Here is a 56,290-nt window from a genome sequence, read left to right on the forward strand (position 1 = left end):
GGCCAGCAGCCATGCGACGGTATACATCAGCGGAGAATCCGGCAGCGGCAAGGAGTTGGTCGCACGCCTGATCCACGATCAAAGCCCCCGCGCCAATCAGCCATTCATTGCGATCAACTGCGCGGCGATTCCTTCGGAACTGTTGGAGAGTGAGTTTTTCGGCCATCGCAAAGGTAGTTTCAGCGGCGCCATCGAAGACAAACCCGGCCTGTTCCAGACAGCTCACGGCGGCACGCTGCTCCTCGACGAAGTGGCTGACCTGCCGCTGACAATGCAAGTCAAACTGCTGCGCGCGATTCAGGAGAAAGCCGTACGCAGCGTCGGCGGGCAGCAGGAAGTGGCGGTGGATGTGCGCATTCTCTGCGCCACGCACAAGGACCTTGGCGCCGAAGTTGCCGCCGGACGATTTCGTCATGATCTTTACTACCGCTTGAACGTGATCGAACTCCCGGTGCCGCCCTTGCGCGAGCGTCGCGATGACATCGAAATGCTGGCCAGCCACATACTCAAGCGCCTGGCCGCCGATACCGGTCAACCTGCTGCGAGACTCCACCCCCAGGCCCTCGATGCGCTGAAAAGCTATCGCTTCCCGGGCAATGTGCGGGAACTGGAAAACATGCTCGAACGGGCGCACACCTTGTGTGAGAACAAACAGATCGAAGCCGGCGACCTGCGCCTGGCTGAAGGCAACTGTGGGGCTGAAGGTGGCGTGCCGGACCTGACCCGGATCGACAATCTGGAAACCTACCTCGAAAACGTCGAACGCCAATTGCTGCTCCAGGCCCTGGAGGAAACCCGCTGGAACCGCACGGCGGCGGCTCAGCGGTTGAACCTGTCATTCAGGTCGATGCGTTACAGGCTCAAGAAGTTGGGATTGGATTGATGCTTTAAAAAGATCGCAGCCTGCGGCAGCTCCTACCTGGGAGCGTACATTCTGCAGGAGCTGCCGCAGGCTGCGATCTTTTGTGCTTGCTTCAAAGTCTTCCGGCAGGCGCATAAGGCGCCGGATCGATAATCGGCGCCCGGCCCAGCATCACATCGGCAAACAGCTGGCATGACGCCGGAGCCAACACCAGCCCGTTACGGTAATGCCCGCAGTTGAGCCAGAGCCCGTCAAACCCCGGCACCGGGCCGATATAAGGAATGCCCTCGGGTGATCCCGGGCGCAATCCGGCCCAATGCCCCACCACTTCAGCATCGACCAGCGCCGGGATCAATTCCACCGCGGACGCCTTCAGGCTTTCCAGTGCCGACCCGGTCGGCGTCTTGTCAAAGCCTTCATGCTCCAGCGTGCTGCCGATCAGTATGTGCCCGTCGCGCCGGGGAATCGCATAACGGCCCTTGGCCAGGACCATGCTCGGCAGGAAATCCGCCGCACACTTGTAGAGAATCATCTGCCCTTTCACCGGCTCGACCGGCAGCGTCAGATCAAGAAGCTTGAGCAAATCACCGCTCCAGGCCCCCGCCGTCAGGACGACTTGATCGCCCAGGACAGTACCAGTGGAGGTCTGTACGCCGACCACTTTATTGCCGTCACGAACAAACCCGCTGACTTCGCACTGCTCATGAATCGTCACGTTCGGCAGCGCCAGCAACGCGGCCTTGAGTGACTTCACCAGACGCGGATTACGCACGTTGGCGACGTTGGCCATGTAGATCGCCCGGGAAAAACCGCTGCCCAGCACCGGCACGGCGTCATGGGCCGCCAAAATATCCACCGCACTCAACGGACGATTTTCCCGGGCGGCCCATGCCAGCGCTTCAGCCTCGTCATCCAGATCCAGCCAGTACAGACCAGTGGTGTGCACTTCAGGATCAACACCGGTGGCGGCAAACAAGCGCTCGCCCAGTTGCGGGTAGAAGTCCTGGGACCAGTGAGCCAACGCGGTGACCGCTGGGCTGTAGCGCCACGGGTAAAGCGGCGAAACGATGCCGCCACCCGCCCAGGACGATTCCTGGCCGACGCTCGAGCGATCCAGCAGCACAACGCTTTGCACTTCGGAGGCGAGATTGAAGGCCGTCAGCAAACCAATCACCCCACCGCCGACAATCACCACTTGCTGTTGCCTGGTCATGTTCTGATCCAATCGTTAAATAGACAGAGAGTGCAAAGGCACCCGAAAAAACTCAGCGCCCCCAGCAGTCTTTGCTGGTCAGACCGGATTTTGCGTTGACCATGCCGAGGACCCCGGTATTGGTGATGGTCAGATCACCACACTTGTCAGTGGCCATGCTCGAGTCAGCCTTGCGCACCGCCGTCAACAGGAAGGTCTGGTCGGTCAGGGTCGGTGTGATGGCATAGTAATCATTGCCGGCACTGAGGCCCGTCGCATCGGTGTAGGCATTTTTTTGCGAGTAGAAGCGCTCCAGCAGCTGCGCCTGCTCCGAGAGCAGACCGGCCACTTCTGCGCGACGGCCCTTGTTCAGGTATTCGGTGAAACTCGGGGCAGCAATGGTCATGACAATCCCGATGATCGCAATCACGATCATGATTTCGATCAGGGTAAAACCGCGGTTGGAACTACGCATGCCTCAACTCTCACTTACTGTATTTGTCGCCACATGATGCGACGGCTGCCGCCGGATTTTTCCATCCCCGCAGTACCGTCGCCAGTGGAATCGTTCACGGCCCCGTCCTGGGTCGAATGCTCGCCGATAAAGATCACGCCATCGGATAGTGTGTCGCTGTTGTCGACCACTCCATCGGCGTTGCTGTCGAGCATCTTAACGCTGATCGCCTCCGGCAGCTTCAGGCAGACGGCTTTCAACCCCTGATTGCTGTGGTAAAAACCGTACCAGTTGCCATTGGCCAGACAGGTTGGCCGGTTCAGCGCTGGCGAATCCGCTGACGTGGCAGCGTGCGCCGACATCGACAGGTCAAGCGCGACTACGACATAGATCAGTTGTGACCATAACCTGACAGGTCGCTCAGTACTTCGCATAGATGCTCTCCACCACACTGCGCGAATGCCCTGCGATGCCGACCGCCGTTACCCGATACAAGGTCGCCGGGGTATTGATGGGCACATTCACCGCATTTCGGCTGACACCGATATTTTGCACGCCATAAAAGCCCTTGCCCGATGCAACCCAGGTCACGCCTGAAGAGGCGTTGAAACCGGCAGCAGTAATAGTCGAAGACTCGGACGGTGGTGCGCATTGAACGATGCCGCTACAAACAGGTAACGCATAACTGTCCCGCCGCACGGCACTCTCGCCCACCCGCAATGCGGCTTCGGCACTCTGGAACGACTGATTGCGCAAGGCGATGCCACCGGCCATTTTTTCCTGCAGGGTAGCGCTCTGCATCGATGAAAGACCAATCAACGTCAGCAAGAGCAGGAACACCAGACTGACCAACAGTGCCATGCCGCGCTGGGTATCACACGTCATGGGAGACCGACTCATTGGCACCCTCTCATGGCAAGCGGTTGCGCAGAGCGGCAACCACGTTGAAGGTTTGATCGCTCACCCGGTGATTCGGATCGAAGAGGGTCAGGCTCAGGCGAACGCTACGAATCAGCGCGGGGTCCGGCGGGTTGCTACTGTAGCGCGAGGCAGCCAGATCAGTGGCTGTACTGGCCAGGCCGAAGCTCACGTCGAAAGCGCTGACGTTGTCCACCAATACCTGGTCTGCTGCGGCCCCGCCTTTCATCAGCAGTTGGTTGTTGCTGAAGCTGTAAATCAGCCGCCGGATCGGAAAGGCCAGTTGCCCTGCCACTGGCGTCCGACCTTCACTGTAGGCCGTCGAATTGGTTCGACAATCGGAAAGCACGGTCCAGTCCGGCTTGCCGCCATTGCCGCCGACATCCGCCGTAACCAGCGTCAACTTGCGGCCGCCGTTGTCCCAACGGATCGGTGCTAGCTGACTGGCATGGAAATCACCTTTCTCACTTGAATCGGTGATCGTTTCCAGACAACCGAACATCCCGACCATGCGGACTTCCTGAATCATTTTGCTCAACACGAAACGTGCGTCCTCCTGCATGTTCGCGGCAGCGTTCTGGCTGAGATAAGTGTTCTTGGCTGCGATAAAAACCTGTACCACGCCCAGCACCACAACCAGGCTCAAAGCCATGGCGATCAGCAGCTCGACCAGGCCAAACCCCTTGCTGCGGCGACTCACGGGGTCACCACCGGATCAATGGCCGTGCGACTGGTCAGGACGAAGCTGCGCCGCGAGTCGGCGGCCTTCGCAGCCCGTGAGTCGTCCCAGGTTATCGTGATGGTGTACACCTTCTGATTGACGGTGACACTGCCCGTCGCGGAGGCACCGAGTGAACTGACAATGCTGGCGTTGAAATCAAACAGGTCCTGATCCCGGGTAACGTCCGGATTGCCCGAAGCCGGCGGCGCAATCGTGTAATCCGCAGCGGCGTTGGCGCGAATGCGGTCCGTCAGGTCGTAGGCGATAAAACTGGCCTGACTGGTCATGCGCGCGCTGTCCGTGTATTTCAACGCATTGAGCTGAAACGCCGCTGCCCCCAGCAACCCCACTCCCAGAATGACTAACGCCACCAGGACTTCGATCAGCGTCATGCCCTCTTGCGTGCGCTTGCTCCCTGCTTTCATCCGCAATTTCCACCCAATAGAATTCGTCCGTTCAAACACACCGTCAGCGTCCTGCCTTGTGCTCCCCGCCCATAGCTGATCACCACCTCTGAGGACGGTGATGACAATCCGCCCATACTGTTGAAATCGATGAAAGTCAGGCCTGAGGTTAGCGCCAGAGTTGCGCTGCTGCTCATCGCCGGAACAACCCGCAATACATTGGCCAAAGCGCCTGTACCGTCGTAAACCGCCAGCTCCCCGCTCCAGGCATCCCCACCGGCCGTCGGGCGCACCCGTGTGGTGTTGCCCCGATCGATGGCTTCGAGCCGGGCAAAATTCAGGGCTCGTCGCAGGTCAGCGATTTCAGTATCAGCCCTGGTTGTTTGCGTCGAGCGGGTAAACGCCGGAACAGCCAGAGTCAGCAAAATCAGAAGGATCGCGAGCGCGACCAGCAACTCGATCAGCGTGAAACCTTTTGTAGGATGATCCATCGGGGCCTTCTGTTTCCTTCAGCTATACCTGCCCTTACGCGGCACAACATTCGAGCGATGCGGTGCGTTTGCGTTGGCATTTCTCGCGCAGGGATTGCGCGAGCCACAGCACGCCACGGAGGGATATGTCATGCGGCAACAAGGCTTCAGCCTGATCGAACTGCTCATGGGACTGACAATTACGGGAATTGTTCTGCATTTGGTCAGCCCGACATACGGAGCACTCATCGAGTCGAACCAAAGAGAGCAAGCGGCACAGGCTCTTTCCAGCGGTATTCGCACCGCCCGGACTGAAGCCATCGTCCGCAACCAGGCCGTGGTGATTCACGGCATCAATGGCGACTGGAGCCAAGGCTGGCGGATGATTCTGGATATCAGCGGCAAGGGGGAAATGGACAGCGACAATCCACTGCTGGCCGAACGCCAGAGCGGCGCACGAGTGTCGATTGTGGGGAACGGTACGGTCGAAAGCTCAATACGCTTCAGAGGTCAGGGCGAGCCACTGTTTGGAGGGACATTGCACATTTGCGCCGTTCGCGACCCGGTGAGCCAACATCAAGTGGTGTTGGCACGGACCGGTCGCGTCAGCCTGCGCAACGACAAGGCTGAGCAGGCGTTATGCAAAGAAAGGAATAAATTCAGAGCAACGAGCGAACGCGCAGTTCTTTAGGCATCGAGAACGTGATGTTCTCCTCGCGACCGGCCAGTTCATCGGCACCGGTAGCCCCCCAGGCCTGCAACTGCTGGATCACGCCGCGCACCAGGACTTCCGGGGCAGAGGCGCCAGCGGTGATGCCGATATGCTCGACACCGTCGAACCAGCTCTTTTGCAGGTCTTCGGCACCGTCGATCAGGTAGGCCGGAGTGGACATGCGTTCCGCCAATTCGCGCAAGCGATTGGAGTTGGAGCTGTTCGGGCTGCCGACCACCAGCACCACGTCGCACTCGTCGGCCAGTTGCTTGACCGCGTCCTGACGGTTTTGCGTGGCATAGCAAATGTCGTCCTTGCGCGGCCCACCGATGGCCGGGAAGCGCGAACGCAGAGCGTCGATAACGCGGCTGGTATCGTCCATCGACAAGGTTGTCTGGGTCACGAAGGCGAGCGTTTCAGGGTTGTTCACCTGCAACGCCGCGACATCTTTCTCGTCTTCGACCAGGTAGATCGCGCCACCACTGCTGGCATCGTACTGGCCCATGGTGCCTTCGACTTCCGGGTGACCGGCGTGGCCGATGAGAATGCACTCTCGGCCGTCACGGCTGTAGCGCGCCACCTCAATGTGGACTTTGGTCACCAGCGGGCACGTGGCGTCGAACACTTTCAGCCCACGGCCAGCCGCTTCGCTGCGCACAGCCTGGGAAACGCCGTGGGCACTGAAGATCACAATGACGTCGTCCGGCACCTGGTCCAGCTCTTCGACGAAGATCGCACCACGGGAGCGCAGGTCTTCGACGACAAACTTGTTGTGAACCACTTCATGGCGCACGTAGATCGGTGGCCCGAAGACTTCCAGGGCGCGGTTGACGATTTCGATCGCCCGGTCCACACCGGCGCAGAAGCCACGGGGATTGGCGAGTTTGATTTGCATGCTGTGCCTCGTGTCTTGCCCTGTAGGAGCGAGCTTGCTCGCGAAATCCTAAAGGACACCGCGTTAATTCAGAAGAACGCGTATTCGTTAACGATCATCGCGAGCAAGCTCGCTCCTACTGAAAAGCAGTTACAGCGCTTTGACGGAAATGATTTCCACGTCAAAGGTCAGCGTCTTGCCAGCCAGCGGGTGGTTGAAGTCGATGGTCACTTGCGCATCATCGAACTCTTTCACCACGCCTGGCAACTCAGTATTGGCCGCATCGTTGAAGATCACCAGCAAGCCAGGCGACAGTTCCATGTCCTGGAACTGCGAGCGCGGGATGATCTGCACGTTTTGCGGGTTCGGCTGGCCGAAAGCGTTTTCCGGCTCGATGCTCAGCGTACGCTTGTCACCGGCCTTGAAACCGAACAGGGCCGCTTCGAAACCTGGCAACAGGTTGCCGTCACCGACCTTGAAGGTCGCCGGGGCCTTGTCGAAGGTGCTGTCCACGGTGTCGCCGTTCTCCAGGCGCAATGCGAAATGCAAGGTGACTTCCGTGTTCTGGCCGATGCGTTGCTCAGCCAATACCTGTTCAGTCATGAACGGTTTCTCCGGTCTTTTTACTTTTGAACATATCCAGTGCCAGCATGACAGCACCAACCGTGATTGCACTGTCGGCAAAGTTGAACGCCGGGAAATACCAGCGGTTCTGCCAATGCACCAGAATGAAATCGATCACATGGCCCAGGGCAATGCGGTCATACAGATTGCCCAGTGCGCCGCCGAGTACCAGTGCCAGCGCAACCGCCAGCCAGGTCTCGTTGCGCCCCAGACGCTTGAGCCACACCACCAGCACCGCACTGACCACGACAGCGATCAACGCGAACAGCCAGCGCTGCCAGCCGGAGCTGTCAGCCAGAAAGCTGAACGCCGCACCGGTGTTATAAGCCAGGGTCCAGCTGAAGTAATCGGGGATCACCACGATTTGCTGGTACATCTTCAGCGAGCCTTCGAAGTAGAACTTGCTGGCCTGGTCGATGACCAGGACCAGCAAACTCAACCAGAGCCAGCTCAGCCGTCCGAAACGGCCAACGGCATTAGGCATAGTGACGGACCTCGCCAGCGCCGCTGATGTTATCCACGCAACGGCCGCAGATTTCCGGATGCTCCGGGTTCACACCGACGTCTTCACGGCAGTGCCAACAACGGGCGCACTTGGCGAAGGCCGACTTGACGATCTTCAGCTTCAGGCCGCTGACTTCGGTGACCACGGCATCGGCCGGTGCCTGCACCAATGGCGCGACACTGGCGGTCGAAGTGATCAGCACGAAGCGCAGTTCGTTGCTCAGCTTGGCCAGGTCGGCGGTCAGCGCGTCTTCGGCGAACAGCGTCACTTCGGCTTGCAGGTTGCCACCGACAGCCTTGGCCGCGCGCTGGATTTCCATTTCTTTGTTGACCGCGACCTTGACCGCCATGATCCGGTCCCAGTAAGCGCGATCCAGCTCGAAGCCTTGCGGCAATTCGGTCAGGCCTTCGTACCAGGTGTTGAGCATGACGGACTCGTTACGCTCGCCCGGCAGGTACTGCCACAGTTCGTCGGCGGTGAACGCCAGGATCGGCGCGATCCAGCGCACCAACGCCTCGCAGATGTGGAACAGCGCGGTCTGGCACGAACGACGGGCCTTGCTGTCGGCGCCAGTGGTGTACTGACGGTCCTTGATGATGTCGAGGTAGAAGCCGCCCAGTTCCTGCACGCAGAAGTTGTGGATCTTCGAGTACACGTTCCAGAAGCGGTATTCGCCGTAGTGCTCTTGCAGCTCGCGTTGCAGCAGCAGGGTACGGTCTACGGCCCAACGGTCCAGAGCTAACATTTCTTCGGCTGGCAGCAGGTCGGTGGCCGGGTTGAAGCCGGTCAGGTTCGAAAGCAGGAAACGCGCGGTGTTACGGATACGCCGGTAGGCGTCCGCACTGCGTTGCAGGATCTGCTCGGAAACCGCCATTTCGCCCGAATAGTCGGTCGAAGCAACCCACAGACGCATGATGTCGGCGCCCAGGGTGTCGTTGACTTTCTGTGGCGCGATCACGTTGCCCAAAGACTTGGACATCTTGCGGCCGGACTCGTCGACAGTGAAGCCGTGAGTCAGCAGTTCGCGATACGGTGCGTGGTTGTCGATGGCGCAACCGGTCAGCAGCGACGAGTGGAACCAGCCACGGTGTTGGTCCGAGCCTTCCAGGTACAGGTCGGCGCGTGGGCCGGTTTCGTGGCCCATCGGGTGCGAACCGCGCAGGACGTGCCAGTGCGTGGTACCCGAGTCGAACCAGACGTCCAGGGTGTCGCTGATCTTGTCGTATTGCGGCGCTTCATCGCCCAGCAGCTCCGCGGCGTCCAGCTTGAACCAGGCTTCGATGCCTTCTACTTCAACGCGCTTGGCAACGATTTCCATCAGCTCGACGGTACGTGGGTGCAGCTCACCGCTTTCCTTGTTCAGGAAGAACGGGATCGGCACGCCCCAATTGCGCTGACGGGAAATGCACCAGTCCGGACGATTGGCGATCATCGAGTGCAGGCGCGCCTGGCCCCAGGCCGGAACGAACTGGGTCTCTTCGATGGCTTTGAGCGAGCGCTGGCGCAGGGTGTCGCCGGTGGTCGGCTGCTTGTCCATGCCGATGAACCACTGCGCGGTGGCGCGGTAGATCAGCGGGGTCTTGTGGCGCCAGCAGTGCATGTAGCTGTGTTCAATGATAGTGGTGTGCAGCAGCGCACCGACTTCGGTCAGCTTGTCAACGATGGCCGGGTTGGCCTTCCAGATGAACTGGCCACCGAAGAACTCCAGCGACGGTACGTAAACGCCGTTGCTTTGTACCGGGTTGAGGATGTCGTCGTTGACCATGCCGTACTTCTTGCAGGTCACGAAGTCGTCTACGCCGTAGGCCGGAGCGGAGTGAACCACACCGGTGCCGGCGCCCAGTTCAACGTAGTCGGCCAGGTAAACCGGCGACAGACGGTCGTAGAACGGGTGACGGAAGTTGATCAGTTCCAGCGCCGAACCGGAGGCAGTAGCGATTACCGAACCTTCCAGCGAGTAGCGCGCCAGGCACGACTCGACCAGCTCTTCGGCCAACACCAGCAGTTTGTCGCCGGCATCGACCAGGGCGTAGTTGAATTCCGGGTGGACGTTCAGCGCCTGGTTGGCCGGGATGGTCCACGGGGTGGTGGTCCAGATCACGATCGAGGCAGGCTTGGCCAGCGATGGCAGACCGAAGGCGGCAGCCAGTTTGGCTTCATCGGCAATCGGGAAGGCCACGTCGATGGTCGAGGACTTCTTGTTCTCGTACTCGACTTCCGCCTCGGCCAGGGCCGAACCGCAGTCGAAGCACCAGTTAACAGGCTTCAAGCCCTTGAACACGAAACCGCCCTTGACGATTTCGGCCAGGGCACGGATTTCCCCGGCCTCGTTCTTGAAGTCCATGGTCTTGTACGGGTTGGCGAAGTCGCCCAGCACACCCAGACGGATGAACTCGGACTTCTGCCCTTCGATCTGCTCGGTGGCGTAGGCCCGGCACAGCTCGCGGGTCTTGTCTGCACCCAGGTTCTTGCCGTGGGTCACTTCGACTTTGTGCTCGATCGGCAGGCCATGACAATCCCAACCCGGGACATAAGGCGCGTCGAAGCCCGACAGGGTCTTCGAACGAATGATCATGTCCTTGAGAATCTTGTTCAGCGCATGACCGATGTGAATCGAGCCGTTGGCGTACGGAGGGCCGTCGTGCAATACGAACTTCGGACGATCCTTGCCAATCTCGCGCAACTTTCCGTACAGGCCAATGCTGTCCCAGCGCTGCAGAATCTGCGGTTCGCGCTGAGGCAGGCCGGCCTTCATTGGGAAGGCGGTGTCCGGAAGGTTTAGCGTGGCTTTATAGTCGGTCATTTAAGGCTCTTCATTAGCGATGGGCGCTAGGTGCGGCTAGTGCACGGGCGGCGGCGACATCCGCGTTGATCGCCGTTTTCAACGCCTCCAGAGAGGCGAAACGCTGCTCTTCACGCAGCTTGTGGTGGAAAACCACCGTTAAACGCCGGTCATACAGATCGCCGGCAAAATCTAAAAGATGTATTTCGAGGTGGGCCTTGCCATCACCTTGAACCGTGGGCCGCACGCCGATATTGGCGACGCCGGGCCAGGTCTTGCCGTCGATGTCGACGTTGACCAGGTAAACCCCGGAAAGCGGAACGCGACGGCGCTTGAGTTGTATGTTGGCCGTGGGCGTACCCAACTGGCGAGCCAGTTTCTGGCCGTGCAGCACCCGCCCGGTAATCTGGAACGGCCGACCGAGCAGTCGCTCGGCCAAGGCAAAATCAGCTGCAGCCAGGGCATTGCGGACCTGAGTGCTGCTGACGCGAATACCGTCCAGCTCAACGGTTTGCGCCGCCTCGACGGTAAAGCCCTGAACGATGCCGGCTTGTTGCAGGAAATCGAAATCCCCTACGCGGTCGCAGCCGAACCGGAAGTCGTCACCGACTTCAAGGTGCTGTACGCCAAGGCCGTCCACCAGGATGGTATCAACGAATTCGCTGGCGCTGAGCTTGCTCAGCCGCTGGTTGAAGGCCAGGCACAGGACGCGGTCGACACCTTCGTCGGCCAGCAGCTGCAGTTTGTCCCGCAGCCGGGCCAGACGGGCCGGGGCCGTGTCCGGGGCGAAAAATTCTCGCGGCTGCGGCTCGAAAATCACAACGCAGCTGGGCACGCCCAACTCGAGCGCACGTTCACGCAGCCGCGCCAGGATAGCCTGGTGACCACGGTGAACACCGTCAAAGTTGCCAATAGTGGCGACACAGCCCCGATGCTGGGGGCGCAGATTGTGGAGGCCTCGAACCAGCTGCATAACGCGCTTCTTGCTCATAAAGTGGTCGATTATAACCACACCCGGCGGCCGACGACAGGCAACACCGTAACCCAAAGTGATCGAGCCGACAAAACTGTCGGCTCGCCCGTGTTTATCGAAGCCAGAACCTCTATTCCAGCGTCTTGCGATTGAAGTCGCGCAAACGGAAACCCATCAACACTAACATGCCGAAATAAGCCACTACACCCGCCGCCACCAACGCCCCCAGACGCAAGAAGCGCTCGAGCATATGTCCCTGATCCCAGGCTGGCATAAAGTGCATCACACCCAACAATACCGCGGACATCACCGCCACCGCGACCAGCAGTTTGAACGCGAACTTCGCCCAGCCCGGCTGCGGCTGGTACATCTGCTGTTTGCGCAGTTGATAGAACAGCAAACCGGCATTGAGGCAGGCGCCAGCACTGATCGCCAAGGCCAGGCCCGCGTGAGCCAGCGGCCCGATCAGCATCAAGTTGAACAACTGGGTGACCACCAGGGTGAAAATCGCAATTTTTACCGGTGTGCGGATGTTTTGTTGCGCATAAAAGCCGGGGGCCAGCACTTTGATCACGATAATCCCGAGCAAACCGACCGAATAAGCGATCAGGGCACGCTGGGTCATCGATGCATCAAACGCATTGAACTGGCCGTACTGGAACAAGGAAACCGTCAACGGCTCCGCCAGAATCCCCAATGCCAGCGAGCAAGGCAGCACCAATACGAAGCACAGGCGCAGACCCCAGTCGAGAATGCGCGAATACTCGTGACGATCCTTGTTGGCGTAGGTCTTGGCCAGGGTCGGCAGCAGAATCGTCCCCAGCGCGACGCCCAACACGCCGGACGGTAGCTCCATCAAACGGTCGGCGTAGTACATCCACGACACGGAACCGGCAACCAGGAACGAAGCGAAGATGGTGTTGATGATCAGCGAAATCTGGCTAACCGAGACACCGAGGATTGCTGGCAGCATTTGCTTCATTACGCGCCAGACGCCGGTGTCGCGCAGGTTCAGGCGTGGCAGCACCAGCATGCCGATCTTTTTCAGGTGCGGCAGTTGATAGAGCAACTGCGCCAGGCCACCCGTCAGAACCGCCCAGCCGAGCGCCATTACGGGCGGATCGAAATACGGCGTCAAAAACACCGAAAAGATGATCATGCTGACGTTCAGCAGGGTCGGCACGAAGGCTGGCACCGAAAAGCGATTCCAGGTATTGAGGATCGCGCCAGCCAACGACGACAGGGAAATCAGCAGGATGTAGGGAAAGGTCACCCGCAGCAGACTGGAGGTCAGCTCGAATTTTTCCGGCGTGTTGGTGAAACCCGGCGCGGTCACCCAGATGACCCACGGCGCGGCAATCATGCCCAACACGGTAACCAGCGCCAGCACCAGCGTCAGCAGGCCCGAGACGTAGGCAATGAAGGTTCGGGTCGCTTCCTCGCCCTTCTGGCTTTTGTATTCGGCAAGAATCGGCACGAACGCCTGGGAAAACGCCCCTTCGGCAAAGATCCGCCGCAGCAGATTGGGCAGTTTGAAGGCGATAAAGAAGGCGTCGGTCGCCATTCCCGCGCCAAATGCGCGCGCGATGAGGGTGTCCCGAACAAATCCCAGAACCCGGGAAAGCATCGTGATAGAGCTGACGGCGGCCAACGATTTGAGCAGATTCATGGAAAGAGTTTGTGCCTGTCGATAAACAGCAGGCGAACTACGCGCCTACTTATGCGATACTCCGCGCCGCAACAGCACAGAGCCAAAGCTCGCGAGTTTACAGGTCGCACGCTGGAAAGAAATCTCCAAGCTTGCTTCACCTACCACTTAGCGGAACGTCTCAACCGCCCTTGACAAGAACTCAACTCATCGGCATGATTCGCGGCCTATTTTGTTTGCTATTTCCTAAAAAGTCTTTCGAGGAGCTCGACGGTGGCCAACTCACCTTCCGCCAAAAAACGTGCAAAACAGGCTGAGAAGCGTCGCAGCCACAACGCCAGCCTGCGTTCCATGGTTCGTACCTACATCAAGAATGTAGTTAAGGCCATCGACGCAAAAGACGCTGCCAAAGCTCAAGCCGCTTACGTTCTGGCTGTGCCAGTTATCGACCGTATGGCCGATAAAGGCATCATCCACAAGAACAAGGCCGCTCGTCATAAGAGCCGCCTGAATGGCCACGTCAAGGCCCTGAACGTTGCCGCTGCCGCCTAAGCGACTCGTTCATTAAAAAACCGACCTCAGGGTCGGTTTTTTATTGCCTGCGATTTGTAGGAGCGAGCTCGCTCCTACATTGGCGATTTGCGTCAGATTATTGGGCGTGGGCCCACGGCAAAATCGGAATCGCCGTCACCGCATTCTGCGGACTGCCCTCGATCAAGCGATCGCTGTAGACCAGATACACCAGCGTATTGCGCTTCTTGTCGAGAAAGCGCACCACCTGCATGGTCTTGAACACCAGGGACGTGCGCTCCTTGAACACCTCGTCGCCATCCTTGAGTTCGCCCTTGAAGCTGATTGGCCCAACCTGACGACAGGCGATAGATGCCTCGGCACGATCCTCGGCCAACCCCAGACCACCCTTCACGCCGCCAGTCTTGGCCCGCGACAGGTAGCAGGTCACACCATCGACCTTGGGGTCATCAAAGGCCTCGACCACGATCCGGTCATTCGGCCCGACAAACTTGAACACCGTCGACACCTGACCGATCTCTTCGGCCGAAGCCAGCAGGGGCATCGCCAACAGCAACCCCAACAATCCTTTTGCCACGCGCATTCAGGTATTCCTTCAGACCAGAATCAGGTTATCGCGGTGAACCAGTTCCGGCTCCGCCATGTAACCCAACAGACCGACAATCGCCTCAGACGACTGACCAATGATTTTTTGTGCTTCCAGCGCACTGTAGTTGGCCAGGCCACGAGCGATCTCGCGACCGTCCGGCGCCACGCAGACCACCATCTCACCGCGACGGAAGCTGCCCTGCACCAATTTGACCCCAACCGGCAGCAAGCTCTTGTTGCCCTGGGACAACGCAATCACCGCACCCGCATCCAGCACCAGGGTGCCACGGGTTTGCAGGTGACCGGCCAGCCACTGCTTGCGTGCCGCCAGCATGCCGCGCTCCGGCGAGAGCAAAGTGCCGATGCGCTCGCCCGCCTTGAGGCGATCCAGCACGCGCTCGATGCGCCCACCAACGATGATGGTGTGAGCACCGGAACGGGCCGCCAGACGCGCAGCACGCAATTTGGTCTGCATGCCACCACGCCCCAGCGCACCACCGGTGCCGCCCGCCACCGCGTCGAGCGCCGGATCATCGGCACGCGCCTCGTAAATCAGCTGGGCATCCGGATTGTTGCGCGGATCAGCGTCGAACATGCCGTCGCGATCCGTCAGAATCACCAGCAAATCCGCCTCGACCAGGTTCGCCACCAGCGCTGCCAGGGTGTCGTTGTCGCCAAAACGAATTTCGTCGGTGACCACAGTGTCGTTCTCGTTGATCACCGGAATGACTTTCAGCTCGACCAGTGCACGCAAGGTACTGCGAGCATTCAGGTAGCGCTTGCGGTCGGACAGGTCGTCATGGGTCAGGAGAATCTGCGCGGTATGCCGGCCATGCTCGGCAAAGCTCGATTCCCAGGCCTGCACCAACCCCATCTGACCGATTGCAGCAGCGGCCTGGAGCTCGTGCATCGCACTGGGTCGCGAGGTCCAGCCCAGACGGCTCATACCGGCCGCCACCGCCCCGGAGGACACCAGCACCAGCTCGACACCCGCCTCATGCAAGGCCACCATCTGCTCAACCCAGACACCCATTGCCGCGCGATCCAGGCCTTTGCCGTCCGCCGTCAGCAAAGCGCTGCCGATCTTCACGACCCAACGCTGCGCACCTGTCACCTTGCTCCGCATCATCTTCAACCTTAGCTTGAGGACAGCGCGACCTAGCACTGCCCGTGACGTTATTCGTGGTTATTCGTGACCAACAATCGATTTCCAGATACCAAAACGCCGCTCAATTGAGCGGCGCTTAAGTTTATCGCAACGAATCAGTCACGCACGTAAATGATTTCCGGACCGTCTTCGTCATCCACATCTTCTTCGTCCCAATCATCGTCACCGATGTCGTGGACCGACTTCACGCCGCTGCGACGCAGGGCACGCTTGTCATCCAGCGCCTGCAGTTGCGCGCGAGCTTCGTCTTCGATGCGCTGATCGAGATCGGCCAGCTCTTCCTTGTAAGCTGGGTCATTGGCCAGGCGATCAGCACGATCTTCCATGTAACGCATGATGTCGTGGCACAGACGCTCGGTACCGAGCTTGGAGATGGCCGAGATCACGTAGACCGGACCAGTCCATTCCAGGCGATCAACGATTTCCTTGACGCGAGCATCGTGCTCCTCATCAAGGATCTGGTCGCACTTGTTCAGGACCAGCCAGCGATCACGCTCCGCCAGGGACGGGCTGAACTTGATCAGCTCGTTGACGATCACTTCAGCGGCATCCGGTGCGCTGGCGTCATCCAGCGGCGCCATGTCCACGAGGTGCAGCAGCAGGCGCGTACGCGCCAAGTGCTTGAGGAAGCGAATACCCAGACCAGCACCTTCGGAAGCGCCTTCGATCAAACCCGGAATATCGGCAATGACGAAGCTCTTCCAGCGATCGACGCTGACCACACCCAGGTTCGGCACCAGCGTGGTGAACGGGTAGTCGGCAACTTTCGGCTTGGCAGCCGAAACCGAACGGATAAAAGTACTTTTACCGGCGTTCGGCAAGCCCAGCAGACCTACGTCAGCCAGTACCTTCATTTCCAGCTTCAGGTCGCGCTGCTCACCCGGCTTGCCCGGAGTAGTCTGGCGCGGCGCACGGTTGGTACTGGATTTGAAACGGGTGTTGCCCAGACCGTGCCAGCCGCCCTGCACTACCATCAATTTCTGACCAGCCTTGGTCAGGTCACCGATGACCTCCTGAGTCGCGGAGTCGATCACCGTGGTGCCGACCGGAACGCGCAGGATCAGGTCTTCACCCTTCTTGCCGGTGCAGTCGGTGCTGCCGCCGTTGGAACCACGCTCGGCATCGAAGTGCCGGGTGTAACGGTAGTCCACCAGGGTGTTGAGGTTTTCGTCGGCCATCATGTAGATGGAACCGCCGTCACCGCCATCACCGCCGTTCGGACCACCGTTCTCGATAAATTTTTCCCGACGGAAACTCATGGCGCCATTGCCGCCGTCACCAGCCTTTACGCGAATCGATACTTCATCAACAAACTTCATAACAAACGCCTCTCGCCATACGGACGAGCCGAAAAACAATCAAGACATAAGACTCTTGCAAAAATGAGCGCAGCGACCCCAAACCACGACACCTACATCGTACGCCAACAGCCCATACAAACAGCTTTGCAAGAGACTCACCCCACAAACGAAAAAGCCCCGTCGCGAGACAGGGCTTTTCCAGCGATCGCGCAATTAAGCCGCGACTACGCTCACGTAACGACGACCGAAGGCGCCTTTTACTTCGAACTTGATCACGCCTTCGACTTTAGCGAAGAGGGTGTGATCCTTACCCATGCCAACGCCGTAGCCAGCGTGGAATTGGGTGCCGCGCTGACGCACGATGATGTTGCCTGCTTTGATAGCCTGGCCGCCATACATCTTCACGCCAAGGCGTTTGGCTTCTGAGTCGCGACCGTTACGGGTACTACCACCAGCTTTTTTGTGTGCCATGAGTTCAATTCTCCTAGTGAGGAATTAGGCTGAAATTAAGCCTGAATACCGGTGATTTTGATCTCGGTGTACCACTGGCGGTGGCCCATACGCTTCATGTGGTGCTTACGACGACGGAACTTGATGATGCGGACTTTATCGTGACGACCTTGGGAGATCACTTCAGCCACAACGGTAGCACCAGCAACAACTGGAGCGCCGATATTCACGTCGTCACCGTTGGCAACCAACAGAACGCGATCAAAGGTAACGGATTCGCCGGTAGCGATTTCCAGTTTTTCGATCTTCAGGTATTCACCTGGGGCGACTTTGTACTGCTTGCCGCCAGTAACGATTACTGCATAAGACATGGTATTTCTCCGATAATCCTGCTCACCCAGCTCTTTATAAGAAGAGGTATTGGCTGGCATGGCTGCATGGGGCTGGAGGCCCGCTTGCAATTGCGTAAGGCAGGTGCTGCCCAGGAAGTTCAGGGTGCGCGATTGTACGCAAGCCACGAGCGCCTTGCAAGGGGCCGTCCATCGCGCCTTGACAGGCCCGGACGCGGGTCCTAGCATGCCGCGCAACCCTTCTGGAGCGACTGTCGCTGATGCAACCCCAAGCTTTCTACCGCGCGGTGGCGGACGATTTTAGCGCCGTCGACGGCATCATCAAGAAGCAGCTGACTTCGCGCGTGCCGCTGGTCTCGAAAATCGGCGATTACATTACCTCGGCCGGCGGTAAACGCCTGCGTCCTTTATTGGTGCTGCTGTGTGGCAAGGCCCTGGGTCGCGAAGGCGATGACCTGCGCCTGCTGGCCGCGACCATCGAGTTTCTGCACACCGCCACCCTGCTGCATGACGATGTGGTCGACATGTCCGGCATGCGCCGTGGCCGCTCGACCGCCAACGCCATGTGGGGCAACGCGCCAAGCGTGCTGGTGGGTGATTTCCTGTATTCGCGCTCGTTCGAAATGATGGTCGAGCTGGGCTCGATGCCAGTGATGAAGATCCTGTCGCAGGCCACGCGCATCATCGCTGAAGGCGAAGTGTTGCAGCTATCGAAGGTTCGTGACGCCAGCACCACCGAAGAAACCTACATGGAAGTCATCCGCGGCAAGACCGCGATGCTCTTCGAAGCCTCGACCCACAGTGCTGCCGCCCTGTGCGAAGCCACGCCGAAACAGGCCGAAGCCCTGCGTACATTCGGGGATCACCTGGGGGTGGCCTTCCAACTGGTCGACGACCTGCTGGACTACAAAGGCGACGCCGAAACCCTGGGCAAGAACGTCGGTGACGATCTGGCCGAAGGCAAGCCGACCCTGCCGCTGATCTACACCATGCGTGAAGGCACACCGGAGCAGGCCGCCCTGGTGCGCAAGGCGATCCAGAAAGGCGGAATCGAAGATCTGGAAAGCATCCGCGAAGCCGTGGAAGCCTCGGGCTCGCTGGAGTACACCGCGCAACTGGCCCGCGATTATGTGGCCCGTGCGATCAAGTGCCTCGAAACGCTGCCGCCGAGCGAGTTTCGCGATGCCTTGGTCGAGTTGAGCGAGTTCGCGGTAGCCCGCACGCATTGATACGCCCTCTGTAGGAGCTGGCTTGTCGGGTCGCCGCATCGCAGCGAAGGCGGTGTTTCAGACACACCGCGTCGCCTGGTTCGCCGGCAAGCCGGCTCCTACAGGAAAGCGGCACCGCAGCGTTCGCCGGCAAGCATCCCGCCCCTCTCCCGCTTAAAACCCTATACAATGTGCGCTTTTTAGCGATCCTGAATCCAAGGAGCCTTAGTGAGCACGTTGCCACCCTGCCCAAAATGCAATTCCGAATACACCTATGAAGACGGCGCGCAGCTGATCTGCCCCGAGTGCGCCCACGAATGGTCCGCCAGCGGTGAAACCGAAGCGGTGTCCGATGACGCGGTGAAAAAGGATTCGGTCGGCAACGTCCTGCAGGACGGCGACACCATCACCGTGATCAAGGACCTCAAGGTCAAGGGTACGTCTTTGGTGGTCAAGGTCGGCACCAAGGTCAAGAACATCCGCCTGTGCGATGGCGATCACGACATCGATTGCAAGATCGACGGCATCGGACCGATGAAACTCAAGTCCGAGTTCGTCAGGAAAGTCTGAACCTGCTGTCTTCCATCCCGCGCCCGGCCGCGGGATGGCGCCTCACCCTCCCCCGCTTGGCCCAGTCAATCCTCGCAATAGCCAGACGCCAGTCGTTTTTGACCTGACGCAATCCTTACCTGGAAAAAAGCGCAAACCGCCAATAGGCTCTTGCTATTTAGTGAATAAGAATTATTCTCATAAAACCTTCAATGGAGATGAGAACCATGACTTATCTGATCGATGCCTGGCTGGACCGCCCACACCCTTACCTCAGAATCCTGCATCGGGAAACCGGGGAAGTCTGTGCGGTGCTTGAAGAAGAAGCCTTGAACGAACTGCAAGACCAGGGTGATCTTGACCTCAATGGCCTGAGCTCCAGCGAGCCGGTGGTGCTCAAGGAACTGGTGCGTAATCTGTTTCTGTTCTGCTATGCCCGGGCGTTGCGCCCGACGACGGATCTCAATGGCAAGTTTCATCCATGAGAGACACTGCAAAACACTGTAGGAGCGAGCCTGCTCGCGAAAAACTCAAAGACACCGCGTTCATTCAGAATGGCCACGTTATCGTTGACGCCCATCGCGAGCAGGCTCGCTCCTACAGGTAATCAGCGGGTATTACAGAACGTCGAGCAGTTCGACGTCGAACACCAGTACGCTGTGCGGCGGGATGCTGCCAACGCCTTGAGCGCCGTATGCCAGTTCGCTCGGCACGTACAGGCGCCATTTGCTGCCGGCGTTCATCAGTTGCAGGGCTTCGGTCCAGCCGGCGATCACGCCGCCAACCGGAAATTCTGCAGGCTCGCCGCGCTCGTAGGAGCTGTCGAACACAGTGCCATCAATCAGGGTGCCGTGGTAGTGAGTACGCACAGAGTCTTCACGGGATGGCTTGACGCCTTCGCCAGCGGTCAGCACTTCGAACTGCAGACCGGAAGCCAGAGTGGTGATGCCGTCACGCTTGGCGTTTTCAGCCAGGAAAGCCAGGCCTTCGCCAGCAGCCGCTTCAGCCTTGGCTGCAGCTTCGGCCTGCATGATTTCGCGGATGACTTTGAAGCTGGCGGACATTTCTTCCTGACCCACACGGCTTGGCTTGCCGGCGAATGCGTCGGTCAGGCCAGCCAGGATCGCGTCCAGGCTGACGCCCGGTGGCGGGTTGTCGCGCAGTTGGTCGCCCAACTGACGGCCAATACCGTAGCTGACGCGGGTTTCGTCGGTGGACAGATTTACTTCGGACATGACACTGCTCCGCTGTGCGGACGGCTCGGGAACTTGCCATGCGTGCACAGCGCGTCCCGGAGCGCCCGGAACCAAAAGGGCCAGCAGACTAGCACAGATGTCATGCCATTGATGAGGGACCTCAGGCGATCGGCACCTTCAGGTTTTCTTCCACGTCAGCAACCAGCCCGCACATTTCGTCATGCACGACCGTGTGCACAAGGTTGAAGTGCAACTTGGGAAAGGAGCGCAGCACATCACGGGCATGCTCCACCGAACGCAGGCTCATCATCTGGCCGTGCGTATCGCTCAGGGGGTACGCCGCGCCATGCATCCGTGCTTCCAGCAGGTAAATGCCCCCCTCCATGGAGATCAGGTTCAGCTCATCGACCTTTCCGGCGATGGCATACGCATTCAACTCATTCAGGGTCATGAACGCACCTCACGCAGTGGCGAGCCAACATACTTACAGGGATAGGCCTCGGCGCATCAAAGCACAAGCCACAAACGACGCCGCCCGTCTGTTTTGCAACAGACGGGCGGCGTGTTTCATGGGGCCAGCAATGGATCAGTGCTTGGTGACTTTATCCAGGTAACCCATGGCGAATGCCGATACCACGAAGGTCATGTGGATGATCACGTACCACTGCAAATGCTCGGGATCGACGTTCTTGGCATCCATGAAGATGCGCAGCAGGTGAATGGACGAGATCGCCACGATCGACGCCGCCACCTTCATTTTCAGCGACGAAGAGTCCATGGTACCCAGCCAGTTGAGCTTTTCCTTGGAGTCGTCGATGTCCAGCTGCGAGACGAAGTTCTCGTAGCCGGAAATCATCACCATCACCAGCAAACCGCCCACCAGCGCCATGTCGATCAGCGACAGCAGCACCAGGATCAAGTCCGATTCGGCCATCGAAAACACGTTCGGGATGACGTGAAAGACTTCCTGGAAGAATTTCAGCGCCAGCGCCAGCAACCCGAGGGACAGGCCGAAATAGATCGGCGCCAGCAGCCAGCGCGAGGCGTACATTGTATTTTCGATAAAGCGTTCCATTGAATCTCACATGTGGGCTGAAAATGGCCGCGAGTATACCAGCCGCCCGTCTATACCCAGAAGCAGCCAGAAACCGTCGAAAAATCCGCCACCTGCGCCTGTGTATCAAAATTTTTCTGCTAGTGTCCAAATCATTGACCGCTCAGTGATATCGGACAGGAAGACTGGAAATGGATGTGCGATTGCCTTTGACGAGTGCCGGAATTTGCATGGCGCTGCTTCTAAGCGGCTGCTCACCCAGCGATGAAAAACGCCAGGTCAGCCTCGAAGAAAAAACCGCGCAATTCGAAAAGTCGCTGGACGCCATCCAGGATCCGAAGCTCAAGGATGCCGTGTCGGAGCTGGGCGGCTCACTGCTGCTGCTCGAGCGCGCGCAACTCAAGCTCGAGAGTAAACAGGTGGAAACCGAATACGGCGAAGACGCCCTCGCCATGCTCAAGCACTACCCGACCCCGCAGGCCCTGGTCGACGCCTACATCAACGGGTTGTTCGTGCTGCAAAAAGACTCCAGTTCCGACTATCTGACCGATCTGCAACCGGTGTTTCCCTTCACTTTCAGCGTTCCTGCCGCGTTTTTGTTTCCCCATGGCCTGGAATGGCAGTCGGTCACACTAAGCAATAAACGAGTGATCCCATTCCAGCCGGAATGGTCAGAAACCGACCCCGGCATTCAACTCAGCCCATCGAGTTCCAACCTGACCACCCCCGATGACCTGACTGTGGCCTACCCCTTCATCGAAGGCCTCGACATCGACAGAAAGCAGCAACCGCAACCGGTGAGCCTGCAGGGCAAAGTCGAGGTCATCGCGCCACGCCGCCTCTACAGCTTCGACCTGACGAAAAAGGACATAGGCCAGACCCGCACCAATGACAACCTGAGCGTCACCCTGCTCACACTGACGAACAACTACGCGGAAATCGAATACAACAACAGCGCGCCGCTAGCCCCCGAAGTCAGAGAAACACCGCTGAACCCACTGATCGTCCAGGCCACGGACAGCACCGGGCAATTCCTCTCGCGCGCCGGCTCAATCAACGAAACCGCGGTACAAATTGCGTTCTATCAGCAGCAGCTGGCCAAGATGCAGCAGCAAAAAAACTGGAGCGAGGCCCTGGAAAAACAGCTCGACGAAGAACAGCGCAACTTTGAGAAACAGCAGACTCGACATTATTCGAAGGTGTACTTCAACGGGACGATCGAAACCCTCGAAGTCAGCATGCTGGATTTTTCCGCCGTCACGGTCACCCGCAAGAGCCTCGACCTGCCGGTCCGGCACTTCGATGCCGAGACCACGGACAAGACCATCCAGCCCTTGAACCTGCCCGTGGTGGTCTATGACGACCAGGCGCCCGGTTGGCTCAAAGGGGCAACGCTGAGCGAGGATCAACTGAAAAAGAACGTCAGCATCAGTCAGTCGGTCGATGACCCCAGTGCTGCGCGAATCGAACTCACTCATCTGCGCAGCTTCAACGATGAACTGCTCGGCACATCGTTCAACCCCGGTGAAAGTCCGGTGAGTTTCTTTACCGAAGACGCGAGTGGCAAACGCGACGAGCCGATCGAGTTGCCGCCCGAGGCGTACCAGATCGATCCCCTGCGCGGCACCATTACCTACGATCTGAATCTGTTTCCGCAAACGCCGGCCTATGCGGTGGGGTCGATGCCGCTGTTCCTGGCCACCGTCGAGCAAAAAACCGTCGACGCCCGCCAACTGCCCAAAGGCCTCGAACTTAAAGCCAATGCTCTGGTGGTTGATTTGAAGCAGTTTCCCGCCCAGGACTGGCGCTTTTTCGCCAAGGACGACACCGGCAATTACTTGAAGGAGATTCTATCGGTCAGCCATGGCGCGAGCGCACAAGGGCCGGCGCAGTTTGCCGTGCATTACTTCTACGGACAGCCTACGCGCCTGGAAACCTATCAGCGCACTGACCTCGCCACCGTGCAGTATGGTTTCGAGGTCAAACTCGACAAGGCCGACATGACGCGCCTTGATCAATAGTGCGAATCAGTACTCGGGGTGAAACTCGAAGCCGCCCATGTTTCGGCAGCGACCACCGTTGATTTCCCGCAGTTGGGCTTGCAGGTGCAAGCACCAGATTTGCGGATCGTTGGCCAACTCGTAGCCGTGCAAGGTCAGGCTTTCAACGATGGTGTCGAGGATTGATTCAGCGACGAACGGACCGTGAAACGGGCCTTGGGCCTTGATGGCCGAAGGTTGTTCACCGGCCATTCCGGCGGCGAACAGCAGAGTCCACATGCCCGTATCTCCCGCCAACGGACGGATGGCACACTCGATACGGGTCTCAAGGCCCAGGCATTGACGGGTAAGGCAGAGGTTGCGCGACATGGCGGCGACCCTCGGTAGATCCGGTATTCAGCCCCCATGTGAAGGCTGTTTCGATCCTGTGATTACTGTCGACATCCCTGAGCTGAGAATAGAAGAAAAGTCTGGCTTGCAGGCAGTGCGATACCGAAAGGCGCCGAATGGTCACCGCGTGAATGTTGACGTCATTTCGATGACGCTTTTCGACATTCACCACAAAAAACCGTGGGAGCGAGCCTGCTCGCGATGGCGGACCTTCAGTCAACATAGGGGTTGAATGTCAGTCCTTCATCGCGAGCAGGCTCGCTCCCACAGTACCGAGGTGAGCCAGACTCAAACAGGTATCAAGCCGGTTTGGTTTCCGCCAAAGCCTCTTGCGCCAACTCCTTCTCGGCCTCTTTCAGATCATCTTCACTGATCATTTCCGCGATAACCCGCAGGCGCTCCACGACCCGTGCGTTCACGCTGCCTTCAGGGAATTCGCCATTCTCGTCCGGCTCGCCGGCTGGCTCGCCAACCAGCAAACTCAAGGCTTCGTCGGCCTGACGGACCGCGTAGACATGGAATTGCCCCGCACGTACCGCCGCCAGCACCTTCTCGTCGAGCATCAGCGTGGCGACGTTGGCGTGAGGAATGATTGCCCCCTGCTCGCCGGTCAACCCGCGGGCCTCGCACAGACGGAAGAAGCCCTCGATCTTCTCGTTGACTCCGCCGACCGCCTGCACTTCGCCGAACTGGTTGATCGAACCGGTGATGGCAAAGCACTGCTTGAGCGGGGTTTTCGACAAGGCCGAGATCAGGGTGCAGGCCTCGCCCAGGGAAGCACTGTCGCCATCGACATAACCGTAGGATTGCTCCAGGGCGATACTCGCGGAAATCGCCAGCGGAAACTCCTGGGCGTAACGACTGCCCAGATAACCGGTAAGGATCATCACGCCTTTGGAGTGGATCGGCTGGCCGAGGTTGACCTCGCGCTCGATGTCGACAATGCCGCTGCCGCCCGGGTACACCGTGGCGGAAATCCGCGCCGGTATACCAAAGGCCGAATCGCCGACTTCCAGCACGGTCAGGCCGTTGCACTTGCCGACTGCCGCGCCCGCGGTGTCGATCAGGATGATCCCGGCCAGCATGTCGTCGAGAATCCGCGCCGAAACCCGCCCGGTCCGCGTGGCCTTGGCTTTGAGTGCCCGTTCAATGTGCCCGGCATCGGTCATTTCATCACCGGCCAGATGGCGGATGAAGTCCGCCTCGCTGACCAGTTGGAACAAGTCACCGATACGCGCCGACAAGCGCCCCTGGTGCTCGGCCAGACGCGCACTGTAGGTTGCCAGGCGGGCCACCGCATCGGCGGTCAGCGGTGCCATGCCTTCTTCGGAAGTACGGGTTTTGAGCAACTGGGCGAACTGCTCCAGGCTCTCGTCGACCATCGGGATGTCTTCATCGAAATCCACCAGGACGCGGAACATTTCCTGGAAGTCCGGATCGAGGTCTTGCAGCGTGTAATACAGCTGACGGGCACCAATGATGACGACTTTGACCTGCAACGGAATGTGTTGCGGTGTCAGGGTCACGGTGGCCAGACGGCCCAGCTCACCCAGCGGCGACTCCATTTTCAGCTTGCGCGATTGCAGGGCGCGTTTGAGCGCATCCCACACGAATGGCTCGCTGAGCATCTTGTCCGCTTCAAGGATCAGGAAACCGCCATTGGCCCGGTGCAAAGCACCCGGCCGCAGTTGGCGGTAGGTGGTGTACAGCGCGCCCTGATCGGTGCTGTATTCAATGCGACCGAAGAGGTTTTCATAGGTCGGGTGCGGCTCGAACACCACCGGCGCACCGCCGCTGGCCGAATGACCAACCACCAGGCTCGGCGCGTATTGCTCTTCCAGCAACTTGCGGGCGACGGCATCGGTCTTGCTATCGTCCACCAGTTGCTCGACCACCGTCTTGAGCAAATACACCTGCATGGCTTGCAGATAACCGCACACCGCGGCGTTCTCGGCGTATTTCTCCGACAACGGCGACAGCAACGGCTGCAAGGCCAGGGTGATGGTTTCTTCGTTCAGATGACGCAGTTGGTTGCTCGATTCGCGCTTCCATTGCGGCAGGCTGGCGAGCTCTTCGTTCAGGCGCTCCTCCAGTACCGAAATATCCTCGTGAAAGCGCTCGCGCTCGGCTTCCGGCAGTTGTGCGAATTCAGCTTCGTCCAACGCCTTGCCATCGCCCATTGGGGTGAAGGCGATATTGCTGGCGTCGCGGTAGAGTGCGACGTCCTTTTCCAGGGCCAGACGCTCGATGACGTCCAGGGCCTTGTCGTAGCGCTGGTTGAAGGCGCGGTCGATGGCGCTTTTCTTCTGTTGGTAGGACGGATGCTCGAAGACTGCCGGAAACGTCGCCAGCAGGTTGTCGATCAGACCGTTGATATCTCCAATGAAGTTACCGGCAGTGCCCGACGGCAATTCCAGGGCACGTGGTTCGCGCGGCTCATCGAAATTGTTGACATAGACCCAGTCCGCCGGGGTCTGCAGGCGCTTGCCTTCGGCCTTGAGATAGCGTTTGACGAACGAGAACCGGCCAGTGCCGGGCTCGCCCATGACGAATACGTTGTAACCGGGGCGTGGCATGGCCACACCGAACTGCAAGGCTTCGACCGCACGTTCCTGGCCAAGCACACCGCGAAAGGGCTCCAGATCATTGGTGGTAGAGAAGCTGAACTGTTCAGCGGAAAACGGACGGGTCAGCGCTTCGGGCGCTAGACGCAAGCTGGCAGCAACAGGATCAGGCATCGGGCTTCCTTAACAATCAGGCGGGGCAGATGGCAGCATTCTGGCGCCGCCCATACCCGACTGGCAAGGAGCGCCGCAGGCCTGAGCATCGTCAATCCGCCAACCCCAGGCGGGCCGGGCTTGCGCCACGGTTTCCCATGAATCTTTTGCAAAAAATCACGGAGCCCCGTGATCGTGCCTAAACTCCAGACTGCGCGGCTGGACTAATGACCGGCCCACTTGTCCATTGGTAGGCACATAAAGAGAACAAAGCTATGAAACGGATTCTTCTCGGTACTCTCTTCACCGCCGTATCCATCAACGCCATGGCTCAGGCGCCGGGCGGCCCGGATTGCGGTTGGGGCAACATGCTGTTCGAAGGTCAGCGTGGTACTCCGGCCCACTTCCTGGCATCCACCACCAACGGCACCTCCGGCAACGCAACCTTCGGCATGACCTCCGGTACCAACGGTTGCGCAACCAACGCGTCGCTGACCTATGGCGGTAAATCCTGGTTTGCCATGAATGGCATGATGAACGAGCTGTCCGAAGACATGGCCAAAGGTCAGGGCGAAGCGCTGACCACCTATGCCGTGGTACTGGGCGTGGCGCCGGAAGACCGTGCGCACTTCGCCGCCGTCACTCACGAGCACTTCCAGCAGATCTTCAGCAAGGCTGACGTGACTGCCGAAGACGTGCATACCAATACCCTGGCCGTGCTCAAAGCCGACCCTCGTCTGGCCAAGTACGCGACCCAGGCATAAGCTCCACTCGCCCCCGCTTCTTTCGGGAAGCGGGTTTTGTTTTTTGGACGCGACCACCTTTGGATGTCGCTGACTGTAGGAGCTGGCTTGTCGGGTCGCCGCATCGCAGCGATGGTTTCAAAGGCGCCGTGTTTATCCGGTAGACACGCGTTATCGTTAACGACCTTCGCTGCGATGCGGCGACCCGACAAGCCAGCTCCTACGGGCAAACGGCCTTTGTTTTTTTCGACTTAAGTTGCCATCTATGCTCAAACGCCTTGCCTGGCTGGCGCTGTGTGCCTGCGCCCCGCTGTCCGCCGCGCCTCACATCGACCCACAACGTTTGCAGCAACTGGCCAACGACCCTTTCTGGATATCCCTAGGCCATTACGAAACCGCCAAGCTCGGTGGCTGGCGCAGCTATGTCAGCGACCCGAAATTCTTCCTCGCCGCCGATGGCAATGAACACCCGGACAATGAATTGGCTGCTACCGTACAAGCCTTGTACGCCCCGGCCAGTACCGGTGAACAGCACGCACAATGCGTCTACCCGGCCCGCACCCGCTGGCTCGAAGAGCAGCTCGGCCTGACCGGCCTGCCGACGCCGGCCTGCGCCGAATTCAAGCAATGGTTCAAGGACGTCTCGCCCGACAGTGCGGTGATGATCTTCCCGGCTGCGTACCTGAACAGTCCATCCTCGATGTTTGGCCACACCCTGCTGCGCATCGATCAGGCCGAAGTGAAGAGCGACAAGACTTCGCTGCTCAGTTACGCGATCAACTTCGGCGCCTACATCGAGGGCTCGGACAACAGCATCCTCTATGCCTGGAAAGGCCTGATGGGCGGCTATCCCGGCCTGTTCGCGCTGGTGCCCTACCAGGAAAAACTCTCGGAATACCGCAGCCTGGAAAACCGCGACCTGTGGGAATACCGACTGAACCTGACCCAGCAGGAAACCGCGCGCATGGTCGAGCACGTCTGGGAGCTGAAGCAGATCAAGTTCGACTATTTCTTCTTTGACGAGAACTGCTCGTACCGCTTGCTGGAACTGCTGCAAGTGGCCCGCCCGAGCCTGCGCCTGACCGAGCAGTTCCCACTCACCGCCATCCCGACCGACACCGTCAAAGCCGTGAAAAATGCCGGGCTGGTGGAATCCATCCAGTATCGTCCGTCCCGGGAACGCGAGTTGCTCAGTCGCGCCGAACCGTTGAACCCTGAAGAGCAGCAATGGGTACTGAACGTCAGCGCCGATCAGAACCAATTGCAGGACCCGGCGTTCAAGGCACAACCCCGCGACCGCCAGGCGCTGATCATCGATGCGGCCTATCGTCTGGAACGCTACCGCGCCAATGGCCGGGAGCGCGACCCGGCGCGCGCCCAGCGCAGCTTCGAACTGCTGCGGGCAATCAACCAGAACCCGGCGCCGGAGCTGGATATCCCGCAACCCGGCCTGCCTGAAGACGGTCACGAGTCCCGTACCTGGCAACTCGGCCTCGGTACCCGTGGCGATAAAGCCTTTGGCGAGTACGGCTTGCGCATGGCTTATCACGACCTCAATGACAACAGCGAAAGCTTTCCCCTTGGCGCGCAGATCGAAATCCTGCAATTGAAACTGCGCCAGTACGAAGGCAATGACTGGCAAGTGCAGCGACTGGACCTGGCGACCATTCGTTCCCTGACCCCGCGTAACGAGTTGCTGCAACCGCTGTCATGGCAAGTCACCGGTGGTCTGGAGCGGGTGCCAGGCAAGCATGATGACCAAACCCTGGTCAGCCACGTCAACGGCGGTGGCGGTGGAACCTGGCAATTGGGCGACGATCTGCTCGGTTTTGCCCTGGGCACCGTGCGTATCGAACACAACAACGACTTCGCCGCATTCATCGCGCCGGCCGTTGGTTTCAACAGTGGCGTGCTGTGGAAAAACCCGCTGGGCAACTTGAGCCTGGAAGCCAAGGGTGATTTTTTCACCAATGGCGAAGTGCGTCGTAGCCTGAGCCTGAATCAGCAATGGGAAATATCCCGCAATCTCGGTCTGCGCTTGAGCGCCCAGCGTGAGTTCAGCCATTTGGCGACGGCCGAGAACGAAGTGATGCTTGAGCTGAAGTGGTATCACTACTGACCTGACACGCTACTCCCACAGGGGGAATGGATTTTTCACCGCCCGCGCACACCATCCTCGCGAGCCAGCTTCTAGACTTTCCTTATAGACCCCAGGGGGCCGGGGTTCCGAGATGCGGCGTTGCGTGGTCGTGGACCGCGGCGGATGAGCGCAACAGTCATCAGGAAGAATGGGGCAAGGCCTGACAGCAACAGAAAAATCAGGATGCCGCTCGGGCCTATCACTCGCCGTAAGTCGCTTTCAGACATCCAGTGAAACCAGATGCCTGCGACCATGACCCAAACCCTATACCGGGAGAATTCCATGAGCCGTGCCTTCGTCAATGAAGATAACGCCAGCGCGCAAGCCGATCAGCCTGTCGAACGGCAGGTCAGCGCGCAGCCCAATTACGTCACGCCGCAAGGCCTGAAGCTGTTACAGGGCAAAGTCGCCGAACTGCAAACCCTGCATGCCGAGCAATCGGCAAAAGGTGAGCAGGCGGACAAACAGCGCCTGGCCGATCTCGAACGTGATCTGCGTTATTTCAAACAGCGCCTGGGCAGCGCTCAGGTGGTACCCGCCGCGACCTCGACCCAGAAAGTGCAAATCGGCAGTTGGGTGACCTACGCCGATGAACACGCCACCGAGCGCCGGGTACAACTGGTGGGCGAAGATCAGGCCGATGCCGCCCACGGCCTGATCAATTGGGGTTCACCGCTGGGCCGGGCGCTGCTCGGCGCACAACTCAACGACGAAGTACTGTGGCAGCGCCCCGCCGGGGATCAAATGATTGAAGTGATTCGCATCGAACCGACTTAGACGACGCCTTGGGCCAGCATCGCATCGGCGACCTTCACGAAGCCGGCGATGTTCGCCCCCTTGACGTAATTGACCCGACCGTCCTCTTCGCCGTAATGCACGCAAGCGTGGTGAATCGACTGCATGATCGCGTGCAGTTCGCTGTCCACTTCGCCACCGGTCCACGCCAGGCGCATGGCGTTCTGCGACATTTCCAGCCCGCTCACCGCCACGCCGCCGGCGTTGGACGCCTTGCCCGCTGCGAACAGAATGTCGGCCTCGATGAACAGGTCCATCGCCTCGAGGGTGGTCGGCATGTTCGCGCCTTCGGCCACACAGATGCAGCCGTTGCGCAGTAAGGTGCGAGCGGCTTCGACATCCAGTTCGTTTTGCGTTGCGCACGGCAGCGCGATATCGCAGCTCAGGCTCCATGGCAGCTGACCGGTGCGGAACTCCAGGTCAAAACGGCCAGCCAGGCCACGGCGCTTGAGCATTTCTTCGGCGAAGTACACGCAACCGAAACCGGAAGCTTGCGGGCGAATCAGGCTGCCGCCGTAGCTTGGGCCTTTGCCGGTCAGCACACTGGTGAACTGGTTGTTCAAGCGCTAGTGCTGGCCGAACAGGAAACCGATTTCCCGCGCACCGACGCCGATGTCCCCGGCTGGCACGTCAACGTCCGCACCAATGTGGCGGTACAACTCGCTCATGAAGGCCTGGCAGAAGCGCATGACTTCCGCGTCGCTTTTGCCTTTGGGGTCGAAGTCCGAACCACCCTTGCCACCGCCCATGGGCAATGAAGTCAGGGAGTTTTTGAAGGTCTGTTCGAAGGAGAGGAATTTCAGCACGCCCATGTTCACCGACGGGTGAAAACGCAGACCGCCCTTGTACGGGCCGATCGCGCTGTTCATCTGGATGCGGAACCCGCGATTGACCTGGACTTTGCCCCGATCGTCGACCCACGACACGCGAAACACCAGCGCCCACTCCGGCTCGCAGATGCGTTCCAGAATGCCCGAGGTCAGGTAATGCGGATTGGCTTCAAGAAACGGCCACAGAGTGCGCAGGACTTCTTCTACAGCCTGGTGGAATTCGGGTTGATCCGGAGTTCTGCACCAACAGTTACACCGCCATCGCTGGCAAGCCAGCTCCTACAGTGTCCGTGAGTTTTTCCGGATCTCGGGCAATCCACATTCCTGTAGGAGCTGGCTTGCCGGCGATGAACTCACCGCGATACCACTGAAAAAACGCAAAAAAAACGGAGCCCGAAGGCTCCGCTCTCTTATGCAACCAACCCGAAATCAGGCCAGTTTCTTGTGGCGTACACGATGCGGCTGAGCAGCTGCTTCGCCGAGACGCTTTTTACGATCGGCTTCGTATTCGCTGTAGTTGCCTTCGAAGAACACCGCTTGCGAGTCGTCTTCGTACGCCAGGATGTGAGTCGCGACGCGGTCAAGGAACCACCGATCGTGAGAGATCACAATGGCGGCGCCCGGGAAGTCCAGCAGGGCTTCTTCCAGGGAACGCAGGGTTTCGACGTCGAGGTCGTTGGACGGTTCGTCGAGCAGCAGGACGTTGCCGCCCTCTTTCAGGGTCAGGGCCAGGTGCAAGCGACCGCGCTCACCACCGGACAGGTCCTTGACGAACTTCTGCTGATCGCCGCCCTTGAAGTTGAAGCGACCGACGTAGGTACGCGACGGGATCTCGTAGTTGCCGATGCGGATCTGGTCGGAACCGTCGGAGATCTGCTGGAACACGGTCTTGCTGCCGTCCAGATCCTCGCGGCTCTGATCCACACAAGCAAGCTGCACGGTTTCACCGACTTCGATGCTGCCCGAATCCGGCGTTTCCTTGCCCATCAGCATGCGGAACAGGGTCGACTTACCGGCACCGTTACCGCCGATCACGCCGACGATGGCGCCTTTAGGCATGGAGAACGACAGGTTGTCGATCAGCACGCGATCGCCGTAGCCCTTGGTGACGTTCTTGAATTCGATGACCTTGTCGCCCAGGCGCGGACCGGCCGGGATGTAGATCTCGTTGGTTTCGCTGCGCTTCTGGAATTCCTGGGATTGCATTTCTTCGAAGCGTTGCAGACGTGCCTTGGATTTCGACTGGCGGGCCTTGGCGCCTTTGCGCACCCACTCCAGTTCTTCCTTCATGGCTTTTTCGTGGGCCGACTGCTGCTTGGATTCTGCAGCCAGACGATCGGACTTGGCTTCCAGCCAACCCGAATAGTTGCCCTCGTAAGGAATGCCCGCGCCGCGGTCCAGTTCCAGAATCCAGCCGGCAACGTTGTCCAGGAAGTAACGGTCGTGCGTGATCGCTACCACGGTGCCCGGGAAGTCGTGCAGGAAGTGCTCAAGCCAGGCGACGGAATCGGCGTCCAGGTGGTTGGTCGGTTCGTCGAGCAGCAGCATGTCCGGGGCGGACAGCAGCAGGCGGCACAGGGCTACACGACGCTTTTCACCACCGGACAGAACTTCGACCTTGGCATCCCAGGCCGGCAGACGCAACGCGTCGGCGGCGACTTCCAGCTGGCGCTCCAGGTTGTGACCGTCGCTGGCTTGCAGGATGGCTTCGAGCTTGGCCTGTTCGGCCGCCAGTTTGTCGAAGTCGGCGTCTTCTTCAGCGTAAGCTGCGTAGACCTCATCCAGGCGAGCCTGGGCATTCTTGATCACGCTGACCGCTTCCTCGACCACTTCACGCACGGTTTTGGTCGGGTCCAGGATCGGCTCTTGTGGCAGATAACCGATGTTCAGCTCCGGCATTGGGCGGGCTTCGCCCTCGAACTCGGTGTCGACGCCGGCCATGATTTTCAGCAACGTGGACTTACCCGAACCGTTGAGGCCGAGCACGCCGATCTTGGCGCCGGGGAAGAAGGACAGAGAAATATTTTTCAGGATTTCCCGCTTCGGCGGAACAACTTTGCCCAGCCGATGCATGGTGAATACGTATTGAGCCATGGAGAACCTAGGGTCAGTGACTGATGAATGATTGGAGCGCAGGCGATGCCCGGCCAGACCGTGCGCGTCGCTCGCTTGAGGCTATCAATACGTGCGCGCTGAAAAAGTCTGAGTCTAGGAGCTGGAACGCTCCCGCGTAACCGGCAAAGCTACCTTAATGACAGATGGCAGTCCAGCCGACGGGCAGGGACTGGCACTTCGCCACAACTCAAGGCATGCTAGCCGCCCTTCGGGCGTCCGGCTTATAGTGCACGTCGCGCCAGTCCAGCCAAACCGCAGGATTACAGCTTGTCCAAAGCCCCTCCGCCCCTGACTTCCAGTGAGCCGGCCACAGCGCCCGGCTCCCCCCTGCGCGGGACCTTGAAGGGCACCTTGGCGACACTTGCACTATTGCTGCTGGCCCTGTTGTTCTGGCAATTGCTCGATCAGTTGCGCGAAACCCAGAAAAACCAGCGTCAATACACCATCGATTACACCGCCGATCTAGCCGCGCAGGTCAGCCTGAACATGGCGCTCAACGCGCAGATCGCCCTCAACCTGTTGCCGATCGTCGAGCAACCGCAGGACGCCGATGAGCTGCAGGCGCTGCTGCGCAAGCTGCAACAGTCGCTGCCTGATCTGCGCAGCCTGGCGTTGCTCAGCCCCTCGGGAAGAGTCATCAGTGACAGCGCTCCCGACAGCGATGACAGCGGCTACCTGGGTGAACTGATACGCCGCAGCCACGCCCAGACGCACTACTTCAGCAACGCCACCGACGGCTCCGTGGTGCATTTATTGTTGCATCAGGCCAGCGGCAGTTCCCGAGGCTATTGGGTCTTGCGTCTGCCCCCCACCTTCTTTTCGTCCTTGATCAAGCAAAGCGAGGCCGGCCGCCGCCCATTGTGGCTGGTGGAGAACCGCATCAATCATCAGATCATCAGCCGCGACGATGCGCTGCCCTCGGTCAATCCGGGCACGCTGACCGAGGACGATGTCGCCAACAGCGTGCTGACCGTTGCGCTGAGCAGCAGCGATTGGCAACTGCGCGGCTTGTTCGACCGCCAGCGCGTGCTGGAAGAGCTGCTGCCGGCGTTCATCGGCAAATGTCTGCTGGGCCTGGCGTTTTCCATGCTGCCGTTCATCGCCTTGCTGAACATGCGCCGGCGTCAGCGCCAATTGAGCGAAGGCCGCCGGCGTTATCAGGACATTTTCGAAGGCACCGGCGTAGCCTTGTGCGTCCTCGACATGTCCGGGCTCAAGGTCTTTTTCGACAAGGCACAACTGCAGGGCAGCGAGCAACTGCAAGCGTGGCTGGCGATCCCGGAACAACGCCGGCAATTGCTCAAGGAATTGCGGATCTCCGAGGTCAACCAGGTCGCACTGCAACTGCTTAATGTCGATAGCGCTGACAAAGCCTGGAAACTGCTGATCGACGGCCATCCGCAGGACGGCACCGCCATCGGCAACCAGGTGCTCGACGCGATGCTCAACCGGCAGCAACTGCTTGAGCTGGAAATCAAACTGCAGGATGCCAGCGGTCGCGACCAGCATCTATGGCTGGTGCTGCGCCTGCCGCAAACCCAGGACGACTATAACGCAGTGATCCTGAGCATCACCGACATCACCAGCCGCAAGCTCATCGAATTGTCACTGCAGGAGCGCGAAGGGTTTTGGTCGGACGTGGTGCGCACCGTACCGGATCACCTGTATGTGCAGCATGTTTTCAGCCAGCGCATGATCTACAGCAACCATCATCTGGGCCAGACACTGGGTTACAACCGCACCGAACTGCACCAGATGGGCGAATACTTCTGGGAAATCCTCCTGCACCCCGAAGACGCCGACTATTACCATCGCTCCCGCCAGGTCCAGCGCCAGGCCGGTTATCGCCAATTGATGCAGTGCCAGTTACGCTTCCGTCATCGGGACGGCCAGTGGCGACGCTTCGAGATTCGCGAGCAGGCACTGGCGCGGGACAAGGACGATCAGGTCACGCGGATCATCGGCGTGGCCAAGGACATCACCGACCAGCTTGAAGCCAGTGAATCCCTGCGCGACAGCGAACAGCGCTACCGGATGCTCGCCGAAAGCATCAGCGACGTGATCTTCTCCACCGACAGCCGCCTGAACCTCAATTACGTCAGCCCTTCCGTGCAAGCGGTGTTGGGTTACGACGCCGAGTGGATTTTCCAGAACGGCTGGCAATCGACCATCGCCAACCCGCAACAACTGACCGGCATCTACCACCTGATGGACCGGGTCAGCAAAGCGCTGGATCAGCCGGACCAACTGGCGCTGCTGCGCAGCCAGGTGCAAACCCAACTGTTCCTGTTCGATTGCCTGCGGGCCGACGGGCGCAAGATCCCGATCGAACTGCGCCTGGTATTGGTCTGGGACGAACACGGTACGTTCGAAGGCGTGCTCGGCGTCGGCCGCGACATCAGCCAGCAACGCCGGGCGGAAAAAGACTTGCGCATGGCCGCCACGGTATTCGAACACTCGACCTCGGCGATCCTGATCACCGACCCGGCCGGCTACATCGTCCAGGCCAACGAGGCCTTCAGCCGTGTCAGCGGCTATGCCGTGGAGCAGGTCCTCGACCAGCTGCCGAACATGCTGACCGTCGACGAGCAACAGGAATCCCATCTGCGTTACGTCCTCAAGCAATTGGCCCAGCACAGCACCTGGGAAGGCGAAGTCTGGCTCAAGCGTCGCAATGGCGAGCACTACCCGGCCTGGGTCGGGATCACCGCCGTACTCGATGACGAAGGCGACCTGGCCAGCTATGTGTGTTTCTTCAGCGACATCAGCGAGCGCAAGGCCAGCGAACAGCGGATTCACCGCCTTGCCTACTACGACGCCCTGACCCACCTGCCCAACCGATCGCTGTTCCAGGATCGCCTGCACACGGCGTTGCAATCGGCCGAACGGCAGAAGTCGTGGGTGGTGCTGATGTTCCTCGATCTCGACCGTTTCAAGCCGATCAACGACTCCCTGGGCCACGCCGCCGGCGACCGCATGCTCAAGGAAATGGCCACGCGCCTGCTTGGTTGCGTCGACGATGACGACACCGTGGCGCGCATGGGCGGTGACGAATTCACCTTGCTCCTGCAACCACGAGCCAACCGTGAAATCGCCCTGAACCGGGCGATTCATGTGGCCGAGCAGATTCTCGCCAGCCTGGTGAAACCGTTCGTGCTCGAAGGCCGCGAGTTCTTCGTCACGGCCAGTATCGGTATCGCCCTGAGCCCGCAGGACGGCAACGAACTCAGCCAGCTGATGAAGAACGCCGACACGGCGATGTACCACGCCAAGGAACGTGGCAAGAACAACTTCCAGTTCTATCAGGCGGACATGAATGCCAGCGCCCTGGAGCGACTGGAGCTGGAAAGCGACTTGCGCCATGCCCTGGAACAGAACGAATTCGTGCTGTATTACCAGCCGCAGTTCAGCGGCGACGGCAAGCGCCTGACCGGTGCCGAGGCATTGTTGCGCTGGCGCCATCCACGCCGCGGTCTGGTGCCGCCGGGGGATTTCATTCCGGTGCTCGAAGAGCTCGGGCTGGTGGTGGATGTCGGCGACTGGGTGATCAGCGAAGCCTGCCGCCAACTGAAGGCCTGGCATCAGGCCAGGGTACGGGTGCCGAAGGTGTCGGTGAACATCTCGGCGCGGCAGTTCTCCGATGGCCAGCTTGGCACGCGAATCGCCACCATCCTCAAGGAAACCGGCCTGCCGCCGGCGTGCCTGGAACTGGAGCTGACCGAAAGTATCCTGATGCGCGAAGTCAGCGAGGCGATGCAGATCCTCGCCGGGCTGAAAAACCTTGGGCTGAGCATCGCGGTGGATGACTTTGGCACCGGTTACTCATCGCTCAACTACCTCAAGCAGTTCCCGATCGACGTACTGAAGATCGACCGCACCTTCGTCGACGGCCTGCCGTCGGGTGAGCAGGATGCGCAGATCGCCCGGGCGATCATCGCCATGGCCCACAGCCTGAACCTGGCGGTGATCGCCGAAGGCGTGGAAACCCACGAACAGCTTGATTTCCTGAGGGAGCACGGTTGCGACGAGGTGCAGGGTTACCTGTTCGGTCGCCCGATGCCGGCGGGCCGGTTTGAGGCGCAGTTCAGTAACGACGCCCTCTTCATGTTCGACTGAAGTTTTGTGGTGTTGCCGAAAAGATCGCAGCCTGCGGCAGCTCCTACAGGGATTGATGTCGGTCACAGAATCTGGCGGCTACCCCTGCCGAAGGCTGCGATCTTTTGAGGCCGGCACAAACACCATCTATCCACGCATGAACACCACTTGTCTGCGACATGATGCCGTTTCATATGCCATCTAAAACCCATTGGGTTAGAATGCCTCCCTTTTCCGCCCCCGATCCTTGAGGACCGCCATGTTCAGCCGTGATTTGACTATTGCCAAGTACGACGCCGACCTTTTTGCCGCCATGGAGCAAGAAGCTCAGCGCCAGGAAGAACACATCGAGCTGATCGCTTCGGAAAACTACACCAGCCCAGCGGTGATGGAAGCTCAAGGCTCGGTACTGACCAACAAATACGCCGAAGGCTACCCGGGCAAGCGCTACTACGGCGGTTGCGAGTACGTCGACGTGGTTGAGCAACTGGCCATCGACCGCGCCAAAGAGCTGTTCGGTGCCGACTACGCCAACGTTCAGCCGCACGCCGGTTCGCAAGCCAACAGCGCCGTTTACCTGGCCCTGCTGTCGGCTGGCGACACCATCCTGGGCATGAGCCTGGCCCACGGCGGTCACCTGACCCACGGTGCCAGCGTTTCGTCTTCCGGCAAGCTGTACAACGCCATCCAGTACGGCATCGATGCCAACGGCCTGATCGACTACGACGAAGTCGAGCGCCTGGCCGTTGAGCACAAGCCAAAAATGATCGTGGCCGGTTTCTCTGCCTACTCGCAGATCCTCGACTTCCCGCGCTTTCGCGAGATCGCCGACAAAGTAGGTGCCTATCTCTTTGTTGATATGGCTCACGTTGCGGGGCTGGTCGCCGCTGGCGTCTACCCGAACCCGGTTCCATTCGCTGACGTGGTGACCACCACCACCCACAAGACCCTGCGCGGTCCACGTGGCGGCCTGATCCTGGCTCGCGCCAACGCCGACATCGAGAAGAAACTGAACTCCGCCGTATTCCCGGGCGCCCAGGGCGGCCCGCTGGAGCACGTGATCGCCGCTAAAGCGATCTGCTTCAAGGAAGCGCTGCAGCCTGAGTTCAAGGTTTACCAGCAACAAGTGGTGAAGAACGCCCAGGCCATGGCCGGCGTGTTCATCGAACGCGGCTTCGACGTGGTTTCCGGCGGTACTCAGAACCACCTGTTCCTGCTGTCGCTGATCAAGCAGGAAATTTCCGGTAAAGACGCCGACGCCGCTCTGGGCAAAGCGTTCATCACCGTGAACAAGAACTCCGTGCCAAACGACCCACGCTCTCCGTTCGTCACTTCCGGCCTGCGCTTCGGCACCCCGGCCGTGACCACTCGTGGCTTCAAGGAAGCAGAGTGCAAGGAACTGGCCGGCTGGATCTGCGACATCCTGGCTGACCTGAACAACGAAGCGGTGATCGACGCCGTTCGTGAGAAGGTCAAGGCCATCTGCAAGAAGCTACCGGTGTACGGCGCTTAATTGCCCCGTTAAATCCGCAGCATGAAGAACCGGCCAAGTGATTGGCCGGTTTTTTTTCGCCCGCAAATTGACACCGCTTACCTGTAGGAGCTGCCGAAGGCTGCGATCTTTTGATCCTCAAAAAAGCAAAATCAAAAGATCGCAGCCTTCGGCAGCTCCTACGAGACCAGCACCACTGGTCAGACCGGTCATGCCAATTTTCTAATTTTTACTTGCGAACACCCAAAAATAGCGCCTAGACTGCGCCTGCACTGGACATACCGGTAAGACCACAATAATTAAGTCCTGAATCTGATGTGCCCCGCACACGGAAGCCAGGACACCGACCAGGATTCCTCCCATGCTCAGATGGTGCTCGCGTTCAATCTTCCTCCAAGTGGTTCTCGGACTGGTGCTCGGCATCGTCTGCGGGCTGACCCTTCCCGAATACTCCGCTCAGCTCAAACCGCTCGGTGACGGTTTTATCAAGCTGATCAAAATGCTCATCGGCCTGATTGTGTTTTGCGTAGTGGTCAGCGGCATCAGCGGTGCCGGCGACCTGAAGAAGGTCGGCCGAATCGGCCTGAAATCGGTGATCTACTTTGAAGTGCTGACCACCATCGCCCTGGTGATTGGCCTGGTGTTCGCCTTCAGCACTGGCATCGGCAGCGGCGCGAACATCCATCTGGAGCAGCTTTCCGCAGCCGATATGGGCGACATTGCCCAGCGCGGTCAGCACATGCACACCACCACACAGTTCCTGATGGACCTGATTCCGACTTCGGTGATCGGTGCCTTTGCCGATAACAATATCCTGCAGGTCCTGCTGTTTTCAGTGTTGTTCGGCAGTGCACTGAATCTGGTGGGAGAAGCGGCATCGGGTATTTCGCGTCTGATCAATGAACTCAGCCATGTGATCTTCCGCATCATGGGCATGATCGTGCGACTGGCCCCCATCGGTGTATTCGGCGCGATCGCCTTCACCACCAGCAAATATGGCCTGGACTCGCTGCAACACCTGGGCAGCCTGGTCGGCCTGTTCTACCTGACCTGTACTGCCTTCGTGGCCCTGATTCTCGGCCTGGTAATGCGCCTCTCTGGCTTGAAGATGTGGCCGTTGCTCAAGTACCTGCGCGAAGAACTGCTGATCGTCATGGGCACCGCGTCCTCCGATGCCGTGCTGCCACAAATCATGCGCAAGCTTGAGCATCTGGGCATCGGCAGTTCGACGGTCGGGTTGGTGATACCTACCGGTTACTCGTTCAACCTCGACGGTTTCTCGATCTACCTGACCCTGGCCATTGTGTTCATCGCCAATGCCACCGGCACGCCGCTGGCGATGACCGACCTGTTGACGATTCTGTTGGTGTCGTTGATCACCTCCAAGGGTGCCCACGGTATTCCAGGCTCGGCGCTGGTGATCCTGGCGGCCACCCTGACAGCCATTCCGGCCATTCCGGTGGTGGGTCTGGTGCTGGTGCTGGCCGTGGACTGGTTCATGGGCATCGGCCGGGCGCTGACCAATCTGATCGGCAACTGTGTGGCGACCGTCGCCATCGCGCGGTGGGAAAAGGACATCGATGTGCAGCGGGCGAACAAGGTACTTTCCGGCCAGGCGGGTTATACCTTCCAGCCGAGAAAACCGGTTGCTCAAGCGGCAGCCAAAGAATTCTGAATGACCGCCGTGCCTGCCGACCGCAGGCACGGCTCATGGAGCAAGCAAGTGATTACCTCATCAACCGTCGTCAACTCAGTGGTAGAAAAACTTCGGGCCGCTTTGGCCCGTGGTCAGTGGCGCTCCGGCGAAATGCTGCCGGGGCAACGCGAACTGGCCGAACAACTGGGCATCAGCCGCCCGAGCCTGCGTGAGGCGGTCATCGTCCTGGAAACCCTCGGCCTGGTGCGTTCGATGCCGGGCAAAGGCGTGGTGGTGCTCGAAGCCAATCTCGCCGACAGCCAGACGCATGACAGTGCAGTGGCCGCAGCGAGCCTGGAAGACGTGCTGCAACTGCGCTACACGCTGGAGCCGTTCATCGTCGGCCTCGTGGCGCAGTCCATCAGCAGCAAGGAAGTCGGGCAACTGCGCCTGACCTTGATGGACATGCGCGAAGCCCTGGAGGCCAATGACAGTGAAGCCGGCGTAACCGCCTACATCGCGTTCCACGAAGAGCTGTTCACGCTGACGTCGAACCCGATCTTCCAGAGCGTGGTCCAGCAAACCAGCAATGCCCTCAAGCAAAGCGCCGAAGTGTTGCGCAACTCCCCGGAGCATCTGGCTGAGCGCCTTGAAGAAAACGAAGCGGTGGTGCGGGCGATCCGCAGCAAGAACAGCGCCCAGGCCAGCGCCGAGATGCGTCGGCACATTTTGCGCGAAGGCCAGCGCATGGGCATCGAACTGAACATCCCGGAAGACAACCTCGGCAGTTGAAACCTCTTCGAACTGGAGATTGGCCATGAACAGCTTCGCCTCGCCACAAACGCTCGCCACCCTGCCCGTCCGCCCTTCGGTGGATGATCTGTATTCACGAGTCCTCGATGCCATTTTCGAACAGCGCATCCATTCGGCCAGTCGCTTTACGGAAGAAAGCCTGGCGCAGATGTTCGGTGCAAGGCGCAGCGACATGCGTGACGTGCTGACGCGACTGTCCCATCAGCAGATCATCATTCTTCGAGTCAACCATCGTCCCCGCGTCGCCGAGCTTGATGCCGAGCAGACCCGGCAGACACTGCATGCCCGGCGTCTGGCCGAGATCTTGCTGGTGCGGCTGGCCTGTCAGCGACCCTGCGCGCAAGACCTGAAGCAACTGCGGGCGCTGGTCGATAGCGAGCGTCAATGCACCGAGCGTGGACGGGGAATTCGTTTGTCGGGAGAGTTTCATCTGCAGTTGGCACAAATGGCGGGGAATGCACCGTTGGCGCATTTTCTTGAGAGCCTGGTACCGCTGACTTCGTTGGCGATTGCGCAGTTTGATCTGCCGCAGAAGGATTATTGCGTGGAGCACATGGAGATTCTGGATGCGTTGGAGCGAGGAGACGCCGCGACGGCGCAAGCCGTGCTTAACCGGCATCTGGATTATCTGGAAGATTTGTTGCTGAGCCCTGCATCGGCACTGGACCAAAACTGTGCCACAGGTTAGTCCGCTTTCGTCGGAACGCCGCCCGGAGCAGCCTCGCCCCCACAGGGGACTGCACTTCAAATGTGGGAGCGACGGTGCGGCGATCCGACCTGCTCGCGATGGCGGCTCAAGGCTCGCTGCAACTTCTGACTTTAATCCGCCGCCACCCGCGCAAACCCCTCGCGAATCTTTTCTTCCGGCAAGTCATCGGCAATGAACACGATCACGCTCTCGCGCACTTCCTCTTCAGCCCACTCTGTATCCCAGTCGAAACCATAAAGCTTCAGCACACCCTGAAACACCATGCGACGAGATTCGCCGAGGATATTCAACACACCTTTGTAGCGCAGCAGTTGCTTGCCATGGTCTTCCAGCAGCTCATTCATGAACTCGCTGAGCCTGTCGATATCCAGCGGCTTGTCGGTGCGCAGCACCAGGCTGGAAATGCGGTCCATGGACGGAGCAGCCTGGCTGACCGGGCGCAAACTCACGCCGCCACCGAGGTCTGCATTGAGGTTGAAACCGCGGACATCAAGCAGTTCAGCCAGGTCGATCCTGCCGTGGTCAACCATGCGAATCGGCGCTCGACGGTTGATACGGGTCAGGCGCTCGCTCAGCGCGGTAAAGGTTGGCTCGTCCACCAGATCGCGCTTGCTCACCAGCAAGCGGTCGGCAAAACCGATCTGTGCCTGGGCGATGGTCTGGGTCAGATGCAGATCAGCGTGGGCGGCATCGACCAGGGTGATGATGCCGTCGAGGATATAGCGTTCACGCAGTTCTTCGTCGATGAAGAAGGTTTGTGCCACGGGCGCCGGGTCGGCCAGGCCGGTGCATTCGATCACCAGGCGGTCGAAGGCGATGTCGCCGCTGTCCAGGCGTTCAAGTAGCAGGTACAAGGCCTTGGTCAGGTCGGTGTGGATGGTGCAGCAGACGCAGCCATTCGACAGCGTCATCACTTGCACAGGCTCGTCGCCCAACAACTGGGTATCGATACCGGCATCGCTGAATTCGTTCTCGATCACGGCAATTTTCAGGCCGTGCTCGGCTTTGAGCAGGTGGCGCAACAGGGTGGTTTTACCAGCGCCGAGGAAGCCGCTGAGGATTGTGACCGGGATGGGTGTGAGCAAAACAAAAATCTCCCCTACGCTTAAAAAACTGTAGGAGCGAGCTCGCTCCTACAAGATCAACAACACTTCGGCCCACCCTTGCCACCGTAACGGGCTTCCTGACGCTCCCGAAAGAACATCTCATAGCTCATCACCGGTTTGTCCGGGTGCTTGGTCTGCATATGCTCGACGTAGTTGTCGTAGTCGGGCATGCCGACCATCAGGCGCGCGGCCTGACCGAGGTATTTACCGAGGCGACTCAGGTCATTGAACATAGTGCAAATCCTCGATCATGCTTCCGGCAGCGCCTGGAATGGCGCTTCCTTATCCGTACGCTCCTTGCTGCCCCAGGCGGAGATACCAACCTTGAGCGCGAAGAACAGGATGCTGAACACCACGAACAGGAACAGCGCGGTCAGCGTTGCGTTGGTGTAGGCGTTGAAGATCACGTGCTGCATCTGGGTGATGTCCTTGGCCGGGGCGAGGATCTGACCGTTGGCCAGGGCATCGCTGTATTTCCTGGCCAGCGACAGGAAGCCGATCGCCGGGTTGGCATCGAACAGCTTGATGAAGCCCGCCGTGGTGGTGCAGATCAACAGCCATACCGCCGGCAGCAAGGTCACCCAGATGTAGCGTTGGCGTTTCATCTTGATCAGCACTACGGTGCCAAGCATCAGCGCGATACCGGCCAGCATCTGGTTGGAGATACCGAACAGCGGCCACAAGGTGTTGATGCCGCCCAGCGGATCGATCACGCCCTGATACAGCAACCAGCCCCACATGGTCACGCAACCGGCGGTAGCGATCAGGTTGGCAGTCCAGGATTCGGTGCGGCGCAGGGCCGGCACGAACGAACCGAGCAAGTCCTGGAGCATGAAACGCCCGGCACGGGTACCGGCGTCGACCGCGGTCAGGATGAACAGCGCTTCAAACAGGATCGCGAAGTGGTACCAGAACGCCATGGTGTTTTCACCCGGCAGAACACTGTGCAGGATTTGAGCGATCCCCACCGCCAGGGTTGGCGCACCACCGGCACGGGCCAGGATGGTGGTTTCACCGATGTCGTGGGCCACCGCTTGCAGGGCTTCCGGCGTGATGGCAAAGCCCCAGTTGCTGACCGCTGTTGCTACCGCCACCACATCCCCGCCGACAACCGCAGCCGGACTGTTCATGGCGAAGTACACACCCGGTTCGATCACCGACGCGGCGACCATGGCCATGATCGCCACGAACGATTCCATCAGCATGCCGCCGTAACCGATGTAGCGGGCGTTGGTTTCGTTATCCAGCAGTTTCGGCGTGGTCCCGGAGGCGATCAGCGCGTGGAAACCCGACACCGCGCCACAGGCGATGGTGATGAACAGGAACGGGAACAGACCGCCCTTCCATACCGGGCCGGTGCCGTCGATGAACTGGGTCAGAGCCGGCATTTTCAGCTCGGGCATGGTGATCAGAATGCCGATGGCCAGGGCGACGATGGTGCCGATTTTCAGGAAGGTCGACAGGTAGTCACGGGGTGCCAGAATCAGCCACACCGGCAACACCGCCGCGACAAAACCGTAACCGATCAGCATCCAGGTGATCTGGATACCGGTAAAGCTGAACGCCTTGGCCCACACCGGATCCGCGGCAATCTGCCCGCCGAGCCAGATCGAACCGAGCAGCAATAGCACGCCGATCACCGAGATTTCACCGATGCGACCCGGACGGATGTAGCGCATGTAAATGCCCATGAACATCGCGATCGGGATGGTCGCCATCACCGTGAAAATGCCCCACGGGCTTTCGGCCAGGGCTTTCACCACGATCAACGCCAGCACCGCGAGGATGATGATCATGATCAGGAAGCAACCGAACAGCGCGATGGTCCCGGGGATGCGGCCCATTTCCTCACGGACCATGTCGCCCAGCGAACGGCCGTTGCGGCGGGTGGACATGAACAGGACCATGAAGTCCTGCACCGCACCGGCCAGCACCACGCCAGCAATCAGCCACAGCGTGCCGGGCAAGTAGCCCATCTGCGCCGCCAGCACCGGACCGACCAGCGGACCTGCGCCAGCGATGGCCGCAAAGTGGTGACCGAAGAGTACGTGTTTGTTGGTCGGCACATAGTCCAGACCATCGTTGTTGAGCACAGCCGGAGTGGCCCGATTGGGATCGAGCTGCATCACTTTATTGGCGATGAACAGGCTGTAGTAGCGGTAGGCAACAAGGTAGATGGCGACGGCTGCGACTACGATCCACAGGGCGTTGATCGCTTCGCCGCGGCGCAGGGCCACGACACTCAGCGCAATCGCTCCCAGGACAGCCACGGCAAACCAGGCGAGGTGTTTAGCCAGACGGGGCATAGCGTGTCTCCTGCCGACAGCCAGTGACTGCGGCGGTAATTTTTATAATTGTGTCCGCGGTGCGGAGCTGGCCCAATATCTGCGCATGACGTCCACAAATAAATCCGCGTTACTACGTACGTGGTGTCTACGTAGTTCTACGTAGACACCACCGCCCCCTGTAGGAGAGAGCCTGCTCGCGATGGCGGTGTGCCATTCAACATCGATTCGTCTGATACACCGCCATCGCGAGCAGGCTCGCTCCTACAAGGCGCCTCTTTGGCATATGATCCCGAGCCTTCGCGCGGGCAGGAGTCAACATGCAGCTCAAACACAAGATCGTCGCCCTCGGGATTCTGCCGCTGGTGCTGGCCATTGCCGTCATCTGCGCGCTGGTGATATCCCTCAACCGCCAATTGGGCGACCAACAGGCGCAACTGATCGAAGACAGCATTCTGGCGAGCAAGCGCGCGGAGCTGAAAAACTACGTGGAAATGGCCCAGAGCCTGATCGAGCCGCTGTACGACGACGGCCACGGTGATGCCCACGCCCAGCAACAAGTGCTGGAAGAACTGCGCAAGCTCAGCTTCGGCATCAACGGCTACTTCTTCGTCTACGACCACGAAGGCCGCAGCCTGATGCATGCCCGCCAGTCGGAACTGGTGGGCCAATACCTGTGGGACATGAAAGACCCCCACGGCCTGCCGGTGATTCAGGCGCTGCTGAAAAGTGCGCAATCGGGCGAAGGTTTTCAACGCTACGCCTGGAACAAACCCTCCTCCGGCCAGGTGACCGACAAACTCGCCTATGTGGTGATGCTCGATCGCTGGGGCTGGATGCTCGGCACCGGCATCTACCTCGAAGACGTCGAGCGCGCCACCCAGCAGGCCCGTGCCGAAGTGGCCATGGGCATCCGCAAGACCATGATGGCGATTGCCGTGGTCGCCCTGGTCGCGGTGCTGTTCGTGTTCGCCACCGGCATGACCCTCAATGTCAGTGAGCATCGACTGGCAGACAAGAAACTGCAGCGCCTGACCCAGCGCATTGTCAGCCTGCAGGAGGAGGAACGATCACGGGTGTCCCGCGAGTTGCACGACGGCATCAGCCAGGTGCTGGTTTCGATCAAGTTTCAGTTCGAACTGGCCAGCCATCTGCTGGAACGCGGACAAGCCAACGACAAGGGCTTGAATACATTAAAAGAAGCCACCGAGCGCCTGGGCGATGCCATCGGCGAAGTCCGCAGTCTATCCCACGACCTGCGCTCATCCTTGCTCGACACCCTTGGCCTGCCAGCGGCCATCGGCCAATTGGCCGCCGAATTCGAGCAGCGCAGCGGGCTGAGCGTGACCTATGACGAAAATGAATTCGACTGCCAACTGGTCGACGGCGCCGCTGTTGCACTGTTCCGCATCGTCCAGGAAGGCCTGACCAATATTGAACGCCATGCGCAGGCGAAGAACGTGTCCATTACCCTGCGCGGCTGCGAACAATCGGTGCGACTGACCGTGGTCGATGACGGTATCGGTTTCAACGTCGCCCAGGTCGAACGTCGTCAGGCCGGCATTGGTTTGCGTAACATCCGCGAACGCGTCGAACATTTTGGCGGACGCTTCGATTTGATCTCGATGCCGGGCAGAAGCGAACTAGACGTGCTGCTGCCGATGAAACCTGGCGCAAAACGCTGATCCGGCCCCAAAAAACTACAAGAGTGAACAGCTGCGATGAACCTGCCCTCCCCGATCCGCGTCGCCCTGGTCGACGATCACTCCCTGGTCCGCGACGGCATCAAGGCGCTGCTGGCCGTGATGTCGCCCCTGGAAATGGTCGGCGAAGCGGAAAACGGCGCCGAGGCCATCGAGATGGTCGGACGCTGCCAGCCGGACCTGCTGCTGGTCGACATCAGCCTGCCGGACATGAACGGCCTGGAACTGACCCGCGTGCTGCGCAGCCAATACCCGTCGCTCAAGGTGCTGGTGCTGAGCATGTACGACAATTACGAATACGTCAGTGAATCGGTGCGCTCCGGCGCCAGCGGCTACGTGCTGAAGAACGCCCCGTCACGTGAAATCATCGCCGCCATCGAGGCCATCAGCAGCGGCGGAACCTTCTACAGCGCCGAAATCGCCCAGCGGCTGATCGCCGACAGGAACACCGACAACGAACTGACTCCGAGGGAAAGCCAGGTGCTGTCGAAGATGGCGCAAGGGTTGAACAACAAGGAAATGGCCCGGGAACTGGACATCAGCGTGCGCACGGTGGAGACACACCGCTTGAGCATTCGGCGCAAGCTCAACATCGACAAGCCGGCGGCACTGGTCAAGTACGCCATCGATCACGGGCTCATTTCCCGCTAACCCCTCCCTCCAGCCCCACCATCCTCTGTAGGAGCTGCCGCAGGCTGCGATCTTTTGATTTTCCAGATCAAAAGATCGCAGCCTGCGGCAGCTTCTACAGGTTTCGTACGGCCGAAAATTTCTTTCCTCCCTACCACCCGACGAGAAACTCACTCAAGGGACTTGCGTCATCGGTATTATGGTATACCATCAGACGCACAGACACCCAAAACCTCCTATGGAGCAGCTCATGAGTTTCGAAATCCGCAAGATCGTCAGCTATGTCGAAGAAACCTTTATTGAAGGCGGCAAAGCCACCGATAAGCCCGTGACCATGGTCGGTCTGGCCGTGGTTATGAAGAACCCCTGGCTGGGCAACGGTTTCGTCGAAGACCTGAAACCACAGATCCGCGCCAACTGCTCCGACCTCGGCGCACTGATGGTCGAGCGCCTGGTGGGCATCATCGGCGGTGCCGAGAAAATCGAGGCTTACGGCAAGGCTGCGGTGGTCGGTGCCGACGGCGAGATCGAGCACGCTTCGGCGGTGATCCACACCCTGCGCTTCGGCAACCATTACCGCGAAGCGGTCAAGGCCAAGAGCTACCTGAGCTTCACCAACAAGCGCGGCGGCCCGGGCACCTCGATCCAGATCCCGATGATGCACAAGGACGACGAAGGCCTGCGTTCGCACTACATCACCCTGGAAATGCAGATCGAAGACGCCCCGCGTGCCGACGAAATCGTTGTGGTCCTTGGTTGCGCCGACGGCGGCCGCCTGCACCCGCGCATCGGCAACCGCTACATCGACCTGGAAGAACTGGCAGCCGAAAAAGCCCAGTAACCGGCCAGCAGAACGACAACAAGAAGGCATTGCAGGAGCGCTCCATGATTCGGCTCACCGCTGAACTCACCCCGGCTGGCACCAGTTACCTGGCGACCGGCCAAGGCCAGCCCGTGGTCTTGATCCACGGCGTGGGCCTGAACAAAGAAATGTGGGGCGGCCAGATCGTTGGCCTGGCCACGAAGTACCGCGTCATCGCCTACGACATGCTCGGCCATGGCGCCAGCCCGCGCCCGGAAAGCGGCACGCCGCTGCTCGGCTACGCCGACCAGTTGCTGGAGCTGCTCGACCACCTGCAATTGCCCAAGGCAACGGCGATCGGTTTTTCCATGGGCGGGCTGGTGGCGCGGGCGTTTGCCCTGCACTACCCGCAACGCCTGGAAGGCCTGGTGGTGCTCAACAGTGTTTTCAACCGCAGCGCCGAACAGCGCGCCGGGGTCATCGCCCGCACCAGCCAGGCCGCCGAACACGGCCCGGACGCCAATGCCGAAGCGGCGCTGTCACGCTGGTTCAGCCGTGAATACCAGGCCGCGAACCCGGCGCAGATCGCCGCGATTCGCCAGACCCTGGCCGGCAATGACCCTCAGGGTTACCTGACCACTTACGAACTGTTCGCCACCCAGGACATGTACCGCGCCGACGACCTGGCCAGCATCCAGGTACCGACGCTGATCGCCACCGGCGAACTGGACCCCGGCTCGACCCCGGAAATGGCCCGGCAACTGGCCGAACGCATTCCCGGTGCGACCGTTGCCGTGCTCGCCGAGCAACGGCATATGATGCCCGTAGAGTCTCCGCGCCTGGTCAACCAGCTGTTGCTGGAGTTTCTGCGGACCGCGCACTCCAAACAAAACCAGATCAAGGGGATCGTTGCATGACACTCGCACGCTTCCAGATGTGCATCGGCGGTGAATGGGTCGCTGCCCTGTCCGGCAAGACCTTCGAAAGCCTCAACCCGGCGCTGGCCGAGCCTTGGGCCGAATTGCCCGATGCCGACGAAGCCGATGTCGAACGCGCCGTGCAGGCGGCGCAGACGGCTTTCGACAGCCCGGCATGGCGCGGTTTGACCGCCACCGCTCGCGGCAAATTGCTGCGACGCCTGGGCGACCTGATCGCCGAGAACAAGGAACAACTGGCGCAGCTGGAAAGCCGCGACAACGGCAAGCTGATCCGCGAAACCCGTGGCCAGGTTGGTTATCTGCCGGAGTTCTTCCACTACACCGCAGGCCTGGCGGACAAGCTCGAAGGCGGCACCCTGCCGCTGGACAAGCCGGACCTGTTTGCCTACACCGTGCACGAAGCCATGGGCGTGGTCGCGGCGATCATTCCGTGGAACAGCCCGCTGTACCTGACGGCGATCAAACTGGCCCCGGCCCTCGCCGCGGGCAACACCATCGTGATCAAGCCGTCGGAACACGCCTCGGCGACCATCCTCGAACTCGCGCGCCTGGCGCTGGAAGCCGGGATTCCGCCAGGGGTGGTCAACGTTGTCACCGGTTACGGCCCAAGCACCGGTGCCGCCCTCACCCGCCATCCGCTGGTGCGCAAGATCGCCTTCACCGGCGGCGCGGCCACGGCGCGGCATGTGGTGCGCAGCAGCGCCGAGAACTTCGCCAAACTGTCGCTGGAGCTGGGGGGCAAATCGCCGAACATCATCTTCGCCGACGCCGACCTCGACAGCGCGATCAACGGTGCCATCGCCGGAATCTATGCCGCCTCCGGGCAGAGCTGCGTCTCCGGTTCCCGCTTGCTGGTGCAGGACGAGATCTACGACGAGTTCGTCGGCCGTTTAGTGGAACGCGCCCGGCGCATCCGCATCGGCAACCCCCAGGACGACAGCAGCGAAATGGGCCCCATGGCCACCGCACAGCAACTGGCCGTGGTCGAAGGCCTGGTGGCCGACGCGATTGCCGAAGGTGCGCGTCTGCGCCTGGGCGGCAAGCGTCCGCAGAATCTGGGCGACGGCTGGTTCTACGAGCCGACGCTGTTCGAGTGCGACCGCAACTCGATGAAGATCATGCAGGAAGAAGTCTTTGGCCCGGTGGCCTCGGTCATCCGTTTCAAAGACGAAGCCGAAGCGCTGGCGATTGCCAACGACTCGCAGTTCGGCCTCGCCGCCGGCATCTGGACCCGTGACCTGGGCCGCGCCCATCGCCTGGCCCGGGACGTGCGTTCAGGGATCATCTGGGTCAACACCTACCGCGCGGTCTCGGCTATGGCGCCGATCGGCGGCTTCAAGAACAGTGGCTATGGACGCGAAAGCGGCATCGATTCGGTGCTGGCCTACACCGAGCTGAAAACGGTGTGGATCAACCTGTCCCAGGCACCGATGCCTGATCCATTCGTGATGCGCTAGGAGTCCTGGAAAATGATCGAACCCGGCATTTACAAAGACGTGATGAGCTCGTTCCCGTCCGGGGTCACGGTGGTCACCACCCTGGACCCGGACGGCGGCATCGTCGGCATCACCGCCAGCGCCTTCAGTGCGCTGTCGATCGACCCGGCACTGGTGCTGTTCTGCCCCAACTACGGCTCCGACACCTACCCGGTGCTGCGCGACAGCAAGCAGTTCGCGATTCACCTGCTGTCCGCCGACCAGACCGCCGAAGCCTATGCCTTCGCCGGTAAAGGCAAAGACAAGGCCAAAGGCATCGAGTGGCACTTGAGCGAACTGGGCAACCCGATTCTTGCCAAGGCGACGGCGATCATCGAGTGCGAACTGTGGCGCGAATACGACGGCGGCGATCACGCAATCATCGTCGGCGCGGTGAAGAACCTGATCCTGCCCGCGCAACCGGTCACGCCGATGATCTACCACAAAGGCAAGCTGGGGCCGTTGCCCACCCTGGCCTGACACAGTCCCTGTAGGAGCGAGCTTGCTCCGGGCGGCGTTCCGACGATGGTCGTGAACGATAACGCGGGCTGCCTGACAGCCCTTGGCGTTCTCGGGTTTTTCGCGAACAAGCTCTCTCCTACAGGTAATCCCACTTTTTTCAGGAGCCGGCATGAGCCCAGCAGCCTCGTTACTGTTCCGCCAACAGGCCTACATCAATGGCCAATGGCTGGACGCGCCGGATGGCGCCTGTCAGGACATTTTCAACCCGGCCACCGGTGAACTCATCGGCCGGGTGCCGAACCTCGGCGCCGAACACGCGCGCCTGGCTATCGAGGCCGCCAACAAAGCCTGGCCGGCCTGGCGCGCGCTGACCGCCAAGGAGCGCAGCAATACGCTCAAGCGCTGGCATGCCTTGATGCTGGAAAACGCCGACGCCCTGGCACAAATCCTCACCCTCGAACAGGGCAAGCCACTGACTGAGGCCAAGGGCGAAATCCTCTACGCCGCGAGCTTCATCGAGTGGTTTGCCGAAGAGGCCAAGCGCATCTACGGCGACACCATTCCCAGTCACAAGGGCGATGCGCGCATCGTGGTCAGCAAGGAACCGATTGGCGTCGTCGCGGCCATCACGCCGTGGAATTTCCCGGCGGCGATGATCACCCGCAAGGCCGGTCCGGCGCTGGCGGCCGGTTGCCCGTGCATCGTCAAACCGGCCCCGGAAACACCGTTCTCGGCACTGGCCATGGCCGCACTGGCGGAACAGGCCGGTATTCCAGCGGGCATCTTCAACGTCATCACCGGCGACGCCATCGCCATTGGCGGTGAGCTGACGGCCAGCCCGCAGGTGCGCAAACTGTCATTCACCGGTTCCACGGCCATCGGCAAATTGCTGATGGCCCAGTGCGCGCCGACGCTGAAAAAAGTCTCGCTGGAGCTGGGCGGCAACGCGCCGTTCATTGTCTTCGACGACGCCGATCTGGAGCGCGCCGTTGACGGTGCGCTGATCGCCAAATTCCGCAACGCCGGGCAGACCTGCGTCTGCGTCAACCGCTTCCTGGTGCAGGACGGCATCCACGACGCCTTTGTCGCGCGCCTGGCCGAGCGGGTTTCACAGCTCAAGGTCGGCAGCGGTTTCGATGATGGCGTCACCCAAGGGCCGTTGATCAATGAGCGTGCCGTGGCCAAGGTGGAAGACCATGTGCAAGACGCCCTGGCAAACGGCGCACAATTGCTGTGCGGCGGCGAACGTCATGCGTTGGGCAATGGGTTCTTCCAGCCAACCGTGTTGGCAGGCGTTACCCCGCAAATGAAAGTCGCCCAGGAAGAAACCTTCGGCCCACTGGCCGCCGTGTTCCGTTTCGACACCGAGGCCCAGGCCGTCGAGATGGCCAACGACACCGAATTCGGCCTCGCCGCCTACTGCTACACCCGCGACCTGGGCCGCGCCTGGCGCATGAGCGAAGCGCTGGAGTACGGCATGGTCGGGATCAACGAAGGGCTGATTTCCACCGAGGTCGCGCCATTTGGCGGCATCAAGTCCTCGGGGCTGGGCCGTGAAGGGTCGAAATACGGCATCGAGGATTACCTGGAACTCAAATACACCTTGATGGGCGGCCTTTGAGCCCACGGGAGCTAAGCAAATGAACAACGAAAAATACGAAAAAGGCCTGAAGATCCGCACCCAGGTGCTGGGCGAAGCCTACGTCAATCGCTCCATCGAGAACGCCGACGACTTCACCCGGCCATTGCAGGAAATGGTCACCGAATATTGTTGGGGTCATGTCTGGGGTCGTGAGGGTTTGTCGCTCAAGGAGCGCAGCATGATCAACCTGGCGATGATCTCGGCCCTCAACCGGCCGCATGAACTCAAGCTGCATGTGCGCGGCGCCTTGCGTAACGGCCTGAGTCGTGAGCAAATACGCGAAATACTGCTTCAGGTCGGCATTTACTGCGGTGTCCCCGCTGCCGTAGACAGTTTCCGGCTCGCCCGTGAAGCCTTCGCCGAAGCCGATGCCGAGGCCTCCAGTTAACCCTTGGCTGTTTGATCTGACCGGGCACCCAGATTCCCGTAATCGAAGTGCTCTTTTTGCATGGACAGCCACAATCAGAGCGGACCCCATGAAACGCCTGCCACTCGACGACAGCTTCAAGGTCAATCGCAACCCCGTTACCCTGCGCGAAATCGTGCTGGATAAACTGCGAAGCGCCATCATGAACTTCCAGCTCCTGCCGGGAGACCGTCTGGTCGAACGCGATCTGTGCGATCGCCTGGGCGTCAGCCGTACTTCCGTGCGCGAAGCCTTGCGTCACCTGGAATCCGAAGGCCTGGTGGAATTCGCCGACGCCAAGGGCCCACGGGTCGCGATCATCACCCTGGCCGATGCCGTGGACATCTACGAGCTGCGCTGCGTACTCGAAGGGCTGATCGTGCAACTGTTCACCCTGCGCGCCAAGGCCAAGGACATCAAGGCCCTGGAAAAAGCCCTGGAAGAAAACCGCAAGGCGCTGAAGGACGGCGAACTGCAACAGGTCATCGACTCGGTCCAGGGTTTCTACGATGTGCTGCTCGAAGGTTCGGGCAACCATGTCGCGGCCACTCAACTGCGCCAGTTGCAGGCACGCATCAGCTACCTGCGCGCGACCTCGGTGTCCCAGCAAAACCGTCGCAGCGCCAGTAACCAGGAAATGGAACGCATGGTCGAAGCGATCAAGGGCGGTGACCCGCTGGCCGCCCACCAGGCGTGCGTCGACCACGTGCGAGCGGCCGCTGCCGTGGCCCTGGACTACCTCAAGCGCAAACAGGAAGAAACCGGCGCCACGCCGCAGATCACCCTGCCCATCGCGCTGAAAGAACCGCGCATAGGTCGCTGAAATGTTCAGCCCGAGCTTTTGCCCCAAGTGTGGCAGCGCAGACCTTAAGTCACAGTTACCGCCGGGCGATACGCACGAGCGCCTGATGTGCCGCGGCTGCGGCTACATCCATTACGTCAATCCGAAGATCATTGCCGGCTGCATCATCGAGCAGGACGGCAAGTACCTGTTGTGCCAGCGCGCGATTCCACCGCGCCCCGGCACCTGGACCCTGCCGGCGGGCTTCATGGAAAGCGGCGAGACCACCGAGCAGGCCGCGCTGCGGGAAGTCTGGGAAGAAAGCGGCGTGCGTGCGGAAATCGTCTCGCCCTATTCGATCTTCAGCGTGCCCAAGATCAGCGAGGTGTACATCATCTTCCGCGCCATCGCGCTGGAGATTACCGGGCAGTACGGGCCGGAAACCCTCGACTACAAGTTCTTCGCGCCCGAGGATATTCCTTGGGACAGCATCTACTATCCGGCGATCCGGCAGATCCTTGAGCGCTATATCGAAGAGCGCCAGGCTGGGGTGTATGGCATCTACATCGGCAATGACGACAGCGGGAAGATTCACTTTATTCGCTGATGCGCCGGTTTTGACCGTGTACATATCCATTTCTGCGGTAAGGGCGACTAATGGTTCCGCTCTTACAGCGGGTCACTTGGAAGAGCGGAACGCCGCCCGGCCCCAAGTAACCAAGGGCTCTTGCCCCTGACGTTCGGCCTCATGAGGGGGCGTGTACCGCAAAAGCGCTCGAGGCGGCCTACCGGCCGGCCTGGTTCTGATGGGTGCGTGTTTCCCTGTAGGAGCTGTCGAGTGCAACGAGGCTGCGATCTTTTGCCTTTATTTTTTACAAGCAAGATCAAAAGATCGCAGCCTTCGGCAGCTCCTACGGAGTAATACATCCGCGAAATCAGGTCGGCTGGCAGGCCGCCTTCGCGAGCAAGTCGGATCGCCGCACCGCCGCTCCCACAGAAGAGCAAAAGCAGATCGGCGTACACCCACGCTCCTCACCACTCATCAGGCCGAGCGTTAGCTCGCCTGCAGCTCTTGATCTTGATCCACCCGCCCCCTCGGCAGGCTGAGCGGAGGTGTTCATCCGGGGATTGGCGCGCAGCGCCGTTCGGCGCAGCCGAACTCATTGCATGTAGGTCGAAGCGAAGCCGACCGGAGGGCAATGCCCCCGGATGAGTGCCGCAGCGAAGGAACGCCGAGCCTAAGCGAGGGGCCGTACGTAAGGGGCGAGCGTTTTTTGCTTACTTTTTTAGGCGCTTGTAAAAAAGTGAGTCGCCGTAAGGGCGAAACCGCCAGCCGCCGTTACCGCAGAAACGGATATGTACTCAATCAACCAACAACCTGGTCGGCCCAGAGGCCGCCAAGGTCAAAGAAGATCAAACAACCCCAACAACCCCTTCCCCATGCATCTGCCGCAACAACCTCAGACCACCCTCGAAAAACGCCGATGAACCAACCTGCCCCGCCTCGACCGCCAATCCTTGCAACTGTTCACACCCGGTCACTTCGGGAAACTCGTCAATTCTCTGCAACAACCGCCACGCCAACGGACTCAGTTCGGAAAACCTCACACTCCAGTCCTCCGCCCGCCGCACCAGCAGCAATGTCGGCTGATCAGGCAACGCGTCCGGCAGATAATCCGGCCCCACCCGCTGCACCGGCCAGGCATACGCCAACGGCCAGGCCAGCGCCGACACCTGCAACGGCCGCTCCAGCAGCAACGCAGCATCACCGACAACCAGAGGCTCGGCGTCGGACTGTTGCAAGGCCATTTCCACCCACTCGTAATGCGCCAGCTCCACCATGAACGGTGGCCACGGCCCATCGCTCAATGCTTGAGGCTCAGTCGCGAGAAATTCGACAAACTCCTGGGCGATCTCACCAAACTTCGGCGTGCGGGCGCGATAGTCCCGCAGAAAAATCCGTACCAGTGAACGCCAGTGCTCATCCCCCAGGATTTTCAGCAATACCGGAAAGGTGCCACTGAGCAATGACGACAGATTGGCAAACACCA

At 60.0% G+C, this 56,290-nt stretch carries 54 protein-coding genes and 1 pseudogene (2 of these 55 cut by a window edge); 26 read left to right on the forward strand and 29 right to left on the reverse strand.

Annotated elements, in window-relative coordinates:
• Positions 1-883 carry the 3' portion of a sigma-54-dependent transcriptional regulator gene (locus AC1D19_RS22970; protein ID WP_477764640.1) on the forward strand. 455 nt of this gene lie to the left of the window's left edge, so the window shows 883 of its 1,338 coding nt (coding positions 456-1,338); the start codon falls outside the window, past its left edge; the stop codon is at positions 881-883.
• Positions 884-974: 91 nt separating this feature from the next.
• Here the strand turns inward: AC1D19_RS22970 and thiO are convergent, their stop codons facing one another.
• From thiO to AC1D19_RS23005, 7 genes are read right to left on the reverse strand one after another with little or no spacing between them, the layout of a single operon-like run.
• Entirely contained in the window at positions 975-2,075 is a 1,101-nt protein-coding gene (gene thiO / locus AC1D19_RS22975) for a glycine oxidase ThiO (RefSeq protein WP_477764641.1), read from the reverse strand.
• A gap of 52 nt (positions 2,076-2,127) precedes the next feature.
• Entirely contained in the window at positions 2,128-2,529 is a 402-nt protein-coding gene (locus tag AC1D19_RS22980; protein ID WP_414875864.1) for a type IV pilin protein, read from the reverse strand.
• Between the two features lie 14 nt (positions 2,530-2,543).
• On the reverse strand, positions 2,544-2,942 hold the full coding sequence (locus tag AC1D19_RS22985) for a hypothetical protein (RefSeq protein ID WP_477764642.1): 399 nt from the start codon (positions 2,940-2,942) through the stop codon (positions 2,544-2,546).
• Positions 2,929-3,408, reverse strand: a complete 480-nt coding sequence (locus AC1D19_RS22990) for a pilus assembly PilX family protein (RefSeq protein ID WP_477764643.1) — start codon at positions 3,406-3,408, stop codon at positions 2,929-2,931. The genes AC1D19_RS22985 and AC1D19_RS22990 overlap by 14 nt, the downstream gene beginning before the upstream one ends.
• 10 nt (positions 3,409-3,418) lie before the next feature.
• Positions 3,419-4,126 carry a PilW family protein gene (locus AC1D19_RS22995; RefSeq protein ID WP_477753708.1) on the reverse strand — a complete coding sequence of 236 codons (708 nt, stop codon included), beginning with the start codon at positions 4,124-4,126 and terminating at the stop codon, positions 3,419-3,421.
• Positions 4,123-4,572, reverse strand: a complete 450-nt coding sequence (gene pilV / locus AC1D19_RS23000) for a type IV pilus modification protein PilV (RefSeq protein ID WP_477764644.1) — start codon at positions 4,570-4,572, stop codon at positions 4,123-4,125. Before pilV ends, AC1D19_RS22995 begins: the two co-directional genes overlap by 4 nt.
• A complete protein-coding gene (locus AC1D19_RS23005; RefSeq protein ID WP_477764645.1) occupies positions 4,569-5,042 on the reverse strand; it encodes a GspH/FimT family pseudopilin in 474 nt (157 codons plus the stop codon). The genes pilV and AC1D19_RS23005 overlap by 4 nt, the downstream gene beginning before the upstream one ends.
• A gap of 130 nt (positions 5,043-5,172) precedes the next feature.
• Here AC1D19_RS23005 and AC1D19_RS23010 point away from each other — a divergent pair, with 130 nt between their 5' ends.
• Positions 5,173-5,712 carry a GspH/FimT family pseudopilin gene (locus AC1D19_RS23010; RefSeq protein WP_477764646.1) on the forward strand — a complete coding sequence of 180 codons (540 nt, stop codon included), beginning with the start codon at positions 5,173-5,175 and terminating at the stop codon, positions 5,710-5,712.
• Here AC1D19_RS23010 and ispH read toward each other — a convergent pair.
• From ispH to ribF, 5 genes are all read right to left on the reverse strand, one after another.
• Positions 5,681-6,628, reverse strand: coding sequence for a 4-hydroxy-3-methylbut-2-enyl diphosphate reductase (gene ispH, locus AC1D19_RS23015; protein WP_477753712.1), 948 nt, complete (start codon positions 6,626-6,628; stop codon positions 5,681-5,683). The two genes, AC1D19_RS23010 and ispH, sit on opposite strands and share 32 nt — an antisense overlap.
• 129 nt (positions 6,629-6,757) lie before the next feature.
• Positions 6,758-7,195: an FKBP-type peptidyl-prolyl cis-trans isomerase gene (fkpB, locus tag AC1D19_RS23020; protein WP_172435403.1), complete on the reverse strand. Its 438-nt coding sequence runs from the start codon at positions 7,193-7,195 to the stop codon at positions 6,758-6,760.
• Between the two features lie 7 nt (positions 7,196-7,202).
• Positions 7,203-7,715 (reverse strand): signal peptidase II, encoded by a 513-nt coding sequence (gene lspA / locus AC1D19_RS23025; RefSeq protein WP_477764647.1) that lies wholly within the window; start codon positions 7,713-7,715, stop codon positions 7,203-7,205.
• Entirely contained in the window at positions 7,708-10,539 is a 2,832-nt protein-coding gene (ileS, locus tag AC1D19_RS23030) for an isoleucine--tRNA ligase (RefSeq protein ID WP_477753714.1), read from the reverse strand. The genes lspA and ileS overlap by 8 nt, the downstream gene beginning before the upstream one ends.
• A gap of 13 nt (positions 10,540-10,552) precedes the next feature.
• Positions 10,553-11,491 carry a bifunctional riboflavin kinase/FAD synthetase gene (gene ribF / locus AC1D19_RS23035; RefSeq protein ID WP_477753715.1) on the reverse strand — a complete coding sequence of 313 codons (939 nt, stop codon included), beginning with the start codon at positions 11,489-11,491 and terminating at the stop codon, positions 10,553-10,555.
• On the opposite strand from ribF, the gene AC1D19_RS23040 reads away from it, so the two are divergent.
• Positions 11,399-11,644 carry a hypothetical protein gene (locus AC1D19_RS23040; RefSeq protein ID WP_458237013.1) on the forward strand — a complete coding sequence of 82 codons (246 nt, stop codon included), beginning with the start codon at positions 11,399-11,401 and terminating at the stop codon, positions 11,642-11,644. The two genes, ribF and AC1D19_RS23040, sit on opposite strands and share 93 nt — an antisense overlap.
• Here the strand turns inward: AC1D19_RS23040 and murJ are convergent.
• Entirely contained in the window at positions 11,622-13,160 is a 1,539-nt protein-coding gene (murJ, locus tag AC1D19_RS23045; RefSeq protein ID WP_477753716.1) for a murein biosynthesis integral membrane protein MurJ, read from the reverse strand. The genes AC1D19_RS23040 and murJ overlap by 23 nt on opposite strands.
• Before the next feature lie 252 nt (positions 13,161-13,412).
• On the opposite strand from murJ, the gene rpsT reads away from it, so the two are divergent.
• Positions 13,413-13,691 (forward strand): 30S ribosomal protein S20, encoded by a 279-nt coding sequence (gene rpsT / locus AC1D19_RS23050; RefSeq protein ID WP_007970922.1) that lies wholly within the window; start codon positions 13,413-13,415, stop codon positions 13,689-13,691.
• Positions 13,692-13,788: 97 nt separating this feature from the next.
• Here the strand turns inward: rpsT and AC1D19_RS23055 are convergent, their stop codons facing one another.
• The 5 genes from AC1D19_RS23055 to rplU form a co-directional block, all read right to left on the reverse strand.
• Entirely contained in the window at positions 13,789-14,253 is a 465-nt protein-coding gene (locus tag AC1D19_RS23055; RefSeq protein WP_008022496.1) for a CreA family protein, read from the reverse strand.
• A 12-nt stretch (positions 14,254-14,265) separates the two neighbouring features.
• The gene (gene proB, locus AC1D19_RS23060; protein WP_150727089.1) at positions 14,266-15,384 is read right to left on the reverse strand and encodes a glutamate 5-kinase; all 1,119 of its coding nucleotides are present in this window, start codon (positions 15,382-15,384) and stop codon (positions 14,266-14,268) included.
• Between the two features lie 137 nt (positions 15,385-15,521).
• The gene (gene cgtA / locus AC1D19_RS23065; RefSeq protein WP_008052064.1) at positions 15,522-16,745 is read right to left on the reverse strand and encodes an Obg family GTPase CgtA; all 1,224 of its coding nucleotides are present in this window, start codon (positions 16,743-16,745) and stop codon (positions 15,522-15,524) included.
• A gap of 195 nt (positions 16,746-16,940) precedes the next feature.
• Positions 16,941-17,198, reverse strand: a complete 258-nt coding sequence (gene rpmA, locus AC1D19_RS23070) for a 50S ribosomal protein L27 (RefSeq protein ID WP_003281574.1) — start codon at positions 17,196-17,198, stop codon at positions 16,941-16,943.
• Between the two features lie 35 nt (positions 17,199-17,233).
• On the reverse strand, positions 17,234-17,548 hold the full coding sequence (gene rplU, locus AC1D19_RS23075; protein ID WP_003176051.1) for a 50S ribosomal protein L21: 315 nt from the start codon (positions 17,546-17,548) through the stop codon (positions 17,234-17,236).
• A gap of 239 nt (positions 17,549-17,787) precedes the next feature.
• Between rplU and AC1D19_RS23080 the strand changes: the two genes are divergently transcribed.
• The 3 genes from AC1D19_RS23080 (at position 17,788) to AC1D19_RS23090 (ending at position 19,769) form a co-directional block, all read left to right on the forward strand.
• Entirely contained in the window at positions 17,788-18,756 is a 969-nt protein-coding gene (locus AC1D19_RS23080) for a polyprenyl synthetase family protein (protein ID WP_477764648.1), read from the forward strand.
• 207 nt (positions 18,757-18,963) lie between these two features.
• A complete protein-coding gene (locus AC1D19_RS23085; RefSeq protein WP_095946014.1) occupies positions 18,964-19,305 on the forward strand; it encodes a zinc ribbon domain-containing protein YjdM in 342 nt (113 codons plus the stop codon).
• Between the two features lie 206 nt (positions 19,306-19,511).
• Positions 19,512-19,769, forward strand: a complete 258-nt coding sequence (locus tag AC1D19_RS23090; protein ID WP_223528321.1) for a PA4570 family protein — start codon at positions 19,512-19,514, stop codon at positions 19,767-19,769.
• A 132-nt stretch (positions 19,770-19,901) separates the two neighbouring features.
• Here the strand turns inward: AC1D19_RS23090 and AC1D19_RS23095 are convergent, their stop codons facing one another.
• From AC1D19_RS23095 to AC1D19_RS23105, 3 genes are all read right to left on the reverse strand, one after another.
• Positions 19,902-20,519 (reverse strand): FKBP-type peptidyl-prolyl cis-trans isomerase, encoded by a 618-nt coding sequence (locus AC1D19_RS23095; protein ID WP_477764649.1) that lies wholly within the window; start codon positions 20,517-20,519, stop codon positions 19,902-19,904.
• A gap of 121 nt (positions 20,520-20,640) precedes the next feature.
• Positions 20,641-20,931: a DUF6482 family protein gene (locus tag AC1D19_RS23100; RefSeq protein ID WP_477755803.1), complete on the reverse strand. Its 291-nt coding sequence runs from the start codon at positions 20,929-20,931 to the stop codon at positions 20,641-20,643.
• A gap of 135 nt (positions 20,932-21,066) precedes the next feature.
• Entirely contained in the window at positions 21,067-21,555 is a 489-nt protein-coding gene (locus AC1D19_RS23105; protein ID WP_007990463.1) for a TIGR00645 family protein, read from the reverse strand.
• 170 nt (positions 21,556-21,725) lie between these two features.
• On the opposite strand from AC1D19_RS23105, the gene AC1D19_RS23110 reads away from it, so the two are divergent.
• Positions 21,726-23,555 (forward strand): hypothetical protein, encoded by a 1,830-nt coding sequence (locus AC1D19_RS23110; RefSeq protein WP_477764650.1) that lies wholly within the window; start codon positions 21,726-21,728, stop codon positions 23,553-23,555.
• 6 nt (positions 23,556-23,561) lie between these two features.
• Here the strand turns inward: AC1D19_RS23110 and AC1D19_RS23115 are convergent, their stop codons facing one another.
• Both AC1D19_RS23115 and AC1D19_RS23120 read right to left on the reverse strand, forming a co-directional pair.
• On the reverse strand, positions 23,562-23,903 hold the full coding sequence (locus AC1D19_RS23115; RefSeq protein ID WP_477755805.1) for a PA4575 family protein: 342 nt from the start codon (positions 23,901-23,903) through the stop codon (positions 23,562-23,564).
• 320 nt (positions 23,904-24,223) lie between these two features.
• On the reverse strand, positions 24,224-26,662 hold the full coding sequence (locus AC1D19_RS23120) for a Lon protease family protein (protein ID WP_477755806.1): 2,439 nt from the start codon (positions 26,660-26,662) through the stop codon (positions 24,224-24,226).
• 254 nt (positions 26,663-26,916) lie between these two features.
• Between AC1D19_RS23120 and AC1D19_RS23125 the strand changes: the two genes are divergently transcribed.
• From AC1D19_RS23125 to AC1D19_RS23135, 3 genes are all read left to right on the forward strand, one after another.
• Positions 26,917-27,405 carry a DUF3015 domain-containing protein gene (locus AC1D19_RS23125; protein WP_007970900.1) on the forward strand — a complete coding sequence of 163 codons (489 nt, stop codon included), beginning with the start codon at positions 26,917-26,919 and terminating at the stop codon, positions 27,403-27,405.
• 244 nt (positions 27,406-27,649) lie between these two features.
• Entirely contained in the window at positions 27,650-29,503 is a 1,854-nt protein-coding gene (locus AC1D19_RS23130) for an Lnb N-terminal periplasmic domain-containing protein (protein ID WP_477764651.1), read from the forward strand.
• Positions 29,504-29,806: 303 nt separating this feature from the next.
• Positions 29,807-30,301: a GreA/GreB family elongation factor gene (locus AC1D19_RS23135; RefSeq protein WP_477756669.1), complete on the forward strand. Its 495-nt coding sequence runs from the start codon at positions 29,807-29,809 to the stop codon at positions 30,299-30,301.
• Here the strand turns inward: AC1D19_RS23135 and AC1D19_RS23140 are convergent.
• Both AC1D19_RS23140 and ettA read right to left on the reverse strand, forming a co-directional pair.
• Positions 30,298-31,425 (reverse strand): annotated as a pseudogene (locus AC1D19_RS23140) (glutamate dehydrogenase). The gene AC1D19_RS23135 and the pseudogene AC1D19_RS23140 overlap by 4 nt on opposite strands.
• 153 nt (positions 31,426-31,578) lie before the next feature.
• Complete coding sequence (gene ettA / locus AC1D19_RS23145) at positions 31,579-33,243, reverse strand: energy-dependent translational throttle protein EttA (RefSeq protein WP_108216411.1); 1,665 nt, start codon at positions 33,241-33,243, stop codon at positions 31,579-31,581.
• 288 nt (positions 33,244-33,531) lie between these two features.
• Here ettA and AC1D19_RS23150 point away from each other — a divergent pair, with 288 nt between their 5' ends.
• The 5 genes from AC1D19_RS23150 to AC1D19_RS23170 all read left to right on the forward strand — a co-directional run bounded on the left by AC1D19_RS23150 (position 33,532) and on the right by AC1D19_RS23170 (position 41,988).
• Positions 33,532-37,380 (forward strand): sensor domain-containing protein, encoded by a 3,849-nt coding sequence (locus tag AC1D19_RS23150; protein WP_477764652.1) that lies wholly within the window; start codon positions 33,532-33,534, stop codon positions 37,378-37,380.
• A gap of 238 nt (positions 37,381-37,618) precedes the next feature.
• Positions 37,619-38,872 (forward strand): serine hydroxymethyltransferase, encoded by a 1,254-nt coding sequence (glyA, locus tag AC1D19_RS23155; RefSeq protein ID WP_477764653.1) that lies wholly within the window; start codon positions 37,619-37,621, stop codon positions 38,870-38,872.
• Positions 38,873-39,212: 340 nt separating this feature from the next.
• Positions 39,213-40,526, forward strand: a complete 1,314-nt coding sequence (locus AC1D19_RS23160) for a C4-dicarboxylate transporter DctA (RefSeq protein WP_477764654.1) — start codon at positions 39,213-39,215, stop codon at positions 40,524-40,526.
• A gap of 48 nt (positions 40,527-40,574) precedes the next feature.
• On the forward strand, positions 40,575-41,279 hold the full coding sequence (locus tag AC1D19_RS23165) for a FadR/GntR family transcriptional regulator (RefSeq protein ID WP_477755053.1): 705 nt from the start codon (positions 40,575-40,577) through the stop codon (positions 41,277-41,279).
• Positions 41,280-41,304: 25 nt separating this feature from the next.
• Positions 41,305-41,988, forward strand: coding sequence for a GntR family transcriptional regulator (locus AC1D19_RS23170; RefSeq protein WP_477764655.1), 684 nt, complete (start codon positions 41,305-41,307; stop codon positions 41,986-41,988).
• Positions 41,989-42,119: 131 nt separating this feature from the next.
• On the opposite strand, the gene yjiA is transcribed toward AC1D19_RS23170, so the two are convergent.
• The 3 genes from yjiA to AC1D19_RS23185 are packed head-to-tail and all read right to left on the reverse strand — an operon-like array spanning position 42,120 to position 45,421.
• Complete coding sequence (gene yjiA / locus AC1D19_RS23175) at positions 42,120-43,094, reverse strand: GTPase (RefSeq protein ID WP_477764656.1); 975 nt, start codon at positions 43,092-43,094, stop codon at positions 42,120-42,122.
• Between the two features lie 56 nt (positions 43,095-43,150).
• Positions 43,151-43,348 (reverse strand): YbdD/YjiX family protein, encoded by a 198-nt coding sequence (locus AC1D19_RS23180; protein WP_007895266.1) that lies wholly within the window; start codon positions 43,346-43,348, stop codon positions 43,151-43,153.
• A 15-nt stretch (positions 43,349-43,363) separates the two neighbouring features.
• Positions 43,364-45,421 carry a carbon starvation CstA family protein gene (locus tag AC1D19_RS23185; protein ID WP_477764657.1) on the reverse strand — a complete coding sequence of 686 codons (2,058 nt, stop codon included), beginning with the start codon at positions 45,419-45,421 and terminating at the stop codon, positions 43,364-43,366.
• Positions 45,422-45,720: 299 nt separating this feature from the next.
• Here AC1D19_RS23185 and AC1D19_RS23190 point away from each other — a divergent pair, with 299 nt between their 5' ends.
• From AC1D19_RS23190 to AC1D19_RS23235, 10 genes are all read left to right on the forward strand, one after another.
• A complete protein-coding gene (locus AC1D19_RS23190) occupies positions 45,721-47,085 on the forward strand; it encodes a cache domain-containing protein (protein ID WP_477756684.1) in 1,365 nt (454 codons plus the stop codon).
• Positions 47,086-47,121: 36 nt separating this feature from the next.
• Positions 47,122-47,754, forward strand: coding sequence for a response regulator (locus tag AC1D19_RS23195; protein WP_057396633.1), 633 nt, complete (start codon positions 47,122-47,124; stop codon positions 47,752-47,754).
• Positions 47,755-47,983: 229 nt separating this feature from the next.
• Positions 47,984-48,574, forward strand: coding sequence for an amino acid synthesis family protein (locus AC1D19_RS23200; RefSeq protein ID WP_007978708.1), 591 nt, complete (start codon positions 47,984-47,986; stop codon positions 48,572-48,574).
• A gap of 44 nt (positions 48,575-48,618) precedes the next feature.
• A complete protein-coding gene (locus tag AC1D19_RS23205; protein ID WP_477764658.1) occupies positions 48,619-49,452 on the forward strand; it encodes an alpha/beta fold hydrolase in 834 nt (277 codons plus the stop codon).
• Positions 49,449-50,930 carry an aldehyde dehydrogenase gene (locus AC1D19_RS23210; RefSeq protein ID WP_477764659.1) on the forward strand — a complete coding sequence of 494 codons (1,482 nt, stop codon included), beginning with the start codon at positions 49,449-49,451 and terminating at the stop codon, positions 50,928-50,930. The genes AC1D19_RS23205 and AC1D19_RS23210 overlap by 4 nt, the downstream gene beginning before the upstream one ends.
• A 12-nt stretch (positions 50,931-50,942) precedes the next feature.
• Entirely contained in the window at positions 50,943-51,428 is a 486-nt protein-coding gene (locus AC1D19_RS23215; RefSeq protein WP_090456302.1) for a flavin reductase family protein, read from the forward strand.
• 151 nt (positions 51,429-51,579) lie between these two features.
• Positions 51,580-53,031, forward strand: coding sequence for an NAD-dependent succinate-semialdehyde dehydrogenase (locus tag AC1D19_RS23220; RefSeq protein ID WP_477764660.1), 1,452 nt, complete (start codon positions 51,580-51,582; stop codon positions 53,029-53,031).
• A gap of 19 nt (positions 53,032-53,050) precedes the next feature.
• Complete coding sequence (locus AC1D19_RS23225) at positions 53,051-53,440, forward strand: carboxymuconolactone decarboxylase family protein (protein WP_007991919.1); 390 nt, start codon at positions 53,051-53,053, stop codon at positions 53,438-53,440.
• A gap of 88 nt (positions 53,441-53,528) precedes the next feature.
• On the forward strand, positions 53,529-54,281 hold the full coding sequence (locus tag AC1D19_RS23230; RefSeq protein WP_477755914.1) for a GntR family transcriptional regulator: 753 nt from the start codon (positions 53,529-53,531) through the stop codon (positions 54,279-54,281).
• Between the two features lies 1 nt (position 54,282).
• Positions 54,283-54,846 (forward strand): NUDIX hydrolase, encoded by a 564-nt coding sequence (locus AC1D19_RS23235; protein WP_477764661.1) that lies wholly within the window; start codon positions 54,283-54,285, stop codon positions 54,844-54,846.
• Between the two features lie 806 nt (positions 54,847-55,652).
• Here the strand turns inward: AC1D19_RS23235 and AC1D19_RS23240 are convergent.
• Positions 55,653-56,290: the 3' portion of an HvfC family RiPP maturation protein gene (locus AC1D19_RS23240; RefSeq protein ID WP_477764662.1), read on the reverse strand. 118 nt of this gene lie beyond the right edge of the window; only the last 638 of its 756 coding nucleotides appear in the window; its start codon lies beyond the right edge, outside the window; it ends in the stop codon at positions 55,653-55,655.

The organism is Pseudomonas sp. P1_C12, assembly GCF_056406435.1.

What these genes read in the sequence shown, in the direction of transcription:
- AC1D19_RS23135 (WP_477756669.1), top strand. Translation starts at nt 29,807, where the DNA reads ATGAGCCGTGCCTTCGTCAATGAAGATAACGCCAGCGCGCAAGCCGAT.
- pilV (WP_477764644.1), bottom strand. Translation starts at nt 4,572, where the DNA reads ATGAAAGCAGGGAGCAAGCGCACGCAAGAGGGCATGACGCTGATCGAA.
- ribF (WP_477753715.1), bottom strand. Translation starts at nt 11,491, where the DNA reads ATGCAGCTGGTTCGAGGCCTCCACAATCTGCGCCCCCAGCATCGGGGC.
- AC1D19_RS23200 (WP_007978708.1), top strand. Translation starts at nt 47,984, where the DNA reads ATGAGTTTCGAAATCCGCAAGATCGTCAGCTATGTCGAAGAAACCTTT.
- AC1D19_RS23180 (WP_007895266.1), bottom strand. Translation starts at nt 43,348, where the DNA reads ATGTTCAATGACCTGAGTCGCCTCGGTAAATACCTCGGTCAGGCCGCG.
- murJ (WP_477753716.1), bottom strand. Translation starts at nt 13,160, where the DNA reads ATGAATCTGCTCAAATCGTTGGCCGCCGTCAGCTCTATCACGATGCTT.
- AC1D19_RS22985 (WP_477764642.1), bottom strand. Translation starts at nt 2,942, where the DNA reads ATGCGAAGTACTGAGCGACCTGTCAGGTTATGGTCACAACTGATCTAT.
- AC1D19_RS23170 (WP_477764655.1), top strand. Translation starts at nt 41,305, where the DNA reads ATGAACAGCTTCGCCTCGCCACAAACGCTCGCCACCCTGCCCGTCCGC.
- AC1D19_RS23225 (WP_007991919.1), top strand. Translation starts at nt 53,051, where the DNA reads ATGAACAACGAAAAATACGAAAAAGGCCTGAAGATCCGCACCCAGGTG.
- AC1D19_RS23055 (WP_008022496.1), bottom strand. Translation starts at nt 14,253, where the DNA reads ATGCGCGTGGCAAAAGGATTGTTGGGGTTGCTGTTGGCGATGCCCCTG.
- AC1D19_RS23115 (WP_477755805.1), bottom strand. Translation starts at nt 23,903, where the DNA reads ATGTCGCGCAACCTCTGCCTTACCCGTCAATGCCTGGGCCTTGAGACC.
- AC1D19_RS23205 (WP_477764658.1), top strand. Translation starts at nt 48,619, where the DNA reads ATGATTCGGCTCACCGCTGAACTCACCCCGGCTGGCACCAGTTACCTG.
- lspA (WP_477764647.1), bottom strand. Translation starts at nt 7,715, where the DNA reads ATGCCTAATGCCGTTGGCCGTTTCGGACGGCTGAGCTGGCTCTGGTTG.
- thiO (WP_477764641.1), bottom strand. Translation starts at nt 2,075, where the DNA reads ATGACCAGGCAACAGCAAGTGGTGATTGTCGGCGGTGGGGTGATTGGT.
- AC1D19_RS23210 (WP_477764659.1), top strand. Translation starts at nt 49,449, where the DNA reads ATGACACTCGCACGCTTCCAGATGTGCATCGGCGGTGAATGGGTCGCT.
- AC1D19_RS23235 (WP_477764661.1), top strand. Translation starts at nt 54,283, where the DNA reads ATGTTCAGCCCGAGCTTTTGCCCCAAGTGTGGCAGCGCAGACCTTAAG.
- ispH (WP_477753712.1), bottom strand. Translation starts at nt 6,628, where the DNA reads ATGCAAATCAAACTCGCCAATCCCCGTGGCTTCTGCGCCGGTGTGGAC.
- ileS (WP_477753714.1), bottom strand. Translation starts at nt 10,539, where the DNA reads ATGACCGACTATAAAGCCACGCTAAACCTTCCGGACACCGCCTTCCCA.
- AC1D19_RS23090 (WP_223528321.1), top strand. Translation starts at nt 19,512, where the DNA reads ATGACTTATCTGATCGATGCCTGGCTGGACCGCCCACACCCTTACCTC.
- AC1D19_RS23185 (WP_477764657.1), bottom strand. Translation starts at nt 45,421, where the DNA reads ATGCCCCGTCTGGCTAAACACCTCGCCTGGTTTGCCGTGGCTGTCCTG.
- AC1D19_RS23095 (WP_477764649.1), bottom strand. Translation starts at nt 20,519, where the DNA reads ATGTCCGAAGTAAATCTGTCCACCGACGAAACCCGCGTCAGCTACGGT.
- AC1D19_RS23080 (WP_477764648.1), top strand. Translation starts at nt 17,788, where the DNA reads ATGCAACCCCAAGCTTTCTACCGCGCGGTGGCGGACGATTTTAGCGCC.
- ettA (WP_108216411.1), bottom strand. Translation starts at nt 33,243, where the DNA reads ATGGCTCAATACGTATTCACCATGCATCGGCTGGGCAAAGTTGTTCCG.
- AC1D19_RS23005 (WP_477764645.1), bottom strand. Translation starts at nt 5,042, where the DNA reads ATGGATCATCCTACAAAAGGTTTCACGCTGATCGAGTTGCTGGTCGCG.
- AC1D19_RS22990 (WP_477764643.1), bottom strand. Translation starts at nt 3,408, where the DNA reads ATGAGTCGGTCTCCCATGACGTGTGATACCCAGCGCGGCATGGCACTG.
- AC1D19_RS23130 (WP_477764651.1), top strand. Translation starts at nt 27,650, where the DNA reads ATGCTCAAACGCCTTGCCTGGCTGGCGCTGTGTGCCTGCGCCCCGCTG.
- cgtA (WP_008052064.1), bottom strand. Translation starts at nt 16,745, where the DNA reads ATGAAGTTTGTTGATGAAGTATCGATTCGCGTAAAGGCTGGTGACGGC.
- AC1D19_RS23010 (WP_477764646.1), top strand. Translation starts at nt 5,173, where the DNA reads ATGCGGCAACAAGGCTTCAGCCTGATCGAACTGCTCATGGGACTGACA.
- glyA (WP_477764653.1), top strand. Translation starts at nt 37,619, where the DNA reads ATGTTCAGCCGTGATTTGACTATTGCCAAGTACGACGCCGACCTTTTT.
- AC1D19_RS23105 (WP_007990463.1), bottom strand. Translation starts at nt 21,555, where the DNA reads ATGGAACGCTTTATCGAAAATACAATGTACGCCTCGCGCTGGCTGCTG.
- rplU (WP_003176051.1), bottom strand. Translation starts at nt 17,548, where the DNA reads ATGTCTTATGCAGTAATCGTTACTGGCGGCAAGCAGTACAAAGTCGCC.
- AC1D19_RS23100 (WP_477755803.1), bottom strand. Translation starts at nt 20,931, where the DNA reads ATGACCCTGAATGAGTTGAATGCGTATGCCATCGCCGGAAAGGTCGAT.
- AC1D19_RS22980 (WP_414875864.1), bottom strand. Translation starts at nt 2,529, where the DNA reads ATGCGTAGTTCCAACCGCGGTTTTACCCTGATCGAAATCATGATCGTG.
- AC1D19_RS23110 (WP_477764650.1), top strand. Translation starts at nt 21,726, where the DNA reads ATGGATGTGCGATTGCCTTTGACGAGTGCCGGAATTTGCATGGCGCTG.
- AC1D19_RS23215 (WP_090456302.1), top strand. Translation starts at nt 50,943, where the DNA reads ATGATCGAACCCGGCATTTACAAAGACGTGATGAGCTCGTTCCCGTCC.
- AC1D19_RS23195 (WP_057396633.1), top strand. Translation starts at nt 47,122, where the DNA reads ATGAACCTGCCCTCCCCGATCCGCGTCGCCCTGGTCGACGATCACTCC.
- AC1D19_RS23220 (WP_477764660.1), top strand. Translation starts at nt 51,580, where the DNA reads ATGAGCCCAGCAGCCTCGTTACTGTTCCGCCAACAGGCCTACATCAAT.
- AC1D19_RS23120 (WP_477755806.1), bottom strand. Translation starts at nt 26,662, where the DNA reads ATGCCTGATCCTGTTGCTGCCAGCTTGCGTCTAGCGCCCGAAGCGCTG.
- AC1D19_RS23125 (WP_007970900.1), top strand. Translation starts at nt 26,917, where the DNA reads ATGAAACGGATTCTTCTCGGTACTCTCTTCACCGCCGTATCCATCAAC.
- AC1D19_RS23190 (WP_477756684.1), top strand. Translation starts at nt 45,721, where the DNA reads ATGCAGCTCAAACACAAGATCGTCGCCCTCGGGATTCTGCCGCTGGTG.
- rpmA (WP_003281574.1), bottom strand. Translation starts at nt 17,198, where the DNA reads ATGGCACACAAAAAAGCTGGTGGTAGTACCCGTAACGGTCGCGACTCA.
- AC1D19_RS23160 (WP_477764654.1), top strand. Translation starts at nt 39,213, where the DNA reads ATGCTCAGATGGTGCTCGCGTTCAATCTTCCTCCAAGTGGTTCTCGGA.
- AC1D19_RS23230 (WP_477755914.1), top strand. Translation starts at nt 53,529, where the DNA reads ATGAAACGCCTGCCACTCGACGACAGCTTCAAGGTCAATCGCAACCCC.
- proB (WP_150727089.1), bottom strand. Translation starts at nt 15,384, where the DNA reads ATGCGGAGCAAGGTGACAGGTGCGCAGCGTTGGGTCGTGAAGATCGGC.